Raw genomic sequence first — 50710 nt, 5'->3', positions numbered from 1 at the left:
CCCTGCGGCGGCCGCCCGCTTTTCTCACGGCGTTCTGTGTTTCGTGCCTGTCACCGCGAATGGATCGCGGGTGGGTTCAATCGAGCAGTTCGTTGCCACCGACCGGTAGGTCTGGATCGGTGGTGAGAGTGTCGAGGACCCGCACAAGGCACTCAGCGAAGCTACGCACCGTCGCCGGGACGAACAGATCGGAGAGGTATTTGAGGGTCAGGTGCAGCCGGGTGCCGACGAAGACCGTGAGAGTGAGGGGGTAATGGGTGGCGTCGTGGCCGGTCACGTCGACAATCTGAATGCCGGCGACGTCGGAGGTCTCGAGCAGTCCTACCCGGTCGATCGGGTAGGACTCGAACACGGTCAGGGTGTCGAAAAAGGCCGCGGGGCCTGCTGCGTGTTGGATCTCGCTCAATCCGAGGTAATGGTGCCCCAGCAGCGCGACCTGCTCGGTCTGGACCCGGTCGAGCAATCCGCCGAGGGTTTCGCGGTCATCGAGGGTGATCCGGACCGGCACCGTGTTGATGAACAACCCGATCATCTCCTCGATGCCGCGGATCTGTGGCGGGCGCCCCGACACGGTGGCACCGAACACCACGTCATGGCGTGCGGTCAGGGCGGCGAGCACGATGCCCCAGGCAGTCTGGACGACGGTGTTCACGGTGACTCCCCGCTCGCGAGCGAGCGTCTCGATCCGGTGGGTCTGCGGTTCGGTCAGGGTGAGGTGGGTGTCGCGAGGGATCGCCGACAACTGCCTGCCCCGGTCGGCGGGGACGAGCAGGGTCGGTTCCTCGAGTCCGGCCAGTGCCACCGCCCACACGGTCCGCGACGCGTCCGGGTCCTGCCGTTTCAGCCAGGCCAGGTAGTCGCGGTACGGGTGCACCGGCGGCAGCAGTGCGGGGTCCCCGCCGGTGCTGTAGAGGTTCAGCAGTTCCCTGAGCAGCAGTGGGTTGGACCAGCCGTCGAGCAGGATGTGATGGTTGGTCCAGATCAGCCGGTGCTCGTCCGGGGCGGTGGTGACGACCAGCAGCCGCAGCAGCGGGGCGGTCGCCGTGTCGAACCGGACACCCCGGTCTGCGGTGAGAATCCGGACGAGTTCCTGCTCCCTGCTACCTATCTCGAACCCGGTCAGGTCGATCTCGCGCAGCGGTACCTCGACACGGTCCGGCACAACTTGCACGAATGCTCCGTCCGGGTCCTGGGTGAACGCGGCCCGCAGGTTCGGGTGACGCTCGAGCAGCGTCCGCACTGCCACCCGCAGCCGACCCAGATCCAGCGGGCCGTGGACGTGGAGCACCAGCTGCACCAGATATGCGTCGACCGACTGCTCCGCCAGCAGCGCGTGGAACAGCAACCCGCCCTGCAGCGGCGTCAGCGGCCACACCTCGACCAGCCCGGGGAACCGCGCCTCGAGTACTTCGATCGCCGACTGCTCGAGGTGCGCCAGCGGGAAGTCAGACGGGGTGTGCCCGCCGGACCCGGGTGCGGCCGCGTGCACGGTCACCGCGGTTACCGCCTGACGCCACACCCCGGCCAGATCGGTGACCTCCTCGGCGGTGAGGATCCCGGTCGGGAACGCGAACCGCGCCCGCAGTCGGGGACCCTCCGGGGTATCGGTGACGATCGCGTTGATGTCGAGCACCGCTGCCGCGGGCAGTTCCGGGTCCGGCGGGGCGGTGAGTTCACCGACCCCGTCCGCCGGGGTCCAGCCCGTCCCGCGCAGCTGCTCGGGTACATCAGCGATCCGGCCCAGATAGTTGAACCTGATCTGCGGGTCGGGCAGTTGGCGCAGCGTCGGGCCGGTGTCGGGGTTGAGGTAGCGCAGCAGCCCGAAGCCGATGCCGTGATCCGGGATCGCCAGGAGTTGTTCCTTGACCGCTTTGATCGCCGCCCCGGCGGCCGCGCCCCCAGCCAGGGCGTCGTCGACGTCGATCCCGGACAGGTTCACTCGCACCGGGAACATCGTGGTGAACCAGCCCACCGTCCGCGACAGGTCCGCGCCCGGAACCACCTGCTCCTGCCGACCGTGTCCCTCCAAGGTGATCAGCGTCTCGCGGGCATCGACGCCCCGATCGAGCCGCCACTTCGTCACCGCCAGCGCCAGCGCCGCCAGCAGCCCGTCATCGACAGTGCCGTGGAACCTCCCTGGCACTGTGGTCAGCAGGGTCTCGGTCACCTCCGACGGCAGATCGACGGTGACCGTGTCGACAGTCGGGGCAAGATCCGACGCCGGATCCAGCCGCCGCGACCCCAGCACCGGATCAGGCCCGGTCACCATGGCTGTCCACAGCTCGAGTTCCGCGACCCGCTCCCGGCTGTGCGCGGCCTCGACCAGCCCGTGCGCCCACCTGCGCATGGAGGTGCCGACCGCGCCCAGCTCCGGCTCCGCGCCCGCCGTGATCCGGGACCAGGCTGCCGCGAGAGAGGGGATCAGGATCCGCCACGACACCCCATCGATGACGATATGGTGCGCCACCAGCAACACCCGGCCACCGGAAGTGGCTGCATCACCAGCGGTTTCGGGATCGAACCACACGATCTGCACCATCAACCCGGCGCTCGGGTCCAGTCGGCCCGTCGCCGCGTCCAGCTCGGCGGCAATGGTCGCGGCGAACGCTTCCCCGGTCGTGGATTCGACCGACACCCGACGGATCAAGCGGTCCGCGGGCACTGCCCCGACCGGCCGGACCTCCACTACCCACCCGATCCCGGCTCCTTGGTCCGGGCGAAGCGTGGCCCGGAGCATGTCGTGCTGGTCGAGCACCGCCCGCACCGTGCGGGCCAGCGTGTCACCGTCGAGCCCGGCCGGCGCGGTCAGCAGCACCGCCTGCGAGAACCGGTCGAAACCGGTGCCGCGCTCGAACAGCCATCCCAGGATCGGGATGAGCGCCACCTCACCGACCCCGCCACCGGCAAGTTCGGCCGGCACCGGGCCCGCCCCGCCGCCCGGCACGGCGACCCGGGCGAGCGCGGCCACGGTCCGATGTTCGAATATCTCCCGCACGGTGAAGACCAGCCCCGCGGCCTTCGCTCGCGTCACCACCTGGATCGACATGATCGAATCCCCGCCCAGAGCGAAGAAGCTGTCGTCGACCCCGACCCGATCCACGCCGAGGACCTGCGCGAACACACCCGCCACGAGCTCTTCCCTCGGTGTCGACGGCGCCCGGAACCGGGTTCCCGCCGCGGTGAAGTCCGGGGCGGGCAACGCCGCCCGATCCAGCTTCCCGGCCGGAGACAGCGGGAACTCGTCGAGCACCACCACCGCCGCAGGCATCATGTGATCCGGCAACCACTGCCTCAGAGAGGTTTTCACCGCATCCACGGCCACCACCGCACCGGGTTCGGGGACGACGTACCCGATCAGGCGGTCCCCGCTCCCGTCGTCACGGACGATCACCACCGCCAGCGCGACCGAGTCGCATCGCAACAACGCCGCCTCGACCTCGCCGAGCTCGATTCGGTAGCCATGGACCTTCACTTGGAAATCGGTGCGCCCCACCCACTGGAGCTGCCCGTCCCCGGTCCAGCGCACCCGGTCCCCGGTCCGGTACGTTCGCGCACCGGGCTGTCCGCGTGGGTCAGCCACGAAACGGATCGCCGTCGATCCCGGATGCCGGTGATAGCCCCGCGCCAATTGCACTCCCGACACGTACAACTCGCCGACTACGCCCACCGGCACCGGTTGTAGCCGGTCATCGAGGACATAGACCCGGGTGTTCCACACCGGCGCACCGATTGGCACCGCGGCGGAATCCTCGTCGGTCACCTCGTGGAACGTCACGTCCACCGCCGCCTCGGTGGGTCCATAGAGATTGTGTACCGACCCGGCGGGCATCCGCTGCCGTACCTGCTGCGCCACCTGCGCCGACAATGCCTCGCCCGACGCGAACAGATACCGCAGCTTCGGCAACTCCACGACCGGCTCGGCGACGAAGGCAGTCAACATCGACGGTACGAAATGCACCGTCGTCACCCGTTCGGTGTCGATGATCCGCGTCAGATAGGTCGGGTCCCGATGCCCGTGTGGTGTCGCGATCACCAACCGCGCTCCGGTGTGGAGTGGCCAGAACAACTCCCACACCGACACATCGAAGGTGATCGGCGTTTTCTGCAACACCACGTCGGTGTGGTCGAGCCGGTACTCGGCCTGTGCCCACACCAACCGGTTCACGATCGAGGCGTGGCTCAGTGCCACGCCCTTGGGCACCCCGGTGGAGCCGGAGGTGAAGATCACGTACGCCGTGTTTCCCGGTCGCAGTGGTGAGATCCGGTCCGTATCCGACAGCGGGGCAGTCGAATACCCCGAGACATCGAGGGTGTCGACGGCCAGGACAGGCCTGTTTCCCGCGACCTCGACCCTTTCCCGTTCGCTGGTGAGCACACACACCGGATCGGTCGTGTCGAGAATGTAGGACACCCGATCGGCGGGCTGATCCGGATCGACCGGCACATACCCTCCGCCCGCCCCGAGGACCGCGTACAGGCCGACAACCATGTCCATCGACCGCCGCATCGTCACGGCGACCAGGGTCTCCGGTCCCACACCTTCGACAACCAGCCTGCGGGCGAGTCGGTTGACCCGCCTACCGAATTCGACATAGGACAAGCGTTCGTCGTCGAAAACCACCGCGATGTTCTCCGGCGTGCGCACGACCTGCGCGTCGAACAGGGACACCAACGTCAGATCGTCGCCTACCGCATGGTCGGTGGCATTCCAGTCACCGAGTATCACTTGCCGGTCGGTGCCATCGAGGAGCTCGATGGCACCGACCGGCAGGTCCGGATCGGTGGTGAGAGTGTCGAGGACCCGCACGAGGCCGTCAGCGAACCTGCGCACCGTCGCCGGGACGAAAAGATCTGTCGCATAACTGAAATCGGCAGTCATGCCCGCCGGTGCGCCGTCCTCGTCGAACCGCTCGGCCAGAGTCAGTTGCAGATCGACCTGTGTGGTTCCCGGATCGACCCCGATCATCTCGATCCGGAATCCCGGCAACTCCAGAACCGGCCGGGCCGTGTTCCGGCAGCCGAGGGCAACCCGAAACAGGGGTGCATGCTCCGTCGACCGGACCGGCGCGAGCTCCTCGACCACTCGCTCGAACGGCACTTCCGCGTGGGCGAACGCGCCCAGATCAACATCACGGACCAGCTCGAGCAGCTCCCCGAACGAGGTGCCACCGCGAATCGGGGTGCGCAACACCAACGTATTGACGAACGTCCCCGGTACCTCGTCGAGGACGGCCTCCCCACGCACGGCTACCGCCGTGCCCACCGCGACGTCGGAGCTGCCGCACAACCGCGACAGCAACACCGCGAACCCCGCGTGCACGGTCATGAACACACTCGCCCGGTACTCCCGCGCCATGGCCGCGATCCGCCGGTGCACGTCGGCGCCGATCGAGAATTCGTACCGCGCAGCCCGCAGCGATCGTCGTGCGGGGAGGGGCCGGTCGGTCGGCAACGCCAACCCGGGCAGCGCGGCGAGCGTACGCCTCCAGTAGTTCAACTGAGAGTTCTTCCTGTGCAGGCGTTCTCCCACGCGCGCACTGGTTGCATGGATCGTCCCGACCGCGGTGCCGGCGTCCGTCGCGATGAACTCCCCGAGCAGGTCGACGATCTGCGTGTGCTGAGTGCGTACCTCGTCGTCTCGGTACCGATGTGGATTCGCGCGGATTTCGACGACGGTCTTCGCCGGTGTCGCGTTCTGGTACACGGTGATCAGTCGATCTCCGACCGGTCCCCGGCTGAGGATGTGGATTTGCCCGACGACCGGGCCGACCTTGATCTCGTAGGGAAAAAGCATCACGTTCACCTGCGGCACGGAGAATCGAGCAGCGGTGCCGGTGGCGCCGGCATTGCGGCGGATGTCCTCGATGCCACAACCCTGGTGACGCAACGCGCCGATCAACTCACCCTGTACTCGCTGCACGAGCTCGCCTACCGAGTCCTCGGGCCGCACCCGCAGTCGCAGGGGGACGACGTTGGCGAGCATGCCGCCGGAACGACGCAGCGCAGCGGTTGTTCGCCCTGAGACCGGGATGCTGACCAGGATCTCGTCGCTGCCCGCCATCCGGGACAGGTACAAGGCGATTCCGGCGAGTGCCACGGCTGCCGACGTCGCACCGAACCGGCTCGCGGAGTCCTCGAGGCGCGCGGCTGTGGTGTCCGACAGCGGCGCGCTCTCGACGATGTTTCGGACAGCATCGGGAACTGTCTCGTATTCCGGTGTGCCCCAGTCCGACAGGCCCGCGATTCGCTCCGCCCAATACTCCCGATCGGCGGAGAACCGGCTGGAGGCGCGGTACTTCCGATTCAGCTCGAACACGGTACGCAACTCCATCGCCTTGTTCGGCTCGGCGTCCCTGCCCACGAACGCGGCCGTGTAGAGCTCCGCAGCTCGACTGAACATCGCCGCCGCGCCGAAACCGTCCAACGCGATGTGGTGAACCCTTGCGTACCACAGGTAATCGGAGTCGCCGACCTGCAAGATCGAGATCGTGCCCAAGCGATCGGCAAAAAGGTCGAACGGTGCCGCGCAGTTCTGCCGCATCCAGTTGTGTGCTGCCGCAACCGGGTCGCGCTCGTCGCGGAAATCGATGAAGCCCATCGGGTGAGCGAGCGATTGGTCAACGATTTGGAACGGCCGACCATCAACCTCGATCAGGCGAAGAAAGGGCGACTGGAACTCACGACCGGCCACCGTGGATCTCTCGCGAAGGAGCTCAGGATCCAGTTCTCCGTGCAACTCCACATAGTGGGCCATACAGAACGGCACCTCAGGTGCGAGCTGCTGGGCGAACCAGATCCCATATTGGGCCGGCGAGAGCGGAAAAGCCCCTGGCGGTACTTCCTCGGCGTGAAAGCTGGGCTGCACACGCTTCTGAGGGTGTTCAGAATTCGAGGCAGACCGTTTTTCGAGGAATACCATTCAGGAAAGTCTCCTCCAGTTGGCTCACCGAGTCGAGTTTCCTGTCCGACGATGTGGTGGTCACCGGAGGTTCTTCACGAGACCCCGGCCATACAGGTAGCGGATGAACACGCTGACCAGCCGATTCACGGCATGGAAGGGGAACGGCATCGGGCGCAGCACGTCGACGATGAGGACCACCCGCAGATCGGCCGCGTCGTTGTGGACCTCGTGCTCCCAGCTGTCATCGAAGAGAATGCTTTCCCCGTCACGCCAGGTATGGGTGATGTCCTTGACCCGGATGTTCGGCGGATTGTGGGCCGGCACGACCAGCGGCAGGTGATAGCGCAGGTAGCCGCGATATGGGCCGCAATGGGCCGGGATCGATTTGCCACCTTCCAGGATCGAGAAGAAGGCCTGGAACAAGTCTGGGATGTCGTCGATCACCGCACAGGTCTGCGGGCAGCGCTGCCGGTTGACGGCCGGCTTCTCCCCCATCGCGTACAGCAGAAACACTTTCCAGCGATGCGGCGTCGACGACGAAATGCGCGTTTGCGCGGCGTCGACGACGTGATATTCCGGCAGGTCCTCCCAGTCCGACAGCAATGGCATGAGCTCAGCGCGAATGCTGTCGGCGTTGCGGTCGATCTCCCGTAGAGCCGGGTAGGTCTCGTCGATGTCGAAGAACACCTCGCGGCGGCTTCCGCCGACATGCAGGTCGAGCGCAGCGTTGACGCATCGCAACGGCAGTTGACTGATCGCGAACAGCGTCGGATGCATACAGCGAGTTTATGGCGCGTGGCGGCTATTTCCTCGGTTCCGGGGAGGTCAACTGGCGTTAGGATGAGAGGGGGTGCGAGGAGCAGAGGGATGAGCACCACCAGTGTGATCGTGATCGTCGCGGTGGTAGTCGTTGTGCTCTTGGTCGGCGCCTGGTTGTTGATGCGCAAACAGCGTGAACACCAGAGAGCCGAGGCCCAGGGCATCCGCGACCATGCGGCGGAAAAGGAATTCGAGGTCGGTCAGCGAGAGGCGCGGGCGGAGGAGATCGCCGCCAGGAGCCGCGCGGCCAAGGCAGAAAGCGAGGCCAAAGCAGCGCAGGCCGACCAGCTCGCCCAGCAGGCGGACGTGCACCGCACCGACGCCGCCGATTCGCGAACCGAGCTGAACGAGGAGTGGGAGCGCGCCGACAAGGTCGACCCGGACACGAAGCCAGATCAGTCACAAACCTGATCTGAACCGCCGAACAGCGCTGGCTCCAGTGGAGTCAGTGCCGTTCTTCGAGCCCAACAGCCTCCCGCAGCCGATCCGCAGCCGTTCGAAGCTCGGGATCGTCGAACGCGGATGAAGCCAGCAGCGCGGCCAGCGCCTCGGCGATGACATTGAGCTTCTCTTGCGAGGCCTCGCTCGCGCGGCGGCCGGCGTTTTCGAGTAGCACCACCAACAGCAGTGTGAAAACGCTCGCAACGGTATGGATGGCGGCTTGCCAGGTTTTCAGGTCCGTCCACCACGGCAGGCTGAACAGCCACACCACAACGATCCCGGCACAGATGAAGAAGAACGGCGCCTGACTCACTCGTAGTTCGGCCCGCTCGACGAACCGGTCGAACGGCGAACGGCGATCACCTCCACTACGACTTCGTGCGGCCTCGCTACGTCGCTCCATCACCGGAATTCTAGTCTCCGCCATCGGATAGCGGAGCCCCACGAATGGCCATTCGGGTGGGTGCGCGGAACTTCTGGACGTAGTAATACGCCGTCGAGTAATCTGAGAACCTTCCTCTCCCCTGGGAGAAGATCATTTGCGCTTCGAGCGAAGGATCCCTGTTGACCCTCGAGCATCTGCCGATCCCCCTCGACTGGGACCAGATCACCCCGCAATGGATGACCACCGCACTGAACGTCCACTACCCAGGTGTCCGCGTCGCCACGGTCGAAATCGCACTGCGCGACGACGGCACCAATCGGCGGGCCCGACTCGCCCTCACCTACGACAGTGCGGAGCAGGGCCCGGCCTCGGTGTTCGTCAAGGCCGCCGACCCAGCACACAGGGAACTCATCAAACTCACCAGCGGCATGTTCCACGAACCACGCCTCTTCCGCTGCGGCGCGACCCTGCCCGTCGAGCATCCCACCGTGTTCGCCGCGCTCATCGACGAGGAAGCCGAGAATTTTCTGCTGGTCATGGAAGACCTCGCCCTCCGAGACGCCGACCCTCGCGACGCCACCCGTCCCCTCACGATCGAACAGGCCACGAGCGGAGTCCGCGCACTGGCGCGCCTGCACAGCAGCTTCTGGGGCGAACGACTCGATCGACACCCCGGCCTGGGATGGCTGGAACCATTCGCGCCATGGGACGGAATGGAGATCGCCCCACTCCAAGCCGCGCTGGACTGCCTCGGACCGGAGTGCCCACCCGCGGTAACCAGGCTGAGCATCGGTGAGCTGATCGACGATATCTGGAAGCCCTACATCCGCAGCCTCACCTCCGGACCGCAAACACTTCTGCACGGTGACGCCCACATCGGCAACACCTACCTCATCGACGACACCCACATCGGCTTCCTGGATTGGCAGGTCACCCGCCGTGGTCACTGGTCACTGGACCTGGGCTACTTCCTGCAAGGTGCACTCACGATCGAGGACCGGCGTGCAGCCGAGGACCGCCTCTTGGAGGACTACCGCGATGCTCTGGACCTCCCCACCAGAGAGAAACCGACTCCCGAACAGATCCGTCACGGCTACCGCGCCTCGGTCGCACACGGTCTGACACTGTGGCTGTGCACCGCCAGCGCGGGCGAATTCTGGCAACGCCCCGATATCGCCCTGACGCTGGCCCAACGCTATTCAGCCGCTTACGCCGACCTCGACACAGCCTCCGCTATCGCTGACCTGAACTCGCGGTCGACCGAATATCGAGTGCCCCCAACCAGTTTCGGAATCGACGTGTAGCTTCTGCGCCATGATTGCCGATGCACGCAGCTTCACAGCGGACCAGGTATCCCGCGCGGAGATCCTGGCCGCCATCGACGGTTTCCGGGAGGAACACAAGGCCGAGCAGATCACCGAGGCGCTCGACGAGATCCAGAACTACAACTCCGACGTCCTCTACGTGACAGGGGATCTGCACATCGCGGGGGATCTGGACCTAGGCGCCGAAGGAGCGCTCCTGCTGATCGTCAACGGGAACCTCCGCGTCGACGGCGTGTACACCGACCAGGACGATCCGGAAACGTACCTGCTGGTCACCGGCGATATGCACGCCCGGGATGTGGTCACGGCGGGGTGGCTGGAAGTACACGGCGATCTACGTGTCGGCAGGCTCATCGGCGACTACAACGATTGCAGCGCCTACATCGGCGGAGATGTTCTCGCCGACCTCTTCTACGGCGAGGAGCACTTCTTCACCATCGGGGGTGAGCTGGAAGCCGATGTGGTGGTCGGGCAGCCGCGTCTGATGATCGATGACGAACCAGACGGAATCGACCTCGATGATCCGACACTGCTGGAGCATTTCGACCGGGACCTGCTGCGCACTGTCGAGGACACGGCGGACGACGGCACTCCGATCATCGAAGTGGACGGCATCGAGAACTTCCGTGAGGTGAAACGGCGAGTGATGCAAGGAGTTCCACTCAAGACTCCCTAGGTTCTCGCGTTCGGACTCGCATTGTGTTCGGGCTGAGTGCAATTCTGTAGTTCGGCGGTGGTGTCGCGTTGTATCGATGCATGACAACACAGGAAACCCCGGCCGCCGCGGTAGACGGTTTCACCGCAGACTGGCAGCAATGGCACCGTCAGCAGGAGGAGCGTCTGGCCGACCGGCACGGATTCCTGGCCATCACCAACCTGCACTGGCTCACCGAAACCCCGGAGCGGTTCACCGATGCGCCCGGCACCTGGTCCACCGGTGTCGGCGGTGTGGTCGTCGTCCTCGACGAGGGCGAGGAACTGGTCGTCGACGGGACGCCGGTGCGCGGCCGCTACGAGTTCGGCGCGATCGCCGAGCGCGACGGGGTGAACGCCGTGTGGGGCGATGCGGTGATCGAGGTCGCCCGCCGTGGTGGCAACGACATCGTCCGCCCTCGGCACCCGAACAACCAGTTGCGCACAGCATTTCGGGGCACGCCCACCTACGCGCCGGACCCGAAGTGGGTGGTGACCGGTCGCTACATTCGGTTCGAGCAGCCGCGACCGACCACCGTCGGCGCCTCGGTCGAAGGGCTCGAGCACGTCTACGACGCACCGGGACGGGTCGAGTTCGATATCGACGGTCAACGATTGCGGCTGACCGCGTTCCCCGGCAAGAACCCCGGCGACCTGTCGGTGCTGTTCACCGATACCACCTCGGGAGTCACCACCTACGCCGCGAATCGCATTGTGCAGGTATCTACTCCGGCTGCCGACGGCACGGTCGTGCTCGACTTCAATCGGGCCGTCAACCTACCGTGCGCTTACACCGATCTGGCGACCTGCCCGCTGCCGCCCGCCGAGAACAGGCTCCCCGTAGCGGTGGAGGCAGGAGAGAAGATCCCCTACGAGCGTCAGGGATGAGTACACCGCGGATCAGCACGTCGGCGTTCCTGGTGAGATTCTCGTCGAGCTGTTCGGGCACGACGACCCGGGCGATGACACTGGTCACCGCCGGTTGGGCCGGCAAGCCCAACGCCGGCGCCGAGGGTGGAATCCCTTCGCTGTGAATGGCATCGGATGACCGAGCCCTCCCCCGCCGACGCACGTCGCGTCGCGATCGTGACCGGCGCCGCGTCCGGTATCGGCCGTGCCACCGTCGAGTTGTTCGCCGAACGCGGGCATGAAGTGGTCGCTGTGGATATCTCCGAGCGCGGCCTGACCGGGCTCGGCGATGGCATCGTGACCCTGTCCGGTGATGTCTCCGAGGATGCGGTGAATCAGGCGGCTGTCGACGCCGCGCTGAGCCGCTTCGGCCGACTCGACACCGTCGTCCTCAATGCCGGGACCGGCGGTACCCCGCCGCTCGAGTCCGCCGATGCGGTGCGCGCGGCCGAACGCATCCTCGACGTGAACCTGCTCGGCCCGATCAGCGGGCTGCGGGCGGCGATTCCGGCGTTGCGCCGGTCCGGGGGCTCAGCGGTGTTGACCGCGTCAGTGGCCGGTTTGCGGGGCGATGCGGGGAATTGGGCCTACAACGCGTCCAAAGGCGCGTTGATCAATCTGGTCCGTGCGGTCGCGATCGACTATGCGGCACAGGGTGTTCGGATCAATGCCGTCGCTCCCGGGCTCACCCGCACGGGTATCACTGCCGGAGTGCACCAGGACCCGGCGCTGCTCGCCGCGATCGAACGCCGGATTCCGCTCGGACGGTTCTCCGAGCCTGTGGAACAGGCGGAGGCGATCTGGTTTCTCGCCTCTCCCGCCGCCGGCTACATCACCGGCACCACCCTCGTTGTCGACGGCGGGATCGACGCCAACCTGGGCATATTGCCGCTGCCTGGTCAGCCGTTCTGAACGAGGCTGCCCGGTAAACGCCGATATGCCCCTGCGGCACGGTCACCGCCGCCATGCGCTTGCGTTGCGCCGAATTCACTGCGTGCACAGATGCCGGTCCCGACCGCATCGCGCGAAGGATCAACGCCGCGCGATCAGTAGGGTGTGCCCAACTCGATGCGCTCAGGAGGTTCCGCCGTGGCGGTACACACGCTCGCCATCAACGTGGCAACGGCCGACGGCAAGGCCGATGCCTTCCTCGTCCACCCCGACGACAACGCTCCCCACCCCGCGGTTCTGGTGTTCTCCGACGCGTTCGGGCTGCGGCCGGTGGTCCGCCGTGACGCCGAACGCCTTGCAGCCCTCGGCTTCACTGTGCTCGTTCCGAATGTGTTCTACCGCAACGGTGCCGCACCGGTGATCGACCTTCCCGATTTCATCGGGGCCGACCGACGCGGCGAGATCTTCGGCGCACTGCGCCCACTGCTGACCGCGTTGACACCCGAACTCGTCGTCACGGACGCCGCCGCGTATCTGTCGTGGCTGTCGGATTCCCCACTGACCACGGGCAACCCGGTTGGCCTGTCCGGATACTGCATGGGCGTGCGCAACGCACTGCACACCGCCGCCGCCTACCCCGACCGGGTGGCCGCGGTAGCCGGCTTCCACGGCGGCCGGCTGGCCACCGAGGACCGCACCAGTCCACACACCGTGGTCGGCCGAATCACCGCCGAGGTCTACCTCGCTCATGCCGACGCCGACCCCAGCCTCCCGCCGGAACAGATCGAACGGCTCGACGCCGCCTTCACCGCCGCCGGCACCACCTTCCGCACCGAGGTGTATCCCGGTGCCGGCCACGGCTTCACCCAATCCGACACCGATGTCTACGACGCCGAAGCCGATGCCCGGCACTGGACCGAACTGACCGACCTGTTCACGCGCGCCCTGCGCTGAACTTCTCTCGTAGGACACCCGACGGCCTGCGGCGCAGGTCTATGTGAGGTCCGAGCGTGATCATTTGTCGTTTGCACGGCTATCCGAACCACCGAGACCCCTGAGTGCCGAGCTGTTGCGGGTGGCCGGGGTCTCGACGAGCTTGGCGGCGATGGAACTGCTGATGAAACCGGGGATGGTGGGGGCGAAGAGTCCGAGGTAGGTATCGATCCATTCGTGGCGGGAATCGAGGAAAGGGAAGTCGGTGGGAACCATGTTGCGCACGGCCAGGCTGGGCAGGGGCGCATCGAGTGCGGGGAACCTCGGATTGTGCAGCCCGGCGGCGGTGCAGCCCGGATAGAATTGGCCGAGCATCAGCCCTTTGTCGACGAACCGGGTTTTCTGCTCGTCCTGGACAGCGTCGAGGTCGGCGTATTCGGTGAGGTCGGGGAAGATCGCGAGGATGGCTTTGTGTTTGTTGTCGGGTTCGCGCAGGGGTGGCATGACCGGGAACAGGTCGTTCAGATCGTCGACGATTGCCGCTATGGCCTGAGGGCTGATGTGGCGGCCTTCGACGAATGAGACCCAGAGGTTTTGTTGTGCGATGGTGCGGCCGATATAGGGGCATACTGGGCCTGGTCGGCCGAGGTCACGATGTGTTCGGCACAGATGTTCGCGAATCCATCGGCGCATTTCGGCGGCGCGGGGATGTTCGGCGCCGAGGATTGCCGGATCGGTGGAGAACAGGTTGGTCGGCCGCACGCCGGAGCGCGACCCGATAATTCCGTCGGTGTTCATGATCGCCGCCTATCTGCCGAGGTGAGATCGGACTGTCGGCCGCGATGGGTAGGGATGGAATGGCAGTGCTCGGTGATGGCCAGTCCGATCTCGCGGAGCGCCTCGGGGTCGGTCATGTTCTCGTGCCGGGTGGGAATGTGGTGGTCGGTGATGTGGCCGGCAATATGGTTGCGCATCGCGGTGGTGTCGGCAGGGCCGTCGCCTTCCGGTTCGATGGCGGTGAACAGGAGCAGGTCACCGTCGAAGAGGGCCGGGCGGTGTCTCCAGGTGAGATCGACGAGCCGGGTGTAGTCGTGGTGGAGGATCGCGAGATGCTCAGGCGTCAGGGCGGTGAAGAGTCCGCCCCGTCGGTGCAGTAGCTCGGTCGCGGCCTCGATCGTGAGGTCAGCGGGGGTCTGCGGGTCGTCGAGGCCGCCGAACTCGGTGAGCATGTCCATGATGGCGGGAGTGGGCGGGCGGACACTCCCGGCGGTGACGACATGGGTGTCCATCATGGCCAGGGTCGCGACTTGGGCTCCGGCGCACCGGAGTTGGACGGCGATCGCGTGGGCAATGGTGCCGCCGAGCGAGTAGCCGAGCAGGTGGTAGGGACCGCGCGGCTGAACGGACCGGATCTCCCGCACGTAGCGGGCGGCGAGTTGGTCGAGCGTGTCGAACCGCGCGGCCGGGTCGGTCAGTGTTGGGGATTGCAGCCCGTATACGGGACGTTCGGGGTCGAGATGCTGGACCAGTCCGCTGAAACCCCAGGCCAATCCGATGGCGGGGTGGATGCAGAACAGTGGTGGCCCGGTACCCGTCGCGCGCAGCGTGAGCAGGATCGAGAGTGCCTCGCCGGGGTCCTGGTCACCGAGGCCGCGGCGGCAGGCGTCGATTCGCCGGGCCAGCAATTGCGGTGTCGGGTCGGTGAATATCCACTGGACCGCGACGTTGCAACCAGTTGACGCCCGCAGTCGCGCCACCAATCGGGTAGCGGCCAGCGAGTTGCCGCCGAGGGCGAAGAAGCTGTCATCGACGCCGGCTCGTTCGATGTCGAGGGTCTGGGTGAAGGCGGCGCAGACGGTGGCCTCGAGCGCGGTGGACGGCGGCCGGAACCGGGAGGGTCGCGGGTCGAGCGCCGGGAGGGCTTTGTAGTCGAGTTTGCCACTGGGGGTGACCGGTATCTGTTCGAGGATGTGGATGGTGGTGGGGATCATGTGGGTGGGCAGGCAGGCCGCGAGGTGGGCGGTGAGCACGGTCGTGTCGAGAGTGGCGCCGGGGTTGGCAACGACGTAGCCGACGAGTTGGTCGGTGTCGTCGGATCGGGTGTCGACGATGACAGCGGCATTGGCGATATCGCGATGGCTACGCAGGGCGGTTTCGATATCGCCGGGTTCGACGCGGTGACCGTGGATCGCGAGCTGTAGGTCGCTGCGGCCTTTGTACCGCAGTGTCCGTTCAGCGGTCCAGGTGACCAGGTCGCCGGTGCGGTACATCCGGGTACCGGCCGGGCCGTACAGATCGGGGACGAATCGGGCGGCGGTGGTTACGGGCTGCTTGTGGTAGCCACGGGCCAGGCCCGGTCCGGACAGGTAGAGCTCGCCGACCACCCCGGGCGGGACCGGGCGCAGTCGGCGGTCGAGCACGACGGCGCGGAACCCGCGGATCGGTCCACCGATCGTGATTTCTCGGCCGGGTGTCGTCGAGCGGGCCTCGGCGCAGGCCATGATCGTGGTCTCGGTGGCCCCGTAGGTGTTGACCACCGTCCGACCCGGTGTCCAGTGGGCCGCCAGGTCTGGTGGGCATGTCTCGCCGCCGAGGACGACGGTCTCGACGGTGTCGAGTCCGTCAGGGCACATCGACGCGAGCACTGTGGGGGTGAGCGCGATGTGGGTGACGTGTTCGGTGGCGATCAGTTCCGCCAGTTCGGTGCCCGCGACTATCGGTGGCGGGGCGAGGACAAGCGTGGCTCCGGCGGCAGCGGCGCTGAGCCATTCGAGGATCGAAACGTCGAACGTCGGGGAGGCGGCGGCCAGCACCCGAGATGTCGGAGTGAGTCCGAATCGTTCCCTGGTCTCGGTGGCCAGCTCCGCTATCCCGGTGTGCGTGACGACAACGCCTTTGGGAGTTCCGGTGGAGCCCGAGGTGTAGATGAGGTAGGCCGGGTGTTGTGGCTGTAGTGGGGTTGTGCGTTCGTCGGCGGTGATCGGTTCGGTGTCGCGTGCGGTGTCGTCGAGATCGTCCACTGTCCACCAGCTGATGTCATCGGGCAGTGTCGCGCGCGCGGATGTCGCGGCGAGTCCGATGGTGGCGCCGGAGTCGGTGAGCGTGTGGCTGATGCGTTCGGCGGGGTGAGTCGGGTCGAGGGTGAGGAAAGCTGCGCCGGTCTTGGCTGTCGCCCAGATCGCGATCACGAGGTCGGCGGACCGCGGAATACCAATCGCGACAACGACTTCCGGCCCTGCGCCGAGGTCGATCAGGGCCCTGGCCAGCCGGTTGGAACGTTCATCGAGTTCCTGGTAGGTCAGGTGTCGGCTCTCGAACACGACTGCGGTGGCATCGGAGTTCTGGGCGGGCGCCGCGGTCAGCAGATCGGCCAGTACGACAGGCGTTGTCGCGGGTGCTCCCGCGTAGGTCATCAGCTCGGTTCGTTCGGCCGGTTCCAGTATTTCGATGGCGCCGACCGGCGATGCCGGGTCGCTGGTGACCGCTTCGAGTATCCGGATCCATCGGTGTATGAACGACTCGATCGTCGTGGCGTCGAACAGTTCCGTGGCGTAGGTGAAAGACGCTGTCACACCGGTGTGCTCGTCGTTGTCCGACAGTACGAGCTGAAGATCGAAACGGGATACCTCGTCGGGAAGATCCGCCACGACCGACACGTCGAGACCCGGCAGTTCCAAGTTCACCTGATCGAGATTCTGGAATACCAACATCACCTGGAACAGCGGGTGACGGGACAGGGATCGTTCAGGTGCCAGTACGTCCACCAGTTGCTCGAATGGCACATCGGCGTTGGCAAAGGCATCCAGGTCGACTCGTTCGACACGGTCGAGCAGATCGGTGAACGACTCGCCGAGGTCGATCTCGGTCCGCAGCACCAGCGTGTTGACGAACATGCCGACGACATTGTCGAGCGCGGCCTCTCCGCGTCCGGCGATGGGCGTGCCGATCGCGATATCGCCGACGCCACACAACCGGGCCAACAGCACCGCCAGCGTGCTGTGGAAGACCATGAACAACGACGAACCACATTGGCGCGCAAGCATTTCCAGATCCCGAACCAGCTCCGGATGCAGCGTGTGGTCGATAGTGGCGCCGCGATGGGATGCCGCTGCGGGCCGGGGCCTGTCGGTCGGCAGGCGCAGTTCCTCGTCCAAGCCGTCCAGGGTTTCGGTCCAGAATCGGATCTGTTCGGCGGACAGTGATTCCGGATCCTCGGGCGAGCCGAGAGTGGCTTGTTGCCACAGTGCGTAGTCGGCATATTGGACCGGTAGTGGTGTCCACGATGGGGCTTGTCCGTGGACCCGGGCGGTGTAGGCCGTGGTGATGTCGCGGGCCAGTGGTGTCATCGAAAAGCCGTCTGCGGCAATGTGGTGCACCACGACGGCCAAGACGTATTCGGGTGTCTCGGCGGTGTCGGCGCGGAATAATCGAGCACGCACCGGTACCTGAGCGCTCACATCGAAACCCCGAGTGACCAGCTCGATGATCGTCGTGGACAACCGGCTTCGCGGAACCGGCATCGGGGTGAGCTCGAGATCTACCTCATCGACGGGTTCGATCAGCTGGATCAGCATCCCGTCGTGTTCGGGATACCTGGTGCGCAGGGACTCGTGCCTGTCCAGCACGTCGACCATGGCCGCTCGGAGCGCCTCGATGTTCACTTCGCCGCGTATCCGGATCGCGATCGGCACGTTGTAGGCGCCTGAGTCCGTGTCGTATTGGTTGAGGAACCACATGCGCTGTTGTGCGGGTGCCAGTGGCACAAGGTGGGGGCGTGGTCCGGCGACCAATGCGCGATGGTGTCGTCCCGTCCCGGCGTGCTCCTCAAGTCGCGCTGCCAGTGCTGCGACCGTTGATGCTTCGAACAGCAGTCGCGCCGGGACCTCGGTGTCCACAATCGCTGCGAGTCGGGCGGCGATCCTGGTCGCGATCAGGCTGTTGCCGCCGAGAGCGAAGAAGGAGTCCTCGGCGCCGACGCGGTCCACACCCAGAACCTCGGCGAACAAGTCGGCGATCGTGTGCTCGAGCGGGGTTCCGGGTGCGCGGAACACGGCCTTGTCGGTGAACACCGGATCCGGCAATGCCGCACGATCCAGCTTGCCCACCGGTGTCAACGGAACATGATCGAGGACCATGATCGCGGAGGGAACCATATTGGAGGGCAATCGACCGGCGACGTGCTCGGTCAACACCGCGGTATCGATCGAATGACCAGGCGCGGCAACGACATAGGAAACCAGCGAATCGGTCTCGGAACCGTTGCGGTGGCCGATGGTGGTGGCGAAACCGACGGTCTCGTGCGCGGCGAGCGTGGCATCGATCTCGCCGAGTTCGATACGCAGACCACGAATCTTCACTTGGCAATCGGACCGTCCGAGATGCTGGATCGCTCCGTCGGGCGTGCACCGGACCATGTCCCCGGTGCGATACATTCGCTCGGCGGGCATCCAGGGGCACGCGACGAAACGCCCTGCTGTCAGACCGGCCCGACGATGGTAACCACGGGCCAGCACAGCACCCGCGATATACAACTCCCCCGCCACACCCACCGGGACAGGGTTGAGCCGCTGATCCAGCACCCACTGCGAGACACCGCGAATCGGGCCGCCGATCGTCACCGGCTCCCCCGCCACCAATGGGGCGGTCAGCGTCGCGACGACGGTGGCCTCGGTAGCCCCGTACTCGTTGAACATATTGCGCCCGCCGCACCAGCGCTCGACCAACTCGGTGCCGATGACCTCGCCACCGACCACGAGGTATCGCAAATCCGTCAGCGGCCATCGGGTGTGGTCGATGGTGGACAACGCCGAAGGCGTGATGAGGAGATGGCTGATGCGCTCGCGGTCGAGCAGTTCGCCGAGTTCGTCACCGCCGTAGGTATCGCTGGGTGCGATCACCATGGTCGCACCCACCGCCGACAACAACTCCGCCACCGAAACGTCGAAGCTGGGCGATGCCAAATACAGAGCGCGCGAACCGGATTCGATGCGCAGCGCGTCCCGGTGCGCGGCGGCGAGGTTGGCGAGTCCGGAATGGGTCACGGTAACGCCTTTGGGCACGCCGGTGGTGCCGGAGGTGTAGATAAGGTAGGCCGGGTGTTGTGGGCGCAGTGGGGCCATGCGTTCGGGGTCGGTGATCGACGCGGTGGATGCCGATGCTGCCGTAGCGATGTGGGCGGGGTCGTCGAGGACCAGCCACATGGTTGTGCCCTGAAGTCGGCCGCGGTGTGCCTCGAGTGTCAGTCCGATGGTGGCGCCGGAGTCGGTGAGCGTGTGGGTGATGCGTTCGGTGGGGTGGGTCGGGTCGAGGGGAAGGAATGCTGCTCCGGATTTGGCGGTCGCCCATATCGCGAGCACCAAGTCGATGGAGCGCGGTAGTGCTATGGCCACCAATGATTCCGGTCCTGCACCGAGGTGGATCAGGACGCGGGCGAGCTGGTTGGATCGTTGGTCGAGTTCTCGGTAGGTCAGGTGCTGGTCGGCGAACACGATGGCGGTGGCGTCGGGGTTCTGGATAACCGCGGCAGTCAGCAGATCGGCCAGTACGACCGGTGGTGTTGCGAGTGTTTCCGGGCGGAGTAGCAGGGCGGTTCGTTCGGCGGGTTCCAGTATTTCGATGGCGCCGACGGGTGTTGTCGGGTCGGCGCTGACCGCTTCGAGTATCCGGATCCATCGGCGTATGAACGATTCGATCGTCGCGGTATCGAACAGGTCGGTGGCGTAGGTGAAAGCTGCTGTCATGCCGGTGTTCTCATGGTTGTCCGACAGCACGATCTGCAGGTCGAAAGGGGATACTTCGCCGGGAAGGTCGACTATGGACGCGTCGAGATCCGGTAGGTCGAGTTTCGCTCGAGCCAGGTTCTGGAATACCAGCATCACTTGGAACAGTGGGTGGCGGGATCGGGATCGTTCAGGAGCCAGTGTCGTCACCAATTGTTCGAACGGGACATCCGCGTTGGCGAAGGCATCGAGGTCGATCTGCCGGACGCGATCGAGCAGGTCGGTGAACGACTCGCCGAGGTCGATTTCGGTCCGCAGCACCAGCGTATTGACGAACATGCCGACCGCATCGTCGAGCGCGGCCGCGCCACGTCCGGCGATGGGCGTGCCGATCGCGATATCGCCGGTGCGGCTCAGTCGAGCGAACAGCACCGCCAGCGTGCTGTGGACGACCATGAACAGCGACGAACTATATTGGTACGCAAGTCTTTTCAGTGCCCCCAGCAGCTCCGGATCCAGCGTGTAGCTCGTGGTGGCGCCTCGATGGGATGCCGCTGCGGGGCGGGGTCGGTCGCCCGGCAGGCACAGCTCTTCGGCCATACCGTCCAGGGTCTCGGTCCAGTATCGGATCTGTTCGGTGGATAGTGAGTTCGGGTCCTCGGGTGAGCCGAGGGTGGTTTGTTGCCACAGTGCGTAGTCCGCGTACTGGATCGGCAGTGGTGTCCATGACGGGGCTTTTCCGTGGCTGCGGGCGGTGTAGGCGGTGGTGATGTCGCGGACCAGTGGTGTCATCGAAAAGCCGTCAGCGGCAATGTGATGCACGACGACGGCCAGCATGTGGTCCGGTGCCTCGCTGGTGTCGACGCGGAACAATCGAATGCGTACCGGCACCCGAGTTGTCACGTCGACGCGCTCAGCGCTGAACTCGGTGACCGCCGTGGTGACCTTGTTCGCGTGAACCGGTGTCGGGGTCAGCTCGAGGTCTACCTTGTCGGCGGGCTCGATCAGTTGGACGAGCGCCCCGTCACGTTCGGGGTATCGGGTTCGCAGGGATTCGTGTCGGCACAGCACGTCGACGATGGCTGATCGCAGGGCCCCGATGTTCAACTCGCCGCGAAGGCGGATCGCGATCGGCACATTGTAAGCCGCCGAGTCCGTGTCGTATTGGTTGAGGAACCACATTCGCTGCTGCGCGGGTGCAAGGGGAACGAACTCCGGGCGTGGTCCGGCGACCAAAGGTGGACGGAGTCGTCCTGGCCCGGCGTGCTCCGCGAGTCGCGCTGCCAGTGCCGCGACCGTTGGTGCTTCGAACAGCAGCCGTACCGGAACCTCGGTGCCGAGCATCGCGCCGAGGCGAGCGGCGATCCGGGTCGCGACCAGGCTGTTGCCACCGAGAGCGAAAAACGAATCGTCGGCACCGACGCGTTCCACACCCAGTACCTCGGCGAACACGTCGGCGATCATGTGCTCGAACGGCGTTGCGGGCGCGCGGAATACGGAGTTGTCGCTGAACACCGGATCCGGCAACGCGGCGTGATCCAGCTTGCCCACCGGGGTGAGTGGGATGCGGTCCAGGACAACCACCGCGGCAGGCACCATGTAGGAGGGCAGCGAGTCGCGCACCAGCGCAACCAGTTCCCCGGACGCTATGGGTGATGTCACCGAGACATAGGACACGAGCCTGGGCCCGACAGTGATATCGCGATGGACCACGGTGCGAGCGAAGGTGACCGATGGGTGGGTGAGCAGCGTCGCGTCGATCTCGCGTACTTCGACGCGGTAGCCGCGAACCTGCACCTGATCATCGACCCGGCCGAGGAACCGCAGCCTACGGTGCGCATCCAGGCATACCAGGTCACCGGTGCGATACATCCGCACACCCTGCGCACCGGGGAGGGCATAGGGATCGGCGACGAACCGGCTCGCGCTCAGCGACGGTCGGCCGTGGTACCCACGCGCCACCCCGGGCCCGGCCAGATACAGCTCACCGGGTACCCCGACCGGAACCGGGTGCAGCCGGCTATCGAGCACCAGCATCTGCATGCCGCGCACCGCGCTGCCGATACTCACCTGCTCACCCGCGCGCATCGGAGCGCTCACCGTGGCCGCGACGGTGGTTTCGGTCGGACCGTAGGCGTTGAACACCGCACGGCTCGAACTCGCCCACGCGGCAACCAGTTCCGGCCCGCACTCGTCGCCACCGACCGCGATCACGCCGAGGTTGTCGAGCCCGGTCGGGTCGAGTGTCGCCAGCGCCGCCGGGGTGATGAAGGCGCAGTCCACCTGTTCCACGGACAGCAGCCGGGTCAGCTCGACACCGCCGTAGACGTCGTCGGGCGCGATGATCACCGTCGCACCCGACAGGAAGGCAGGCAACAACTCGAAGACCGACGCATCGAAGCTGGGCGAGGAGAAGTGCAGCGATCGAGTGCCCGCACCCAGTCCGAACCGCTGCGCGAGTTCGGTCCCCAGACAAGCCAATCCGCGATGGGTCACCACCACGGCCTTCGGGCGTCCCGTCGATCCCGATGTGTAGATCAGGTACGCCGGGTGGTCCAGCTGGGGGGTAGCGGTCAACTCCGCGACTTCGACCGCTGCGGCCGACACCGCGGCACACTGCTTTTCGAGGTGCGGCGAGTCGATCGGCAGCCAGTGCACCTCGGCGGGAAGCACCTCCCGATGGCCGGTATCGGTCAGACCGATCCGGACGCCCGCGTCGGCGATCATCGCTTCGATCCGCGCGGCCGGGTACTTAGGGTCGATCGGCAGATAGGCCGCGCCGGTCTTGGCGACGGCCCAGATCGAGGTGATGGCCTCGACGGACCGCGGCAGCGCCACCGCGACCACCTGCTCGGCACCGACACCCTCGGCGATCAGCACCCGCGCCAGGCGGTTGGAGCGCTCATCGAGTTCGCCGTAGGACAGGTCGACACCCCGGAACCGCACGGCCGTCGCAGCTCGGGCACGCTCGACCGCCGCGGTCAACAGCGCGGCCGATGTCGCGGGCGGCTCGGCCGGACCGGACACGACCGGACACAGGTCGGCCCACTCGACCGCGTCGAGCAATGGCAGATCGCCGACCGCACGACCGGGGGTCGTGATCACCGCGGCCAGGATCGCGGTGAACCGGCGGGCTAGGGCGGCGATCGTCTGGTCGTCGAAAAGATCAGTCGCGTAGCCGAATTCCGCTCGCATCGCGCCGGAGGTTTCGGTGATGGTCAGCTGCAGATCGTATTTCGTGATGCCGGTGGTGATCGCCTCGATCCTCGCGCGCAGACCCGGCAGCTCGACCGTGCTGAGATCGGGGGTCCGCTGATACGACAGCATGACCTGGAACAGCGGATGACGTGCCGGGGAGCGTTCCGGATCGAGCTCCTCGACCACGCGCTCGAACGGGAGGTCGGCATTGGCGAAGGCGTCCAGATCGCGGTCGCGGATCTGACCGAGCACGGCGTCGAACCCGGCGCTCGGATCGATCTCGGTGCGCAGCACCACCGTGTTCACGAACATGCCGACCAGCTCGTCGAGTGCTGCCTCGCCGCGGCCCGCGACCGGTGTACCGATCACGACATCGGTGGTCGCGCTCAGCCGCGCCAACAGTATCGCCAGCGCGGCGTGCGCCACCATGAACACACTCGCCCCGCTGTCGGCGGCCAGCTCAGCCATCCCGCGGCGAGTGTCAGCGTCGATGCCGAACGCGTGTGTGCCGCCGCGATGCGAGGGCACCCTCGGGCGTGAACGGTCGGTGGGGAGATCGAGTTGTTCCGGTAGGTCGGCGAGGGTGGCGCTCCAGTAGTCGAGTTGTCGGCGCATCGGGCTGTCGGGTTCGTCCGCGCTGCCGAGCGTGTCCCGCTGCCACAGCGCGTAATCCGCGTAATGCGCCGGAAGTGGCGACCAATCGGGCGCGACCCCGCGCCGGCGAGCGTCGAAAGCGGTCACCAGATCCCGGGCCAGCGGCTCGAACGACCAACCGTCGCAGGCGATGTGGTGCAACACCACCGTCAGGACATGTTCGTGCGGTTGCGTTCGGTAGAGGGCCGCCCGGATCGGTGGCTCCACGGCCAGGTCGAAGCCGGTCGACGCGTCCGCCACCAGCTGTGCGTCGACACCCTCCGGCGCTACCGCGACCGCTGTCAGTTCATCCGACAGCCGCGCCGCCGCGTCCTCGGCCGAGCCGATGACCTGGCTCGGGTTCGCGTCCCCGGAGTCGACGAATGTGGTGCGCAGACTCTCGTGCCTGCGCACCACATCGGCGAGCGCCGCGTGCAGCACCGTCGGCTCGAGCGCACCGGTCAGCCGGATCGCCAGCGGCATGTTGTACATCGCCGAGGAGCGATCGAACCGGTTGAGAATCCACAGCCGCTGTTGCGCGTACGACAGCGGCAACACCTCCGGACGCGCCTGAGCCCGGACGTACGAGAGCAACGACGTCGCCCGGGGGCCGTCGCCGTTGGTGGACTTCATGCCCAGCCGGGCGGCCAAGTCGGCAACGGTCGGCGCCTCGAACAGGTCACCCAGCGCGATTCCCGCTTGTGGCAGTGCGGCATTGATCCGCGCCACCGCGCGTGCAGCGACGAGCGAATCGCCACCCATATCGAAGAAGCTGTCATCGATGCCGAGCTTCGCCTCGGCGCGGCCGAGCACCTCGACGAACACCTCCAGCAGCAGGTGTTCCATTTCGGTGCGCGGGGCTCGGGCGCTGCCTTGCGTTTCGTATCGCGGCGCGGGCAGCGCATCGCGGTCGATCTTTCCGTTGGGTCCCAGCGGCATCGCGTCGAGCACCACGACGGTGCGCGGAACCATGTACTCCGGCAGTGTCCGTCCCAGCGCCACCCGCACCGCACGGACATCGACCGTCTGTCCCGCAGCCGCGACGACATAGCCGACCAATTCGTCACCGCCGTGCGCGGTCGGCCTGGCCAGGCAGACCGCCTGAGTGATCGATTCGTGCGCCACCAGAGCGGACTCGATCTCGCCGAGTTCGATCCGCAGGCCGCGGACCTTCACCTGGAAGTCGGTGCGGCCCAGGTACTCCAGATTCCCGTCGCCGCGCCACCGAGCCAAGTCTCCGGTGCGGTAGAGCCGCGTGCCAGGGCCGTAGGGGTTGGCCACGAACCGGCCCGCCGTCAGCGCCGGACGGCCCAGGTAGCCGCGCGCCAACTGCACACCGGCCAAGTAGAGCTCCCCCGCCGCGCCGACCGGGACCGGCCGCAGCTCGGCATCGAGCACGTACACCGTGGTGTTCCACACCGGCGCGCCGATCGGCACCACCGTGGCATCGCCCTCGCATTCCCACGATGTGACGTCCACCGCCGCCTCGGTCGGGCCGTACAGATTGTGCAACTCCACGCCCGGATATGCCGCACGGAACAGCCGCACCGTCTCCGCGGGCAACGCCTCACCGCTGCACAGCACACGCCGCAGCGCACCCGCACGGGTCGGGCGGTCTGCGACGAACACCGCCAGCATCGATGGCACGAAATGGGCCGTGGTGACGCCTTCGTGGGCGAACAATGTCCGCAGAGAGGCCGGATCGCGATGCCCGCCCGGTGCGGCCAGCACCAGACGCGCGCCGACCTGCAACGGCCAGAAGAACTCCCATACCGACACGTCGAACCCCGCCGGAGACTTCTGCACCACCACATCGTCGGCGCCGAGCCGATAGCGATGCTGCATCCAGCGCAGCCGGTTGTCGATCGCGGCGTGGGTGACGGCGACGCCGTTGGGCTTTCCGGTCGAGCCGGAGGTGAAGATCAGGTAGGCGGGGTGATCCGGCCGCAGCCGAAGACGCCTGTCAGCGTCGGTGATGGGTGCCGAGCTCGCCCGGCTGTCCGCGGCGCTGCGCTCGATGTGGTCTATCTCCAGCTGCCGCAGGTGCGTAGGTAGCTCCACCGGATGTCGGCGCACCGTCAGCACACAGATCGGATTCGCGGCCGCCAACACGAATTCGGTGCGATCGGCCGGATGTTCTGGATCCACGGGCAGGTATGCGGCGCCGGTCTTCACGATCGCGTACATGCCGACGACGAGTTCCAGGCAGCGCGGGATCGCCAGCGCGACAATCGACTCCGGTCCGGCACCCGCCTCGATGAGCACCCGCGCGAGCCGATTGGACTGGACGTCCAGCTCGGCATACGTCATTCGCCTGCCGTCGAATGACAGCGCTACCGCGTCGGGCGTGCGGGCGACCTGCGCGGCGAACAGCTCCGGCAGCGTGCTGGGCACCAGGTCCACGGCAGTCGCCTGCCAGCCTGCCAGCAATTTTCGCCGCTCCGCGTCATCGGAGATGGCCACTGTCGCGACCGCGTCGTCTACTCCCGCGGCGAGGAACCGAGCGAAGTATCCGAGGAAGCGCCGGTGGTGTACCGCGAGGTCCTCGGCTGAGTAGCGATCCGGATTGGCCTCGAAATCCAGCGTCAACCCGCCGTCAGGGGCGTTGTAGACATTGATGGACAGGTCTTCCACCGGACCGGTGGACAGGACGTGTACCGCTGCGACCGCCGAACCGAGCCGGAGCTCGTTGGGAAACAGCATCATGTTGATCATCGGGCCGTAGAAGCCGCGCCGACCGGCCGTCGACCCCCAATCGCGCCGAATATCCTCGTGCCGGTAGCACTGATGGGCCAGGGCGGCGCTCAGCTGTTCGCGCGCGTGCCCCACCAGCTTGAGCACCGGCTCCTCGGCATCGACGAGCACCCGCAGCGGCACCACATTGGATACGAAACCCGCCGACGTGCGTAGCGCTTCGGTGGTGCGCGCCGCCACCGGCAGGCTGAACAGCACCTCGTCGCGTCCGGTGACCCCGGCCAGATACCCCGCCAACGCTGCCACCAGCAGCGCGGGCCGTGACACATCGTGGCGCTGCTTGGCCGCATCGCACAGGCCACGTGTCGCCGCATCGAGCTCCGCCGACTCGACGATGCGGTGTGCGCTCGCGGGGGCAATCCGCGTACTGAGACCGAAAGGCACAGGCGGCACCGGGAATTGAGTTCGCCAGTAGCGCTGGTCCTCGGTGAAGCGCTCGGATCGCCGGTACGCCAGCTCCCCCTCGTAGATGTCGTACAGGTCGGCCGCCATCGGCGAACCAGGTTCGATGCCTGCCAGCGCCGCGTTGTACAACTCCGCCGTGCGCGCGATCAATATGGTCGCGCCGTAGCCGTCGATGGCGATGTGGTGCATTCGGCAGTACCAGAAGATCTCCGTCTCCCCGGTACGCAGCAGCACAAGTCGAATGAGCCGATCGCGCCCGATGTCGATGGGCGTGCAGGAGTCCGTCCGCATCCACGCGTGCGCGGCTGCCTGCGGATCGTCGGTATCGCGCAAATCCAGCTGTTCGAGCTCGAACGGCGCATCCAGATCGACAACCTGTCCGGGCTGATCCCCACAGCCGGCCATGCGCAGGTGCGGGCTCTGTGTCTCGGCCGCGCATCGGCGAGCAGCCCGGTCGAGCAACGCGATATCGAGTTCGCCGTGGATTTCCACATAATGCGCCACCGCCAAGGGGACTTCGGGAGCCAGACGTTGCGCGGTCCAGATATCGGCCTGCCCGGACGACAACGGGAACGGCCGCGTGCTGCGAGGACTAGCAGCGCCACTGTTGCCGATCGGAGTTGCCGATGCGTTCATCAATTACCCCTTCGGTCGAGATGCTCATATCGAAGCGGGGACATCGTGAATCAGCTCGATCACCGACGATCCAGGTTGCCTTCTCATGCGAAACGTCGTCGGCTGGATCAGGCGCAGGCGCGCGGCGTCGTCGTCGTGGATCAGGTCACCTGCGATGGTTAGGCGGTCCGGACCCGCCGGGACGCGCTGATGGGCGTCCATTCCGCTGTCGCGGCACTGGATTGTGACCGGGATTATCCGCCGGTGGTTTCGACGGCGAACCTCGGTGTCATCCGCGCGAGTATGCCCCTTGCATGGACAGATCCTCGCCGTTGACCGTTGTATTCAGCCATGAAGCAACCTGAGGCAGAGCAGAGTCATCAGACATCGAGAACCACCTTTCCTGGCAGGTATACAGCTTCGAAGCTTCCAGGATCTCACCTCGAGCCTTTCCAGCAGGGAAATCCTTGGATCGTTGTTACTCCGCAATTCATCTCCAGTACACAACGGGCTCGGGGCCGATGTGCGGACCGACACCTCCGAATCCTGCTCGCACCTGTTTTGCGCAGGCCCGCTGGAACGTCATCGGCCCGTAGTGGTCGGTCCGGCCGGGCTGGGCGTGGTCGTCGCGCCGGTGCTCGGCGCGGCCGGGTCGCCCGGCACCGCATCCGCACCGTAGAAGACCGGCAGCATGGCTTTGACCAGCACCAGTGCCGACCCCTCGCCCGACGGCACCGTCGCGAGGTTCGTGGCCACCACGATCGTGAGGTCCGATTCGGGGTCATGGCCCATGAAGGTCATGAACCCGGGCATCTGACCGTCGTGTCCGAACAGATGTAGACCGAATCGGACGATTCCGAGACCGTAACCAGCGACATCGGGGGCGGCCGGATCGATCGGCTGGATGCTGTCCATACGAACTCGTTGCGTCTTCTCATCCAGCAAACCACCGTCGACGAGTGCCCGCACATACGTGGCCATGTCATCGACCGTCGATATCGCGGCACCGGCGGTCCACGTCCACGACGGGCTCTCGTCGGTCGCGTTGCTGGGTTGCAGCGTGCCTGCAACCGCGGCGGCTTGTTCCGCGGGCGGCAGGGCGTAGGTATCGATGGTGGAGACATTGGTGCCGAACGCGTAACCCTGCGGGTGCGGATCGGGGATCGTGTGGTCCTCCGCCGCGGGCAGCGAGGTGTGCTTCAGGCCCAGCGGTTCGAAGATCCGCTTCTGGAAATTCTCGGCGGCCGACATTTTCGTGATCTTCTCGATGACAAGGCCGAGCAGAATGATGTTGGTATTGCTGTAATCGAATTTCTCCCCCGGTGCAAAATTAACAGGGTGCGAGAAGGCGATCGCGAGCAACTCCTCCGGTGTCCACACCTTGTTCGGGTCACTGTCGAGCATGGCATTGAATTGCGGGTCGAATGTGTAACTGTATAGCCCGCTTCGCATTTCGGAGAGCTGAGCGATGGTGATGCGATCCCCGTTCGGCACACCCGGCCAATATTTGGCGATCGGGTCCTCGAGCGCGAGCTTGCCCTCCTGCACCAACTGCAGGATGACCGTCGACGTCATGGTCTTGGTGTTACTGGCGATGCGGAAGTAGTCGTCCACCGTCATGGGGTCGTTCGCACCGATGACTCGGGTGCCGAATGTCTCGGTCCAGTCGCCGTCCTTCGGCGATTTGACGACCACGACGGCGCCTGGAATGACGTTGTCCTTCATCAGTTGGGTAATTACCGGCCTGAGGGTGGTGGCGTACGCGGGCTCGGCCTGCGAGCCACTCGGCGTGCGCGTGGCGCTGCCGCCGGAATCCGGCGAGGTCCCGCAGCCCGCGGCGATGAACAAACCCGCGGTCGCGACGAACACTGCGATACTCGTCCGGTGTCCCATAACTCTCCGATCGGCGTTTTGCTCAGGAGGGGTCAGGTGGCGCGGTGCAACTCTAACTCCGCTCCAGACAAAATCGGGTAGAGCATTGATCAGCAAACCGGGCAACTATGGCATGGAGCATCGCGGCCTGCTCACTTCTTCCCACTCGATTCGGCACCACCGGCCTCGTCGGCCGACCGACCCCACGCCGGAGGGTCCACGACGGTCGGTCGTGTATCGGCTGGCGGCCAGCTCGTCCATGCGGCAGCAGTCGCGTGTTCTGCGACGGATTTTCCCCAGTTCCACATCGTTTCGCTCCTCCCCAGAGCTCATCCGCAGGTCTCACCACGCTATCCGGCCGCATCGATTGCGCGCGAACGATTTTCGGTGCCCGGGGAGAGCTATGCGCGCTACTCGCTTTCCGACATCGGGTCGGTCACACCGGCCACCACTCGACGGCTAGCAGACGATCGGTTACGTCGGATGAGCTGCGATTTTCCTCGCCCCGAGGAGGATTCGCGCGGTCCTGGTTCAGCTTGCCCACATTTTAGTTAGCTTATGCTAACCTCACCTCCGTTCACCCGATTCTCCCAGTTGGGAAGGGTGAACCGCATCAAACAAGAACCGCGAGAGGCATGTCGTTGCACGCTTTACCTGGAAAATTTCGATCGCGTTCCGTGCGGCGGATCACCGCGCTGGGACTGGTTGCCGCAGCGGCCGTGTCCGGATGCTCGAGTCGCGAATCGGCGGCTTCCGACAACGCCGCAGCCGGTGCGTCACAGATCCAGCTGACAGATCAGCGCGGCAACAATGTGACGATCGACGGTGACGTGCGCAAGATCGCCTTCGCTGTCATCCCGGCGCCGTCGATCTTCGCCGCGGTGGATCGCAGCTACGACCGGATCGTGGGGATCAACCAGTCGACTCTGGCCGCCAACAAGGGCGGAATGTTCGCGACCATCTTCCCGCAGTCGGTGCAATCGACCGTGGTTTCCGGTCCCAACTTCGTCCCCAATGTCGAGACGCTGCTGCAACTCGACCCGGATGTCGTGGTGCAGTGGGGCGATCGCGGTGCCGATGTCACCGATCCGATCGAGAAGGCCGGGTTCCCGGTGGTCGGATTGAAGTATGGGACGCAGCAGGATCTGGAAACCTGGATCACGCTCTTCGCGCAGATCGCCGGCAAGCCCGACCGCGGCCGGGAACTGGTCGACTGGCATCACACGGAGATCGCCGCCACCCGCGCCGAGGTGGCTGCCGAGACGACTTCGCGGCCCCGCGCGATGATGTTGTCGCGCGTCGGTGATGCGTACTCGACCACCAAGGCGAGCGGATACGACGGATTCCAGTTCGACCTCGTCGGTGCGGACCTGGTGACCAAGGACTTCGTCTCCGACGCGGCTCAGGTGACCCCGGAGCAGATCCTCACCTGGAACCCCGAGGTGATCATGCTCAGCGGGTTCGACGAAAGCACGCCCGCCGAAATCTATGCCGACCCGCGCCTGGCCGGGGTGAAGGCCGTGCAGGACCGGCGGGTGTACAAAACACCGCTCGGTGCTTATCGGTGGCAGGTTTCCAGCATCGAGTCACCGTTGATGTGGCAGTGGATGCACGAAGTGCTCTACCCCAACACTGCCGGTGCCGACCTGCGCAAGAACATCAAGACGAGTTTCGACAACCTGTTCGGCTACTCGATCTCCGAGGAGGAGATCGACAAGGTGCTGCGGTTCGACCTCAACGCGGACTCTGCGAACTATGACCATTTCCGCGGTTGAGATCGACGCCGCGGCCGTAGCTGACGACCGGTCGACGGTCACGCGACCTCGGCAGTGGCGGGCCCCGGCGGTAGGCGTGGCGCTGGTGATCGTCCTTGTCGTAGTGGCGATTACCGCGCTGGCGGTGGGCCGGTACTACGTTCCACCCAACGAGGTCGCCCGGTTGCTGCTGGGACAGGTACTTCCGCTCCGGGAGACCTGGCTTCCCCAGGAGCGCAGCGTGGTGTTCGATATCCGATTGCCGCGGGTGCTGCTCTCGATGGTCATCGGTGCCGGGTTGGCATTGACCGGCGCGGTGATGCAGGCGGTGTTCCAGAATCCGCTGGCCAGCGCGCAGGTACTCGGAGTGTCCTCCGGCGCCTCGTTCGGCGGAGTGCTGATGTTGTTCGGAGGCGTCAGCGGCGGTTACCTCGTCGGTGGCGCCTTCACCGGCGGGGTGCTCGCGCTCGTCCTGGTTCTGCTGATCGCCCGTGCCGCACCGGGATCGCCGCTGCTGATGATCATCCTCGGCGGCACCGTGGTCGGCGCGATGTTCCAGGCGATGGTGTCCTTCGTGACCTACATCGCCGACCCGCAGCAGCAGTTGCCGTCGATCGTGTTCTGGCTCTTGGGTTCCCTCGCCACCGCCACCTACGGCAAGGTGTTGATCGCATCGGTTCCGATCGCGATCGGGGCTTCGGTGGTGATCGCGCTGCGATGGCGGCTGAACATCTTGGCGATGGGCGACGAAGACGCGGTGTCGCTCGGCTTGAAGCCGACTCGGATGCGCCTGCTGCTGCTCGGCTGCGTCGCCCTCATCACCGCAGGCGCGGTGTCGGTCGCCGGGGTGGTCAGCTGGGTCGGGCTGATGGTTCCGCACCTGGTCCGGATGATGGTCGGCACCGACAACAGGATCGTGGTGCCGATGAGCGCGCTGCTCGGAGCGTCGTACCTGACATTGATCGACACGCTCTCACGCATACTCAGCACCGCCGAGATCCCGATCGGAATTCTCACCGCCATGATCGGGGCGCCGTTCTTCGTACTGCTGCTGATCCGTAATCGGCGACAGCTGTGGGGTAGCGATGCTTGAAGCGAAGTCGATGTCGTTTCGCTATTCGGCCAAGGGACCGTGGATCTTTCGCGACGTGTCCGTGGATGTCCGGCGCGGAGAAGTGCTGGCGGTGCTCGGCCCCAACGCCCGTGGCAAGACAACGATGCTCAAGTGCCTGTCCGGACTGGTGGCGCCGACCGAAGGGACGGTCGAACTCGCAGGCAAGGTCGGCTTCGTGCCGCAGAGTCATGCGGTCGTCTTCTCGTTCTCGGTGACAGACACCGTGCTGATGGGCCGAGCGCGTCGGGTCAAGATCTACGGCACACCCACCCGCGGCGACCGTCTCGCCGCCGCGGCCGCACTGGCCCGGGTGGGAATCTCCCACCTCGCCGAGCGCGACTACGCCCGCCTCAGCGGTGGCGAACGGCAATTGGTACTGATTGCCCGGGCACTGGTCTCCGATTGCGACACCATCGTTCTCGATGAACCGGCCTCGGCGCTGGATCTGCGCAACCAGGCGCGGGTATTGACGCTGCTCCGGTCGCTCGCCGACGAAGGTATGGCGGTGGTGATGACGACCCATCATCCCGATCACGCATTGCACATCGCCGAACGCGTGGTGCTGATGGTCGACTCCGGTGATCAGCGCGTGGGCCCGACCCGAGAGTTGTTGACCGACAACGTGTTGAGCGAACTGTACGAACTCGCCATCGTGACCGCCGATGTCCAGACCTCGACGGCGGTGCGCCGGTTGATCGTTCCCGACTTCGGCCGGGGTGTGTCATGACGGTGTTGCGTGCGGTGATGGTGCCGGGTGCCGTCGAGTCCGACGGCTGGCGGCACATCGATCTCTACGACCTGCCCCAGGCCGATCTCACCGAGGTGACCGGGATCTATCTCGCGGCGGACGTCGATCAGGAGTTTCTCGCCGAGATTCGGGAGTTGTTGGGCCGGTTCGTCTTCGAGGGCGGCCGGATGGTGGTCAACGGCCACGTCCAGCGGGTATTTCTCGACGGTCTGACCCGCTGGCGGAAGCTGGAGTTCCGCAAGCCCGCCGATCTCGCGCTGACTCGGGTGTCGGAGCATCCGGTGTGGGCGGGCATCGATCCTCAAGCGCTGCTCTACAACACCGGCACGCCGGGTCGGCTGACGTTCGAGGAGATCTCGCGCATCGGAGTCGCCGGGTTCTATGGTCGCGGCTACTACCTCGACCTCCCCGACGACGCGCAGATCGTCCACACGATCGGACCGACCGCTGGTCCGATCGACTACGCGTATCGGCTCGGTGCGGGACACGTGCTCGTGCACGGCGGTAATGATCTCCTGCAGTTCGCGGGCGCCGATCGCGGCACGAGTTTCCTTACCGGACAGCTGTTGTCGTGGTTGGGGCAACGATGAGCGCGATGCCGCGGGTGGCTTTCGTGCACGGCGGCACCCACGCGCAGTTGGCGACACTCGCCGACCCAGCGTTGGCGCCGTACCGGATTCGGCCTGTGCACATCCGCAAGCTGGAGCCGGTCGCGCTGGCCGACGCCGATGTGGTGGTGGTCAGTGATCGACTGCGCCCGGATCTGCTGATTCCGAGATCGCCGGTGCTGCTGGAGTGCCTGGCTCGGGGCGCGACGATGGTGGTGTTCGGTGAGAACGGTGTCGGCGAATGGCTACCCGGGGTCCAGGAGGAAAGTCGGCCGACCAACTTCTGGTGGTGGCGAACCGGCGAGGATCATCGGATCCGGCTGCGTGCACCGCATCATCCGGCCTGGCCGTACTTCGCGGATCGATCGGTGATCTGGCACTTTCACGGTGTGCTGAAGCCACCACAGGGTGCGGTGAGTCTGGTGGACCTCGAGACCGTCACCGGCGAACGAGACGGTTCGCTGCTCTATCTCGACGAACTCAGCACCCCCGGCCGGCTGCTCGTGACCACGATGGATCCGGTCTATCACCACGGCTCCGGATTCATGCCCGGCGCAACCCAATTGCTGTACTCCGCGATGCAGTGGGCCACGCGGAGCTGAGAGGAGATCGAATGTCGCTACTGGTTCTCGAGGGCACGACCACCCTGGATTTCACCTTCGACGACGTGCTCAAATACCACGGTCCCGGCTACCCGGGCGGTGTGGCACACGGCTACACCGCGATGCGGGTGGCGCTGCCGAACCTGGCTCCGGCGGTGAATCGGCGAGAGGTGAAGGTACGGACGGGATTCCGTGGACCCGGCGGGCGCGATGCCGTCGAGATGGTGCTGCGCGCCGTCACGGAGGGGCAGTACACGGTGACTGCTGACCTGGAGAAGCCCGAACGTGGGGTAATGCTCGAGCGCTATGTCTGGGAGTTCGCCTACCGCGACGACGTTGTGACAGTGCAGTTGCGCGACGACGGCTTCGTCGTCGAGGAGTTCATCGTGCTCTCACGCAAGCCCAACCGAACCGACGACGAGGAGGCACATCTCGCACAGCTCAAGCTGGAGATGACCGACCGGCTGTTGCGGCGGGATCCCCAGGAGGTCTATGAGGTGGTGTGACAGCCCGCGGCAACGCCTGTCCTGACCGATTACACGCCGGGGTCGATAAGGATCTTGCCTTCCACCTGCCCGGCGGCAAGCCGATCGAGTGATGCGCCGAGCTGTGCGAGTCCTACCGGGGTTTCGGCGAACTCGGTGCCGAGCAGCGGGTCTGCCGCCAGGATGTGCAGCGCGGCGGGGAGGTCGGTGTCGCAGACGTGTGCCAGCGTCGTGTCGAGGGTGATCTCGCGGAAGATCATCGAGTGCATGTCGAGGGCGGGCTTGTCCTTGGGAATGCCGACGGCTTGGACACGACCACCGTCGACGACCATCTCGAGTGCCGCCGCCAGCTGGCCGGGCGCCCCACTGGCCTCGATCACGACGTCGGGTTTGCGGCCGTCGAGTGCGTCGACGACATCGGCGGCGATGGATTCCGACGGAGCGAGGGTGCGATCGGCGCCGAGGCGTTGCGCGCGGTCGAGGCGGCTACCGGGGAAGTCGATGACGGTGATGTCGAACTCGCCGAGGTGTCGCAGACCGGCGAGGACGAACGAGCCGATCGCGCCGGCGCCGATGATGATGACGTTGTCGCCTTCACGGGCACCGGACCGGCGGGCCGCATGGATGCCGACGGACAGGGGTTGGGCGAGTCCGGCGTGGTCGAGGGGCAGCCCGGTGGGCAACGGGCGCAGTGTTTTCGTCGGGACCGCGACGAATTCGGCCATGCCGCCGTGGACGTTCAGCCCGAGGGTTCGGTACTGCGTGCACTGGTTGGTTCGGCCTTCGCCACATCGTCGGCACTCACCGCACCAGACGCCGGCGCCACTGGCGACCAGGCTGCCCGCGGTGAGGCCGGAATCCGGGTCGGCCTCGACGATCTCGCCGACGAATTCGTGGCCGGGGATGATCGGACCGAGATGGCCGCTGTGTGGGTGGCGGCGTTGCACGGGAAAGGTTTTCGGCCCGGCGGTCCACTCGGAGGCGTCGGTCCCGCAGATCCCCGATCGCAACACCCGCACGAGTGTTTCCCCATTGCCCGGGGCTGGGATGTCGACTTCTTCGAGTCGGATATCGCGGGGGCCGTAGTAGACGGCGGCTTGCATCGTCGATGGCACAGCAGTGTCTTCCTCGTCGAGATGGTGGATAAGATTCGGGCGCCGAGAGGTGGTCCGGGTCGCCATGGCGACCCAGACCACCTGCTGTCACACCTTGACGGGTTCTCCGTCGCGTGGGTCGGTAACCGGTTGGGCGACAACGTCATCGGCGACGGTGCTGCCGCGGGGCAAGAACATTGCCACCACAGCGGCGAGGCCGAAGAAGCCCGCGCACACGATGAGACCGCCCTGGAATCCGATACTCGCCGCCAGTCCGGCCAGGGCGAACGGCGCCAGCGCCGAGACACCGCGCCCGACGTTGAAACAGAAGCCCGCGCCGGTCGCGCGGGCTCTGGTCGGGAACAGTTCCCCGAGGTAGGAGCCGAACAGACCGAAGAAGGCGGTGAACGCGCCGAACAGCGGTCCCATCCACAGCAGGGCGGTCTCCTGGGTGGTGAGCGCGTAGATCGGCAGTGTCAGCGTGACGCCGAGCAAGGTGATGATGATCGTCCGGTGACGGCCGATGTGATCGGCGAGGAAGCCGAACCCGTTGTAGCCGACGAACATTCCCAGATTGAGCATCGTGATGAACAGTGCGACCGAAGTCGACGGCAGCCCACGCTCGGTGGTCAGGTAGGTCGGCAGCCAGGTCATCGCACCCCAATAGCCGAACAGCGCGAGTGCTGCCATGAGGGTGCCGAGCAGTGTTCGCCGGCGCAGCGAGGAGCCCAGCACATCGCGTACAGAGACGACATCGTCGGCGTTGTCGGCCTTCTGAGCTGCCCAGGTAGCCGATTCCTTGAAGAAGATCGCGACGATGGCGATCGGGAGCACCACCGCGCAACCGGACACCAGGAACATCAGTCGCCAATCCGGCAGGAACCAGCCCGAGATCGTGGCGGCCATCGCACCACCGGCAGGGAATGCGCTGATCACGAACGCGGCGGCGCGACCACGGTGCTTCTCCGGCCACGTCTCGACCACATAGGCCGAGACCACGCTCCAGACCGCGCCGAGCCCGATACCGGCGAGGAACCGCAGCAGCAGGAAGACCTCGTAGCTCGGGACGACGTAGATCACCGCTGTGAAGATGCCGAAGATGCTCAGCGCGGCGAGCAGCGCCTTCTTGCGCCCGAAGTTGTCGGCCACATAGCCGCCAAGGACGCTGCTGACACCGATGCCGACCAGGGTGGCGGTGGCGAGTAGACCGCCCTGGGTGATCGTGATGCCCAAGTCCTTACGGATGGACGGTAGTGCCATGGACAGCAGGACGATTTCCAGCGCGTCGAACAGGTAGGCGAGGAAACACCCACCGAGCACGATCCAACGAGTACGTCGCATCGTTGTACCTCCAGTGTGAACTGCTGGGGGTCGTGCCCGGGCAGCAGTGATCTTCGAATCGCAGGGAACGGGTGTTCACTGCATGGGTGGAACCGGCACCGAGTGATCGCCGGCCAGTGCGTGACTCCGGCGAAAGGCATGGCGGTGCCGTTAGACCCGGACCTCGACGGGTCCGGTCGTGTGTGAGACGGGGCGCTAGCTGCCGTCGTGGGTGGCCAGCACCAGGTCGAACGTGATGCTCGTCCAGCCATCCTGCGGATGCGTCCCGTTAGGGGCGGTGCCATCGACGTGGTGGACGGCCTCGACGACGAGGTTCTCCTTCACCCCGAACACCGCGTCGCAGTCGAGATAGGGGTCGCCCGCGACGAAGATGTGGGTGATCAGGGGCCGGAAATCCGGCGCGGTGACCATGTAGTGCAGATGCGCGGGGCGCATCGGGCCGCGGGCCGTCGCGGTCAGCAGGTCGCCGACCGGGCCGTCGTGGGGAATCGGATACGGCGCGGGCAGTACCGACCAGAATCGGTATTCACCGTCGGCACCCGAGCGCAGCCACCCGCGACCGGCCGAGCGGTCGTCGGTGTACTGGACGTCGTAGAAGCCGTCGGAGTCGGCTTCCCAAACTTCGATCCGCGCACCCTCGATCGGCTCGCCACTGACCGAGCGAACCCGCCCGGATACGTAGCACGGCAGACCCTTCGCGCCCCGGGCGATATCGCCTCCGAGCGCAATCTCCGGTGCGGAATCGACGAAGAACGGACCGAACACCGTCGACTCGGTCGCGCCGGGCTCGGCGGGTTCGTTGATGGCGACCGTGAGCATGGACAGGCCGAGCACATCGGAGAGCAGAATGAACTCCTGGCGCCGCTCGTCGGTGATATGCCCTGCGCGAGTGAGGAATTCGATCGCCGACTCCCACTCGTGTTCGGTGAGCCGGACATCGCGGGCGAAGGCGTGCAGGTGCCGCACGAGACTGTGCATCACCTCGCGCAACCGAGGATCGGGGGTGGCGTCGAAGCTGGCCAGCACCTCCTCGGTGACAGCCTGTTCCTTGTCGACGGCGGTAGCCGGGTCGCCGGTCATGCCGGAGGCCCCGCGGGGTCGGATCCTGCCCATGCGCCGTGCAGGATCGCGCGCAGTCCGTCCGGAGTGACAGGTGTGGGGTTGTCGGCGGGCGCGATCGCGAGGATGTCGCCGATCACGTCGTCGATACCGGACTCGTCCATGCCGAGCTCGCGCAGCCCCGCCGGTACGCCGGCCGCACCACCCAGTTCACGCAGTCCGTCGACGATGTCGACTCGCCTGAGTGCGCGGCCGATCCGGTCGACGGCCTCGCTCGCGTTGGGGGCGTTGTAGGCCAACACGTAAGGCAGCACGATGGCGTGAGTGTGGGCGTGGGGCAGGTCGAACGCCCCGCCGAGGACGTGGCAGATCTTGTGGTGCAGCCCGGATCCAGCGATGGCGAACGCCGATCCGGCCAGGTAGGCGCCGAGCAGCAATTCACCGCGACTGGCCAGGCCGGTCGGGGTGGACGCGATCGTGGCCAACCCGTTGACCAGGTGACGGATGCCGTCTTCGGCGACCGCGCTGGACACCGGGCTGCGCCGTGGCGCCCAGAAGGCCTCGACACAGTGCGCCACCGCGTTGAGTCCGCTGGCGACCGAGAGTTCCACCGGCAGAGAAAGAGTCAGCACCGGGTCGTAGACGACGGTCTTGGGCAGTACCCGCCGATCGGTCCCGGTGGTCTTGCGTCCACGCTCGGTCAGTCCCCAGACCGGGGTGACTTCGGAACCGGCATACGTCGTCGGCACGGCGAGCACCGGCAGACCGGTGGTCAGAGCGACGATCTTGGCCGTTCCCGTAGTCGAGCCGCCGCCCACCGACAGCACTACGTCGGCGTCGGCGTCGACTGCCACCTTGCGGGCGAGCTCGGCGACTTCGGCGGGCACATGGGGACGGACCTCGGAGAAGGTCGCGACCACCCGATCGGCGAACGGAGCGCACAGCTGTGTCGCGGTGTCGTTCTCGGCATCGGTGGCGATGAGCAGAATGCGGCGGGCACCGAGCAGATCGAGCTCGGCGAGCAACTGGGTGCGCGCGGCGCCGGCGCCGAAGACGACCCGGCCGGGCAGACCGTCGTAGGTGAACTGTGTCATCAGATCGCCCCCGAGATGACCGTCGGCCCGTAGCCGAGAAGCAGCCACCGTTCGCCGTCGCGCACCCAGACCGCGAGTGCGCTGTTGGCCAGTTGCTTGCGCACCCCACCGGCGGTGATGTCGGCGCGCATCTCACCGGAGACCAGCACGGTGTCGCCCGCGACGACGATCCGGTGCACGGGGTGATCGATCCGGTGGTAGACGTAGAAGCCGGTGCGCAGTTTCTCCAGGTAGCTGTCGAGGGTGTCGACCACAGCGTTGGAGTGCGTGTAGAGCAGCTCGGGGTGCGCGAACGCGGCGAAGCCGTCGATATCGCCTGCCACCACCGCGGCGTAGCGTGCGTCCTCGAGCGAGCGGATGGTCGATTCGATCTCGGCGGTAGCGAGGGTATCGCTGGTCATGAAAGCGCTCCTGTCTGTGGTGCGGTGGAAAGGGTTTCGCGCAACATCACGCCGTTGCGGCGGCGCAAGACGGTGAGGACCTCGGCCATGTCTGCCTGACCCAGCCCGGTGGCCACGGCGTCGTCGAGTACGGCGAACGCGGCTTCGGACCCGGGCAGGATCAGCCGGTGGCGGTGGGCCAGCGCGAGAGCCAGGCCGAGGTCCTTGCGGATCAGCGATACCGGCGCCGCGACCGGGGTCGCCTCCGGCGCGAGATAGGCCTGCTGCTTGTAGCCGACATAGGGCGCGCCCGCCGCGCTGTTGCGCAGGATGTCGTAGAACGTGGCTGGGTCGAGGTCACCGGCTTCGGCGAGCAGAAGTCCTTCTGCGACAGCCTGACTCAGCCCGGCGAGGACTGCGTTGACCGCGAGCTTTGCCGTGGACCCCGAGCCGACCGGTCCGGCATGGAACTGGGCGGTGGTCATCGCGGCCAGTACCGGTTGTGCCCGCTCGAACTGTTCGGGCGTGGCACCGACCATCGTGGTGATAGCAGCGGTTTCGGCCATCGACACACTGCCCGACACCGGCGCGTCGATCACCGCGAGGTGCGGCAGGTCGGCGAGTTCGCGGACGATCTCCGGGCCCACGGTGCCCATCACGATGTGCAGGTGGTCAGGCCCGACGTTGCGCAGTCCCTCGACGACCAGGCCTCGAGTGGATTCGCCGTCGGGCAGCATGCTGATCGTCAACGCGGTGGCAGCCAGCGCGTCGGGGAAGTCGACGAGGCTGATCCACTGTGGCGCCTGCTCGACGTGTGGGTCGTAGGCGAGAACGGTGTGCCCGGCCGCGGCGAGGTGGGCCGCCATCGGCCTGCCCATGCGGCCCAGGCCCGCGAATCCGATCAGCACGGCCCCTCCCCCGCTACCGAGGTCGTCGTGGCCAACCGGCGAGCGGTCGTGGGAGGTGGTGGAAAGCAGGTCGACCGAAGCCGCGCAATCGGGTAGGACACGAGTCTCCTTCGTCGTCGATGACGGGGAACGGGGCTGAAGCCACTGTGAATATGTTCAGTATCATTAAACATATAGAGAGTGATGTCAACCACGGCACAACGTTTGTCGCATCGAACGGGACGCGCAGCTCGTGTCCAACTCACGAGAAGAGGCACCTCAGGCATCAGAAGTATGTTCGAAACACCACGTCGAGATGGGGCTACCAAGGTTCACCGTGCGCCGTAGATAGTGTTCACCCATAGTGAACCCGTAGTGTTCACTGATAGTTGATTTTGTTTCGGCGAGTGGACAGGGGTGCGCTGATGCAGGACAGGATCGGGCCGGCGTTGAAGCAGGCGCGTCTGGATCGGGGTTCGAGTCTGCGCGGGTTGGCGGCCGCGGCGGGCATCTCCGCCAGCCAGCTCTCACAGATCGAGAACAACAAGTCCCAGCCGTCGGTGAGCACCCTCTACGCTCTCGTCAACCATCTCGAGGTCTCCCTCGACGATCTGCTCGGCATTCGGTACGGCCGCACCGAGCCCACCGCGGAACCAGCCGGACATTCGGGCACGAGCCGGTCCACGGGGGTAGTTCAACGCGCCGCGGACAACCCGGTGCTCGAGATGGCCAACGGCGTCCGGTGGGAAAAGCTCGCGGTCGATCCGAACGCTGGTGTCGACGCCCTGCTGGTCACCTACGAGCCGGGTGCCGCGAGTTCGGTGGACCGAATGCCGATGCGCCACTCCGGAACCGAGTACGCCTACCTGTTCACCGGAGAGTTGACGCTGCTGCTCGACTTCGACAGGTACACCATCGGCGCGGGCGACTCGCTGTGCTTCGATTCCACCCGGCCACACATGTACGTCAACCAGTCGAGCGAACCCGCGCGGGGCGTGTGGTTCGTCGCGGGCCGCCACGAGTCCGGTCCCACCCGGGCATGGGTCGCAGCACAGCTCGGTGAGACCGACACCGAATCGCCACTGCGCGTGACGAATGCGGTCGACGCACTGGATCTGCTCGGCGCCTCCGCCGTGCGACCACCCTCGGCCGAGCCCGGCCGCGACGGCTAGTCGCGACCGGTCCCGGGCGGATCAGAGGCGTTCGAAAACAGCCGCCAGCCCTTGTCCGCCGCCGATGCACATGGTTTCGAGGCCGTAGCGGCCCTCGCGGCGGGTCAGTTCGTGCAGCAGGGTGGCCAGGATTCTGGCGCCGGTGGCGCCGACCGGATGACCGAGGGAGATCCCCGAGCCGTTGGGGTTCACGCGCGGGTCGTCGGGTTCGACCTTCCAGGTCCGCAGCACGGCCAGTGTCTGCGCGGCGAAGGCCTCGTTGAGTTCGATCACGTCCATGTCGTCGAGCGTGAGATCCAGTCGTGCGAGCGCTTTCTCGGTCGCGGGCACCGGTCCGATGCCCATGGTGGACGGCGGTACTCCCGCGACCGCCCACGACGCCAGTCGAGCCATGGGGCGCAGCCCGAGTGCTTGTGCGCGCTGCGGTGTCGTCACGATACAGACGGCCGCGCCGTCGTTCTGACCACTGGAATTTCCCGCTGTCACGGTGGATTCGGGATCGACACCGAGACGGATCGGGCGCAGCTTCGCCAGCGTGTCGAGGTCGGTATCGGCTCGTGGGTGCTCATCGGCGCGCACCAGCAGCGGTTCCCGTTTACGTTGCGGCACAGCGACACTCACCAGCTCCGCCTCGAAGCGGCCATCGCGTTGCGCGTCGACGGCACGCTGGTGCGACTGCACGGCGAGCGCGTCCTGGTCCGCGCGGCTGATGGCGAACTGCGCACGCAGGTTCTCCGCGGTTTCGATCATGCCGCCATCGACCGGAAAGTTCCTGCCACCAGCGGTGATTCGAGCGCGGGCGAGGCGGTCGTGCAGGACCGGACCGTCACCGCGGATACCCCAGCGGATGTCGGTGGCATAGAACTCGGTGCGGCTCATGGATTCCACGCCGCCCGCGAGGACGAGATCGCTGCCCCCGGATTGCACCTGCATGCAGGCTTGCAGCACCGCTTGCAGGCCGGATCCACAGCGCCGGTCCACCTGGATGCCGGGCACGCCGATGCCGAGGCCCGCGTCCAGCGCGGCGATGCGGCCGATCGCGGGTGCCTCGCCGTTGGGCGAGGACTGGCCGAGGATGACGTCGTCGACGGTCGCGGAGTCGAGTCCGGTGCGGGTGATCAGTTCGGTGATCACGGTCGCAGCGAGGTCTTGCGGGGCGATGTCCTTGAAGACTCCGCCGAATCGGCCGACCGGGGTTCGCAGGGGTTCGCAGATAACAGCTTCGGGCATAGCTCTTCCTCGTAGGTGTCAGGTGTTGGATCGGATCCGGGTGAGGTCGTGCTCGATCGCGGCGCCGGTCTCGAGCAGGGCGGGGATCAGAACGTCGCGGACTTCACCGAGCGTGTAGCGGGCGGCCTGGGTGGAGATGTTCACCGCGGCAACGACTGCGCCGTGCTGGTCACGCAGGGGCGCGGCCATCGACCGCAGTCCTTGCTCGAGCTCCTGATCGACGACGCAGTAGCCGTCTGCGCGGACCTGCGCCAACTCGGCACGCAGTTGCCGTTTCGTGGTGACGGTCGTGTCGGTGAGGGGTGTCAGGTCGACCTTCGCCAGATAGTTCTCCAGCGCGTCGGCGTCGAGGTCGGCGAGCAGAACCCGCCCCATCGAGGTGGCGTAGGCGGGGAAACGGGTCCCGATGTTGATCGACACCGTCATGATCCGGCTGACGGGTACACGGGCGACGTAGACGATGTCGGTGCCGTCCAGGATGGACACCGAGGTCGACTCACGAACCTTCTCGGCCAGCGCCTCGAGGTGCGGGCCCGCCAGGTCGGGCAGGGTCAGGCTGGACAAGAAGCTGTACCCGAGCTCGAGCACGCGCGGCGTGAGCCAGAACTGGTTTCCGTCGGAGCGCACATACCCGAGTTCGACGAGGGTGAGCAGGAAACGCCGTGCGGTGGCCCGCGTCAGGTCGGTGGCGTGGGCGACCTCGCTGAGGGTGCGTCGTGGATGCCTTGCATCGAAGGCCCGGATGACGGCAAGGCCGCGCGCGAGGGACTGCACGTAATCCGGCGACGGTTCTGTCATGGCGGCCGTAACTCCTTCTCCCACTGGGCCCGATGGCGTCCACCCGCGGCGAACGTCTGTACACCGAGCCGGGCCCGAGGCTACGTCGCGGGGATCGGACACAAGGCTCGGCATGCACGAAAACGGATGTTCATTATGCGAACAGACGTACGCATAATGAACAAGCTATGCCCACAACTCCAGCCAACGCAAGCGTTCGCCATACGAACAGAAGTGCGCAATGCGAACATGCCGTCTAGTATCGCCGGTGTGATGGACAAAGTCATTGCGACGGCAGCCGAGGCCGTCGCCGATATTCAAGACGGCGCGTCGTTCGCGGTCGGCGGGTTCGGTCTGGTCGGGGTGCCGCAGGTACTCATCGACGCCGTACTCGCCCACGGCGCCACCGATCTCGAGGTCGTCAGCAACAACTGCGGCACTGCGGGCGTCGGATTGGGCGTGTTACTCGAAGCACACCGGATCCGCCGCACCACCAGCTCTTACGTCGGCTCGAACGCGGAGTTCGCGCGTCAGTTCCTCTCCGGCGAACTCGAAGTGGAACTGACGCCGCAGGGCACCCTTGCGGAGCGGATGCGGGCGGGCGGTGCGGGCATTCCGGCGTTCTACACCCCCGCGGGCGTCGGCACACAGGTCGCCGACGGTGGTCTGCCGCTGCGCTACGACGGCGACGGCGGGATCGCGCTGGCCAGTCCCGCGAAGGAGACCCGGGTCTTCGGCGGGGTGCCCTACGTGCTCGAACATGCGATCGTCACCGATTTCGCGCTCGTGCACGCGTGGAAGGGCGACCGCCACGGCAACCTCGTCTACCGCCGCAGCGCGCGCAACTTCAATCCCCCGGCCGCCACGGCAGGCCGGATCACCATCGCCCAGGTCGAGCACCTGATGGAACCGGGCGAACTGGATCCAGACGAAGTACACACCCCCGGCATCCACGTGCAGCGCGTGGTGCACGTGGGCACAGTCGAGGTCGGAATCGAGAACAGGACGGTGCGGGCATGACCTGGACACGCCAGGAGTTGGCGGCCCGAGTGGCCAGCGAGTTGAGTGACGGCCAGTACGTGAACCTCGGCATCGGTATGCCGACGGTGGTGCCGAACTACCTGCCCGACGATGTCACGGTCGTTCTGCATTCGGAGAACGGCGTCCTCGGCGTCGGACCGTACCCGACCGACGAAGAAGTCGATCCCGAGCTGATCAACGCGGGCAAGGAGACGATCACCGTACTGCCCGGCGCCTCCTACTTCGACTCCTCCCAGTCCTTCGGGATGATCCGCGGCGGCTGCGTCGATGTCGCCGTTCTCGGCGCGATGCAGGTCAGCGCCAACGGCGACCTGGCGAACTGGATGATTCCGGGCAAGATGGTCAAGGGCATGGGTGGCGCGATGGACCTGGTCCACGGCGCGAAACGGGTCATCGTGATGATGGAACACCGGTCCCGCAGCGGTGAACCCAAGATCGTCGATCGCTGCACCCTGCCACTGACCGGGCTGGGTTGCGTGCACCGCATCATCACCGAGATGGCGGTGCTGGATATCGGCCCCGACGGGCTGACACTTGTCGAAACCGCGCCGGGAGTCAGCGAATCCGACGTTCGAGAGGCCACCGGAGCAGATTTCACGGTCGCGCTCGCTACCGCGCCTGCCCGGTGAGATCCGGTGTGAAGCCCACATCGAACGGGGGTGTGGGCTTCACGGGATCGGACGACAGAGCCACGGTGGTCCCCATCAGCCGCGCCGTTCCCGGGCGCGAGATCAGGTCGGAAACCTGCGCGGCCAGCACCATCAGATCCGATCGCGGGCCGCGACATCACCGATGGTCAAGCCCTCGATGCCGTGCTCGGTGACTTGCTCGAGGGTTGCCTGATCTCGCGCCCGGGAATGGCGCCCCGACCGCTGCGACCGACACTTCCGGATCAGCGCAGATACGCCGCGATCCAGTTGCCGAATTCGGTCGCGAGATGCCACTGGTGCTCGGTGACATACAGGCCGGGCACGGCCGCGGGGAACGCGACCTTCAGCTGACTGCGGAACCCACCACCGGGTTCGTCACGGAACTGATGACACACCCCGCCGATGAGTTCACCGTCAGAGAGGGTGGCAGCTCCGGCGACCGAGAGCGGGTAGGCCGGGTCCACGGGGGCGACTACCTTCGACGGGTCGGTGTAGGTGACGAGGAACCGGCTGGCGAGCACCGCTCCACCGGTCACCTCGATGACCTCCTGCCGCCCGTCGGGCAGGGTGGCGATGATGTAGTGGTCCGGGCACGCGCCGGTCCAGAACGCCTGGTCGTTGTTCACCCGCGCGCGGTCGAACGTGTCGATGAAGCCCTGTGCGCTGCCGCGATCGCTGGCGATCTCGACCGTCGCCACCACCCAGCGTCCACCCGACGCCGCGAGCGTGGCCCGGGTGGCGGCCTCGGAGGCGACGAGTTCGCCTGCGAGCAGCTCACGCAAACCCTGGGGACCGATCAGCACGCGAGCCCGTGCCAGCGCCGCGCGGGCGGCGGGAATGTCGTCGACATCTACCGCGAAGCGGGCGAGCAGCGAGTCGAGCTCACCGGTCAGCAGGCCGATGTAGTCCTTGCGTATCCGCGCCGCGGCGACCGACAGCCGCCGCCGTTCCCACTCGACGACCTTGCCCTGGTCGACCAGGTGACCGTCGATGTATGTCCGCAGCCCGGCTGCCGACGCATCAGGGGAGGCGAAGACGGTCCCCGTACCGGCGTAGGCAACCGCCGCGGTGGCGGCCGTCGCCCCGGCGGCACGGACGATGAAGCTTCTCCTGGTCAGCATTGACCAATTCCTTTCAATCTAACGCTAGTAGCTCTTGCGATAACACAGCTTCCGTTGCCCTCGTCACGATGTCAACAGGTTGCGCATAATTAACGCCACAGACACTTGCGTTTCCAGTTTCGAAAGGGCAACCTTAACGCAAGTCGTAATAGCTTTAATGAGAGGTGGTAGCCGCCATGGACGATCCCATCGAGATCCGAGCGTTCCTCGCCGAACAGAGCGTCACGCGCCAGCAGGTGCGCGCCTGGGAAGCGCGGCGTGCCGAAGCGGTGCTGAAGAAGTTCGCCAGGCGCCTGGGACACCGCGGAACAGCCGAACTCCTGCCCGATTTCACGATCGGCAGAGCGTTCGACGCGCCCCTCGATGTCCAGCGCGCCGCCCTCACTGCCATGAAGACCGAACTGGGCCACGCGGGAATCTACGCACTGCTCAAGCGCGAACTGGCCATCTCCGAGCGGATGGCACGGGTCGGCATCGCCGCCAGCCGGGGCCGGGTCAAGTACTCGGTCACCCGACTTCACGTCCCCCACTACTCCGCGCAGCGATTCGCCGACTGGTTCAACAACCTGACCATCTCCAACATCGAAGTCGACATGGTCGACGCCACCCCGGACCACTACCTGCTGCGCGGCCTGCCCAACGGCTTCAGGAAGTCGTCGAAACGACCGGCGGCTCACCCACGGCGTCGCGGTTCCTCGTCGACTACAGCAGAACCGAAACACTGACCATCCCCGCCGATCCCGACTACCCCATCCAGATCGCGGGCCAGGCCCAGCTCGACGACGGCCTGGTCATCGGCGGCGTCCGCCACCAGTTCCGCGACCGTGACGGCACTCTCGAAGCCCTGCTGACCTGCCAGTTCCCGGGTAGCCTGCCCGCCAGGCTCATCCACCAGCATCAATGGCACCTGGCCAGCGAGTTCAGCAACTGGATGATCGCCGCGGCCCCGATCGCGGCGACCGCCTGACGTCGGCACCCAGGTACATCCCGGCCAGTGCAGTCGCCCTGCACGCTCGGCCGCGAGCACGGTGGGGTAGGTACGAGATGCTCGAGTTGTTGCAGCACATCGCTGACCGGGACGAGGTTACGGGATCGGTTCCCAACTGCTCCAGGGTCGAGGGCCGACTCGTCCGCGTAGGCAATCGAGCCGATGCAGAGCTTGCGCAGCATGCTCAGGTTTGGACCCGGCCGACTGCACGGCCATGCACGTCATCCGCAACTCACGGATATCACGCAACAACGCGAACCCGGGCCAGGTTGTGACGTCGTAACCGTATGCGCGCCAAAATGACTCGTATCGCTGCTCCGGGATCCATCCGAACGAGCTGTGCTTGATCGCGGTCGAAGTCAGATCCCACTCCGGTGGCCCGATCGAAGCACGCTCCAAATCGAGGAACGTGGTCACTCCCGCCTCAGTGGTGACCACGTTGCCTGCCCACGCATCGCCATGGATCGGACCCCGCGGTTGACCCGGCGCCAGCTCCTTCCACCCTGCTCGCAACTCGGACAGCTGGTCACGCAGCCACTGCCTATCCCCCGGCGTAAGAGTACTTCCGGCATCGATGCGTTCGTCGAGTCGGACGAAAGGCTGTACCTCGCTGAGGAATTCAGGTGCCGACAGGCCGTGGAGAGTGCGCAATGCCGTAGCGATCTCCTGTTCGGTACCCGGTCGATGCGGGCCGAGCTCGCGCCAGAACGTGACCGGCCGACCGTCTACGTCGACGAAATCAGCGCGGCTGCCTGCTGGTTCGACGGCAGCGACACCGTTGGCCTGAAGCCATCTCGCGACCATGAGCTCCCTGGATGCCGCCTCGGCCTGTCCGATGCGGGCTACTCGCACCACCACCTGTTGGTCGGCCAGTCTGTATATCCCGTTCTCGGCGACCTTGATAGGCACCAGACGCGGGTTCTCGAATCCCGCAGTGGCGCAGGCTTCCCGCGCCACCTGCTCGATTTCCGGTTGACTCACGCTGGTGTCGCCGTGAGGTCGACTCCGGCGCGGCGGGCATACCGGTGTAGCTCTTGAACGTCCTGGGCTGCGCGACGTGAATGCAATGCGTTTGCGCGTGTGAGGGCCGCTGATCCGATCGAGCGCGCCTCGTTTGGGTCGCCGGTGGCCATGACCAGCGATGCCAATTTGATCGATGACATCGTGCGTGAGCGGGCCGCCAGGTCGGTGTGTCCGCGGACGGCCGTGGACAGACGGTCACGTGCCTCGCCAGTGAAGCTGCCCTTCACTGCGATATCGAACAGCGCATGTCCGGTGTCGCCTGCGTGCTGGGCGCGGTCGTAGTAGCGCATCCAGACCGGATCGTTGGCCGGCGAGGAGTTGGCGAATTGTTCGTCTGCGTGGCCGACAGCAGTGAGCACCGCCTGTACGTCACCGAGCTTTGCGCGCACGCGCGCCTCGGCGGTGTACAGCATCGCCCGCTCCGTCGCTGTCAGGCTCGGCGCCAACGTGAGTGCCTCCTGGATATGGGCCAAGCCGTCGTAGTTCTTACCGGTCCAGATGGCATGGCGCGTCATCGAGGAGAGCACTTTCGCGTGCAGGTGCACCGCGTCGACCTCTTTGGCGCAGTCGCGCGCGAGGCCGAACATCTGCTCGGCGTCGTTGTGCGCGCATGCGTCGAACGCCATGAACGCCGCGGTGTGGGCAAGCGAACCAACGGCCAGGTACAAATCGGCTCGGTCGCAGGGCGCGCACTGGGCGTCGAGGTAGCCTTCGGCAATTCGTAGCTGGGTCGCTACGACCTCGCGCACCAGCGCGCCGCCGTAGGTGGCATCCCACTTGGCGAACAGCTGCGCGGCATCCCGGATTTGCGCGATCTCGACGGCGCCCACCCGGGCAGGGATGGGCGTGGCTCTGGTCTCGTCCAGCAGACGCAGCACGCTGCCGGGTGAGACCACGGCGGCGGCGGTCGCCGCGGCCACACGCAGAAATCCTTGGCGGTCCACCTCGTCCACGGTATCCCTGTGCGGAAGGCGGAACCACAGCAGTTCCTCCGGGATGCGCAGAATCGTTGCCCACCTGATCAGCTTCGACATGACCTCTGGCGCGTCGCCGGTTTCGATGCGGCTCAACGTGGCTTGGGTGATGTCGAGCCAGTTCGCGACATCGAGCTGCGTGATCGAGGTCTGATGCATCGGGTGGGTGCGGAACGCGTAAATGACTCGACCCATGTGCCAGGACCCGAGGGCGTCTCGCATGTGGTCGCTGGCCCAGAATTCGGCTGGCAACATCGGCGGGCCGACAGAAAGCAGCGACGTTCGCGCGCAGCTGCTGCACGAGGTGCCGGTGTTGTATCGACTCAGTCGGCTCCCGCACGACGTGCAGTGCCGTTCGTTCTCGCTCGTTCGCGTCATCCGCCCCGCTCCAGCGATCTCGCCGTCCCCAAACGATTTCCCGGACCGTACCACCGGTGATACCCAGCGTGTATACGACCACTGTATGTGCGCAATCGTCTGATATCCGTTGCGCGTATAGCGCTTTGGCGCCCGTCACCGCGATTGTCGTGGTGTCCGCAACGAAATCTGCGAAAAGGGGCGACATGGCGCTATCCCTGCTGGTGCCGATCCTCGGACCACCCGCGTCCGGCAAGACCACACTCACCCTCGCACTCGGCAAAGATCCTGACCGGCATGTGTTTCGGCTCCGCGAACATACTCAGCCACCCGAAAAGCCTTCGACCTCCTGGCCGCGAGCAAATACCTGTTGCGTCGTGCCCTCAATGCCCTCCCCGACAACCCCGACCTCACGCCGCTGTGCGAGCACTACGACATCCTCGACAAAATCGTGCTGCACGACGACACCGAATCCGGCATCCGATTGCGGCTGCACATCTTCGGGCCCGGCTACCACGACCGCCCCCACAACCACCGCTGGACCTACGCCAGCAACGTCCTGCGCGGCGAATACCGCCACCGGATCTACGGCGAAGCGAAACTAGTGTGTCACGCCTGAAATGAGCCAGATAAATTGTTAGCCTGTTTGCGTGTCGAATCGTGGGCCTTCTGCTGTTGAGATCGTTGTGTCCGACGCCGAGCGTGCGGAGCTGGTGCG

36 protein-coding genes are annotated in these 50710 nt (G+C 66.0%); 18 read left to right on the top strand and 18 right to left on the bottom strand.

What is annotated here, in order from left to right; genetic code table 11:
- Window positions 1–76: 76 nt before the first annotated feature.
- The gene (locus ACFWPK_RS19600; protein ID WP_378917686.1) at window positions 77–6919 is read right to left on the bottom strand and encodes an amino acid adenylation domain-containing protein; all 6843 of its coding nucleotides are present in this window, start codon (window positions 6917–6919) and stop codon (window positions 77–79) included.
- Between the two features lie 60 nt (window positions 6920–6979).
- Window positions 6980–7678 (bottom strand): aspartyl/asparaginyl beta-hydroxylase domain-containing protein, encoded by a 699-nt coding sequence (locus tag ACFWPK_RS19595; protein WP_378917684.1) that lies wholly within the window; start codon window positions 7676–7678, stop codon window positions 6980–6982.
- A 90-nt stretch (window positions 7679–7768) separates the two neighbouring features.
- Between ACFWPK_RS19595 and ACFWPK_RS19590 the strand changes: the two genes are divergently transcribed.
- Window positions 7769–8131 (top strand): hypothetical protein, encoded by a 363-nt coding sequence (locus ACFWPK_RS19590; protein WP_378917682.1) that lies wholly within the window; start codon window positions 7769–7771, stop codon window positions 8129–8131.
- Window positions 8132–8165: 34 nt separating this feature from the next.
- Here the strand turns inward: ACFWPK_RS19590 and ACFWPK_RS19585 are convergent, their stop codons facing one another.
- Window positions 8166–8564 carry a low affinity iron permease family protein gene (locus ACFWPK_RS19585; RefSeq protein WP_378917680.1) on the bottom strand — a complete coding sequence of 133 codons (399 nt, stop codon included), beginning with the start codon at window positions 8562–8564 and terminating at the stop codon, window positions 8166–8168.
- Window positions 8565–8782: 218 nt separating this feature from the next.
- Between ACFWPK_RS19585 and ACFWPK_RS19580 the strand changes: the two genes are divergently transcribed.
- From ACFWPK_RS19580 to ACFWPK_RS19555, 6 genes are all read left to right on the top strand, one after another.
- Window positions 8783–9850 carry a phosphotransferase gene (locus tag ACFWPK_RS19580; RefSeq protein ID WP_378917854.1) on the top strand — a complete coding sequence of 356 codons (1068 nt, stop codon included), beginning with the start codon at window positions 8783–8785 and terminating at the stop codon, window positions 9848–9850.
- Between the two features lie 10 nt (window positions 9851–9860).
- A complete protein-coding gene (locus ACFWPK_RS19575) occupies window positions 9861–10547 on the top strand; it encodes a hypothetical protein (RefSeq protein ID WP_378917678.1) in 687 nt (228 codons plus the stop codon).
- Window positions 10548–10627: 80 nt separating this feature from the next.
- The gene (locus tag ACFWPK_RS19570) at window positions 10628–11452 is read left to right on the top strand and encodes a DUF1684 domain-containing protein (protein WP_378917676.1); all 825 of its coding nucleotides are present in this window, start codon (window positions 10628–10630) and stop codon (window positions 11450–11452) included.
- Window positions 11449–11598: a hypothetical protein gene (locus tag ACFWPK_RS19565; protein WP_378917674.1), complete on the top strand. Its 150-nt coding sequence runs from the start codon at window positions 11449–11451 to the stop codon at window positions 11596–11598. Before ACFWPK_RS19570 ends, ACFWPK_RS19565 begins: the two co-directional genes overlap by 4 nt.
- A 10-nt stretch (window positions 11599–11608) precedes the next feature.
- A complete protein-coding gene (locus ACFWPK_RS19560) occupies window positions 11609–12385 on the top strand; it encodes an SDR family NAD(P)-dependent oxidoreductase (RefSeq protein WP_378917672.1) in 777 nt (258 codons plus the stop codon).
- A gap of 177 nt (window positions 12386–12562) precedes the next feature.
- On the top strand, window positions 12563–13318 hold the full coding sequence (locus tag ACFWPK_RS19555) for a dienelactone hydrolase family protein (RefSeq protein WP_378917670.1): 756 nt from the start codon (window positions 12563–12565) through the stop codon (window positions 13316–13318).
- A gap of 60 nt (window positions 13319–13378) precedes the next feature.
- On the opposite strand, the gene ACFWPK_RS19550 is transcribed toward ACFWPK_RS19555, so the two are convergent.
- The 3 genes from ACFWPK_RS19550 to ACFWPK_RS19540 form a co-directional block, all read right to left on the bottom strand.
- Entirely contained in the window at window positions 13379–14095 is a 717-nt protein-coding gene (locus ACFWPK_RS19550) for a DUF6875 domain-containing protein (RefSeq protein ID WP_378917668.1), read from the bottom strand.
- Window positions 14092–27642, bottom strand: a complete 13551-nt coding sequence (locus ACFWPK_RS19545) for an amino acid adenylation domain-containing protein (RefSeq protein ID WP_378917665.1) — start codon at window positions 27640–27642, stop codon at window positions 14092–14094. Before ACFWPK_RS19545 ends, ACFWPK_RS19550 begins: the two co-directional genes overlap by 4 nt.
- 561 nt (window positions 27643–28203) lie before the next feature.
- A complete protein-coding gene (locus ACFWPK_RS19540; RefSeq protein ID WP_378917663.1) occupies window positions 28204–29610 on the bottom strand; it encodes a serine hydrolase domain-containing protein in 1407 nt (468 codons plus the stop codon).
- Window positions 29611–30170: 560 nt separating this feature from the next.
- Here ACFWPK_RS19540 and ACFWPK_RS19535 point away from each other — a divergent pair.
- The 6 genes from ACFWPK_RS19535 to ACFWPK_RS19510 are packed head-to-tail and all read left to right on the top strand — an operon-like array spanning window position 30171 to window position 34825.
- Entirely contained in the window at window positions 30171–31268 is a 1098-nt protein-coding gene (locus tag ACFWPK_RS19535; protein ID WP_378917661.1) for an ABC transporter substrate-binding protein, read from the top strand.
- Window positions 31249–32340, top strand: coding sequence for a FecCD family ABC transporter permease (locus ACFWPK_RS19530; protein ID WP_378917659.1), 1092 nt, complete (start codon window positions 31249–31251; stop codon window positions 32338–32340). The genes ACFWPK_RS19535 and ACFWPK_RS19530 overlap by 20 nt, the downstream gene beginning before the upstream one ends.
- A complete protein-coding gene (locus tag ACFWPK_RS19525) occupies window positions 32333–33088 on the top strand; it encodes an ABC transporter ATP-binding protein (protein ID WP_378917657.1) in 756 nt (251 codons plus the stop codon). The genes ACFWPK_RS19530 and ACFWPK_RS19525 overlap by 8 nt, the downstream gene beginning before the upstream one ends.
- Entirely contained in the window at window positions 33085–33699 is a 615-nt protein-coding gene (locus ACFWPK_RS19520) for a hypothetical protein (RefSeq protein ID WP_378917655.1), read from the top strand. Before ACFWPK_RS19525 ends, ACFWPK_RS19520 begins: the two co-directional genes overlap by 4 nt.
- On the top strand, window positions 33696–34319 hold the full coding sequence (locus ACFWPK_RS19515; RefSeq protein ID WP_378917653.1) for a hypothetical protein: 624 nt from the start codon (window positions 33696–33698) through the stop codon (window positions 34317–34319). The genes ACFWPK_RS19520 and ACFWPK_RS19515 overlap by 4 nt, the downstream gene beginning before the upstream one ends.
- Window positions 34320–34330: 11 nt before the next feature.
- Window positions 34331–34825, top strand: coding sequence for a hypothetical protein (locus tag ACFWPK_RS19510; protein ID WP_378917651.1), 495 nt, complete (start codon window positions 34331–34333; stop codon window positions 34823–34825).
- Between the two features lie 29 nt (window positions 34826–34854).
- On the opposite strand, the gene ACFWPK_RS19505 is transcribed toward ACFWPK_RS19510, so the two are convergent.
- The 6 genes from ACFWPK_RS19505 to ACFWPK_RS19480 form a co-directional block, all read right to left on the bottom strand.
- Window positions 34855–35919 (bottom strand): zinc-binding dehydrogenase, encoded by a 1065-nt coding sequence (locus ACFWPK_RS19505; RefSeq protein WP_378917649.1) that lies wholly within the window; start codon window positions 35917–35919, stop codon window positions 34855–34857.
- Window positions 35920–36006: 87 nt separating this feature from the next.
- Entirely contained in the window at window positions 36007–37239 is a 1233-nt protein-coding gene (locus tag ACFWPK_RS19500) for an MFS transporter (protein WP_378917647.1), read from the bottom strand.
- A gap of 195 nt (window positions 37240–37434) precedes the next feature.
- Window positions 37435–38319 carry an intradiol ring-cleavage dioxygenase gene (locus tag ACFWPK_RS19495; RefSeq protein ID WP_378917645.1) on the bottom strand — a complete coding sequence of 295 codons (885 nt, stop codon included), beginning with the start codon at window positions 38317–38319 and terminating at the stop codon, window positions 37435–37437.
- Window positions 38316–39392 carry a maleylacetate reductase gene (locus ACFWPK_RS19490; RefSeq protein ID WP_378917643.1) on the bottom strand — a complete coding sequence of 359 codons (1077 nt, stop codon included), beginning with the start codon at window positions 39390–39392 and terminating at the stop codon, window positions 38316–38318. The genes ACFWPK_RS19495 and ACFWPK_RS19490 overlap by 4 nt, the downstream gene beginning before the upstream one ends.
- Window positions 39392–39793: a nuclear transport factor 2 family protein gene (locus ACFWPK_RS19485; protein WP_378917641.1), complete on the bottom strand. Its 402-nt coding sequence runs from the start codon at window positions 39791–39793 to the stop codon at window positions 39392–39394. Before ACFWPK_RS19485 ends, ACFWPK_RS19490 begins: the two co-directional genes overlap by 1 nt.
- Window positions 39790–40680, bottom strand: a complete 891-nt coding sequence (locus tag ACFWPK_RS19480; RefSeq protein WP_378917639.1) for an NAD(P)-dependent oxidoreductase — start codon at window positions 40678–40680, stop codon at window positions 39790–39792. Before ACFWPK_RS19480 ends, ACFWPK_RS19485 begins: the two co-directional genes overlap by 4 nt.
- A gap of 404 nt (window positions 40681–41084) precedes the next feature.
- Between ACFWPK_RS19480 and ACFWPK_RS19475 the strand changes: the two genes are divergently transcribed.
- A complete protein-coding gene (locus ACFWPK_RS19475) occupies window positions 41085–41831 on the top strand; it encodes a helix-turn-helix domain-containing protein (RefSeq protein WP_378917637.1) in 747 nt (248 codons plus the stop codon).
- A 21-nt stretch (window positions 41832–41852) separates the two neighbouring features.
- Here ACFWPK_RS19475 and ACFWPK_RS19470 read toward each other — a convergent pair whose 3' ends face one another.
- Both ACFWPK_RS19470 and ACFWPK_RS19465 read right to left on the bottom strand, forming a co-directional pair.
- A complete protein-coding gene (locus ACFWPK_RS19470) occupies window positions 41853–43061 on the bottom strand; it encodes an acetyl-CoA C-acetyltransferase (RefSeq protein ID WP_378917635.1) in 1209 nt (402 codons plus the stop codon).
- 18 nt (window positions 43062–43079) lie between these two features.
- Window positions 43080–43859: an IclR family transcriptional regulator C-terminal domain-containing protein gene (locus ACFWPK_RS19465; protein WP_378917633.1), complete on the bottom strand. Its 780-nt coding sequence runs from the start codon at window positions 43857–43859 to the stop codon at window positions 43080–43082.
- Window positions 43860–44111: 252 nt separating this feature from the next.
- Between ACFWPK_RS19465 and ACFWPK_RS19460 the strand changes: the two genes are divergently transcribed.
- Both ACFWPK_RS19460 and ACFWPK_RS19455 read left to right on the top strand, forming a co-directional pair.
- The gene (locus ACFWPK_RS19460) at window positions 44112–44858 is read left to right on the top strand and encodes a CoA transferase subunit A (protein WP_378917631.1); all 747 of its coding nucleotides are present in this window, start codon (window positions 44112–44114) and stop codon (window positions 44856–44858) included.
- Window positions 44855–45508: a CoA transferase subunit B gene (locus ACFWPK_RS19455; RefSeq protein WP_378917629.1), complete on the top strand. Its 654-nt coding sequence runs from the start codon at window positions 44855–44857 to the stop codon at window positions 45506–45508. Before ACFWPK_RS19460 ends, ACFWPK_RS19455 begins: the two co-directional genes overlap by 4 nt.
- 263 nt (window positions 45509–45771) lie before the next feature.
- Here the strand turns inward: ACFWPK_RS19455 and ACFWPK_RS19450 are convergent, their stop codons facing one another.
- Complete coding sequence (locus tag ACFWPK_RS19450) at window positions 45772–46650, bottom strand: hypothetical protein (protein ID WP_378917627.1); 879 nt, start codon at window positions 46648–46650, stop codon at window positions 45772–45774.
- Between the two features lie 176 nt (window positions 46651–46826).
- On the opposite strand from ACFWPK_RS19450, the gene ACFWPK_RS19445 reads away from it, so the two are divergent.
- Complete coding sequence (locus tag ACFWPK_RS19445) at window positions 46827–47375, top strand: hypothetical protein (protein ID WP_378917625.1); 549 nt, start codon at window positions 46827–46829, stop codon at window positions 47373–47375.
- Here the strand turns inward: ACFWPK_RS19445 and ACFWPK_RS19440 are convergent.
- From ACFWPK_RS19440 to ACFWPK_RS19430, 3 genes are all read right to left on the bottom strand, one after another.
- On the bottom strand, window positions 47324–47548 hold the full coding sequence (locus ACFWPK_RS19440) for a hypothetical protein (protein WP_378917623.1): 225 nt from the start codon (window positions 47546–47548) through the stop codon (window positions 47324–47326). The two genes, ACFWPK_RS19445 and ACFWPK_RS19440, sit on opposite strands and share 52 nt — an antisense overlap.
- Before the next feature lie 186 nt (window positions 47549–47734).
- A complete protein-coding gene (locus tag ACFWPK_RS19435) occupies window positions 47735–48619 on the bottom strand; it encodes a phosphotransferase enzyme family protein (protein ID WP_378917621.1) in 885 nt (294 codons plus the stop codon).
- Window positions 48616–49830, bottom strand: coding sequence for an XRE family transcriptional regulator (locus ACFWPK_RS19430; RefSeq protein ID WP_378917619.1), 1215 nt, complete (start codon window positions 49828–49830; stop codon window positions 48616–48618). The genes ACFWPK_RS19435 and ACFWPK_RS19430 overlap by 4 nt, the downstream gene beginning before the upstream one ends.
- A gap of 532 nt (window positions 49831–50362) precedes the next feature.
- Here ACFWPK_RS19430 and ACFWPK_RS19425 point away from each other — a divergent pair.
- Complete coding sequence (locus ACFWPK_RS19425) at window positions 50363–50611, top strand: hypothetical protein (RefSeq protein WP_378917617.1); 249 nt, start codon at window positions 50363–50365, stop codon at window positions 50609–50611.
- Window positions 50612–50710: the final 99 nt, after the last annotated feature.

Origin of the sequence: Nocardia sp. NPDC058519 (genome assembly GCF_042719755.1) — a bacterium.
Classification (GTDB): domain Bacteria; phylum Actinomycetota; class Actinomycetes; order Mycobacteriales; family Mycobacteriaceae; genus Nocardia.
This window is presented reverse-complemented; position numbering and strand designations above follow the sequence as displayed.

What these genes read in the sequence shown, in the direction of transcription:
- ACFWPK_RS19600 (WP_378917686.1), bottom strand. Translation starts at nt 6,919, where the DNA reads ATGGTATTCCTCGAAAAACGGTCTGCCTCGAATTCTGAACACCCTCAG.
- ACFWPK_RS19595 (WP_378917684.1), bottom strand. Translation starts at nt 7,678, where the DNA reads ATGCATCCGACGCTGTTCGCGATCAGTCAACTGCCGTTGCGATGCGTC.
- ACFWPK_RS19590 (WP_378917682.1), top strand. Translation starts at nt 7,769, where the DNA reads ATGAGCACCACCAGTGTGATCGTGATCGTCGCGGTGGTAGTCGTTGTG.
- ACFWPK_RS19585 (WP_378917680.1), bottom strand. Translation starts at nt 8,564, where the DNA reads ATGGAGCGACGTAGCGAGGCCGCACGAAGTCGTAGTGGAGGTGATCGC.
- ACFWPK_RS19580 (WP_378917854.1), top strand. Translation starts at nt 8,783, where the DNA reads ATGACCACCGCACTGAACGTCCACTACCCAGGTGTCCGCGTCGCCACG.
- ACFWPK_RS19575 (WP_378917678.1), top strand. Translation starts at nt 9,861, where the DNA reads ATGATTGCCGATGCACGCAGCTTCACAGCGGACCAGGTATCCCGCGCG.
- ACFWPK_RS19570 (WP_378917676.1), top strand. Translation starts at nt 10,628, where the DNA reads ATGACAACACAGGAAACCCCGGCCGCCGCGGTAGACGGTTTCACCGCA.
- ACFWPK_RS19565 (WP_378917674.1), top strand. Translation starts at nt 11,449, where the DNA reads ATGAGTACACCGCGGATCAGCACGTCGGCGTTCCTGGTGAGATTCTCG.
- ACFWPK_RS19560 (WP_378917672.1), top strand. Translation starts at nt 11,609, where the DNA reads ATGACCGAGCCCTCCCCCGCCGACGCACGTCGCGTCGCGATCGTGACC.
- ACFWPK_RS19550 (WP_378917668.1), bottom strand. Translation starts at nt 14,095, where the DNA reads ATGAACACCGACGGAATTATCGGGTCGCGCTCCGGCGTGCGGCCGACC.
- ACFWPK_RS19545 (WP_378917665.1), bottom strand. Translation starts at nt 27,642, where the DNA reads ATGAACGCATCGGCAACTCCGATCGGCAACAGTGGCGCTGCTAGTCCT.
- ACFWPK_RS19530 (WP_378917659.1), top strand. Translation starts at nt 31,249, where the DNA reads ATGACCATTTCCGCGGTTGAGATCGACGCCGCGGCCGTAGCTGACGAC.
- ACFWPK_RS19525 (WP_378917657.1), top strand. Translation starts at nt 32,333, where the DNA reads ATGCTTGAAGCGAAGTCGATGTCGTTTCGCTATTCGGCCAAGGGACCG.
- ACFWPK_RS19520 (WP_378917655.1), top strand. Translation starts at nt 33,085, where the DNA reads ATGACGGTGTTGCGTGCGGTGATGGTGCCGGGTGCCGTCGAGTCCGAC.
- ACFWPK_RS19515 (WP_378917653.1), top strand. Translation starts at nt 33,696, where the DNA reads ATGAGCGCGATGCCGCGGGTGGCTTTCGTGCACGGCGGCACCCACGCG.
- ACFWPK_RS19510 (WP_378917651.1), top strand. Translation starts at nt 34,331, where the DNA reads ATGTCGCTACTGGTTCTCGAGGGCACGACCACCCTGGATTTCACCTTC.
- ACFWPK_RS19500 (WP_378917647.1), bottom strand. Translation starts at nt 37,239, where the DNA reads ATGCGACGTACTCGTTGGATCGTGCTCGGTGGGTGTTTCCTCGCCTAC.
- ACFWPK_RS19495 (WP_378917645.1), bottom strand. Translation starts at nt 38,319, where the DNA reads ATGACCGGCGACCCGGCTACCGCCGTCGACAAGGAACAGGCTGTCACC.
- ACFWPK_RS19490 (WP_378917643.1), bottom strand. Translation starts at nt 39,392, where the DNA reads ATGACACAGTTCACCTACGACGGTCTGCCCGGCCGGGTCGTCTTCGGC.
- ACFWPK_RS19485 (WP_378917641.1), bottom strand. Translation starts at nt 39,793, where the DNA reads ATGACCAGCGATACCCTCGCTACCGCCGAGATCGAATCGACCATCCGC.
- ACFWPK_RS19475 (WP_378917637.1), top strand. Translation starts at nt 41,085, where the DNA reads ATGCAGGACAGGATCGGGCCGGCGTTGAAGCAGGCGCGTCTGGATCGG.
- ACFWPK_RS19470 (WP_378917635.1), bottom strand. Translation starts at nt 43,061, where the DNA reads ATGCCCGAAGCTGTTATCTGCGAACCCCTGCGAACCCCGGTCGGCCGA.
- ACFWPK_RS19465 (WP_378917633.1), bottom strand. Translation starts at nt 43,859, where the DNA reads ATGACAGAACCGTCGCCGGATTACGTGCAGTCCCTCGCGCGCGGCCTT.
- ACFWPK_RS19460 (WP_378917631.1), top strand. Translation starts at nt 44,112, where the DNA reads ATGGACAAAGTCATTGCGACGGCAGCCGAGGCCGTCGCCGATATTCAA.
- ACFWPK_RS19455 (WP_378917629.1), top strand. Translation starts at nt 44,855, where the DNA reads ATGACCTGGACACGCCAGGAGTTGGCGGCCCGAGTGGCCAGCGAGTTG.
- ACFWPK_RS19450 (WP_378917627.1), bottom strand. Translation starts at nt 46,650, where the DNA reads ATGCTGACCAGGAGAAGCTTCATCGTCCGTGCCGCCGGGGCGACGGCC.
- ACFWPK_RS19445 (WP_378917625.1), top strand. Translation starts at nt 46,827, where the DNA reads ATGGACGATCCCATCGAGATCCGAGCGTTCCTCGCCGAACAGAGCGTC.
- ACFWPK_RS19440 (WP_378917623.1), bottom strand. Translation starts at nt 47,548, where the DNA reads ATGCTGGTGGATGAGCCTGGCGGGCAGGCTACCCGGGAACTGGCAGGT.
- ACFWPK_RS19430 (WP_378917619.1), bottom strand. Translation starts at nt 49,830, where the DNA reads ATGGGTCGAGTCATTTACGCGTTCCGCACCCACCCGATGCATCAGACC.